The organism is Nostoc sp. (genome assembly GCF_036917555.1).
GTDB lineage: Bacteria > Cyanobacteriota > Cyanobacteriia > Cyanobacteriales > Nostocaceae > Nostoc.
Map to the genome: position 1 here is coordinate 230686 of NZ_JBALDD010000077.1, position 57671 is coordinate 288356.

53 protein-coding genes and 3 pseudogenes (2 of these 56 only partly in view) are annotated in these 57671 nt (G+C 41.8%); 32 read left to right on the forward strand and 24 right to left on the reverse strand.

All coding sequences use genetic code 11. The annotated features are described in order from the left end of the window. Together V7K60_RS30475 and V7K60_RS30480 are read left to right on the forward strand one after the other, a co-directional pair. Positions 1-2173 carry the 3' portion of a GGDEF domain-containing response regulator gene (locus V7K60_RS30475; protein WP_334931283.1) on the forward strand. It extends 299 nt beyond the left edge of the window, so 2173 of the gene's 2472 nt are visible here — the last part of the coding sequence; the start codon falls outside the window, past its left edge; the stop codon is at positions 2171-2173. Positions 2174-2329: 156 nt separating this feature from the next. Beyond that, positions 2330-2968, forward strand: coding sequence for a class I SAM-dependent methyltransferase (locus V7K60_RS30480; RefSeq protein WP_334931285.1), 639 nt, complete (start codon positions 2330-2332; stop codon positions 2966-2968). Between the two features lie 92 nt (positions 2969-3060). Here the strand turns inward: V7K60_RS30480 and V7K60_RS30485 are convergent, their stop codons facing one another. Next, entirely contained in the window at positions 3061-3558 is a 498-nt protein-coding gene (locus V7K60_RS30485) for a GNAT family N-acetyltransferase (protein ID WP_334931287.1), read from the reverse strand. 331 nt (positions 3559-3889) lie between these two features. Between V7K60_RS30485 and V7K60_RS30490 the strand changes: the two genes are divergently transcribed. Beyond that, the gene (locus V7K60_RS30490; RefSeq protein ID WP_334931289.1) at positions 3890-4090 is read left to right on the forward strand and encodes a hypothetical protein; all 201 of its coding nucleotides are present in this window, start codon (positions 3890-3892) and stop codon (positions 4088-4090) included. Positions 4091-4736: 646 nt separating this feature from the next. After that, complete coding sequence (locus tag V7K60_RS30495) at positions 4737-5915, forward strand: hybrid sensor histidine kinase/response regulator (RefSeq protein ID WP_334931291.1); 1179 nt, start codon at positions 4737-4739, stop codon at positions 5913-5915. 619 nt (positions 5916-6534) lie between these two features. Here V7K60_RS30495 and V7K60_RS30500 read toward each other — a convergent pair. Beyond that, a complete protein-coding gene (locus V7K60_RS30500) occupies positions 6535-8259 on the reverse strand; it encodes a glycosyltransferase family 39 protein (RefSeq protein ID WP_334931292.1) in 1725 nt (574 codons plus the stop codon). A gap of 407 nt (positions 8260-8666) precedes the next feature. On the opposite strand from V7K60_RS30500, the gene V7K60_RS30505 reads away from it, so the two are divergent. Further along, positions 8667-8816 carry an EAL domain-containing protein gene (locus V7K60_RS30505; protein WP_334931294.1) on the forward strand — a complete coding sequence of 50 codons (150 nt, stop codon included), beginning with the start codon at positions 8667-8669 and terminating at the stop codon, positions 8814-8816. On the opposite strand, the gene V7K60_RS30510 is transcribed toward V7K60_RS30505, so the two are convergent. Next, positions 8790-9617 carry a GNAT family N-acetyltransferase gene (locus V7K60_RS30510; RefSeq protein ID WP_334931296.1) on the reverse strand — a complete coding sequence of 276 codons (828 nt, stop codon included), beginning with the start codon at positions 9615-9617 and terminating at the stop codon, positions 8790-8792. The genes V7K60_RS30505 and V7K60_RS30510 overlap by 27 nt on opposite strands. A gap of 674 nt (positions 9618-10291) precedes the next feature. On the opposite strand from V7K60_RS30510, the gene V7K60_RS30515 reads away from it, so the two are divergent. Then, positions 10292-11362, forward strand: coding sequence for an LOG family protein (locus V7K60_RS30515; RefSeq protein WP_334931297.1), 1071 nt, complete (start codon positions 10292-10294; stop codon positions 11360-11362). Positions 11363-11618: 256 nt separating this feature from the next. Here the strand turns inward: V7K60_RS30515 and V7K60_RS30520 are convergent, their stop codons facing one another. After that, on the reverse strand, positions 11619-12698 hold the full coding sequence (locus tag V7K60_RS30520; RefSeq protein ID WP_334931298.1) for a zinc-binding alcohol dehydrogenase family protein: 1080 nt from the start codon (positions 12696-12698) through the stop codon (positions 11619-11621). 110 nt (positions 12699-12808) lie between these two features. On the opposite strand from V7K60_RS30520, the gene V7K60_RS30525 reads away from it, so the two are divergent. Further along, complete coding sequence (locus V7K60_RS30525) at positions 12809-13615, forward strand: helix-turn-helix transcriptional regulator (protein WP_334931299.1); 807 nt, start codon at positions 12809-12811, stop codon at positions 13613-13615. A 163-nt stretch (positions 13616-13778) separates the two neighbouring features. Here the strand turns inward: V7K60_RS30525 and V7K60_RS30530 are convergent. Next, a pseudogene (locus tag V7K60_RS30530) lies at positions 13779-14666 on the reverse strand (IS5 family transposase). 612 nt (positions 14667-15278) lie between these two features. Between V7K60_RS30530 and V7K60_RS30535 the strand changes: the two are divergent. From V7K60_RS30535 to V7K60_RS30545, 3 genes are all read left to right on the forward strand, one after another. After that, a complete protein-coding gene (locus V7K60_RS30535; protein ID WP_334931301.1) occupies positions 15279-16601 on the forward strand; it encodes a D-alanyl-D-alanine carboxypeptidase in 1323 nt (440 codons plus the stop codon). Between the two features lie 264 nt (positions 16602-16865). Then, a complete protein-coding gene (locus tag V7K60_RS30540; RefSeq protein WP_334931303.1) occupies positions 16866-18089 on the forward strand; it encodes an HhoA/HhoB/HtrA family serine endopeptidase in 1224 nt (407 codons plus the stop codon). Between the two features lie 219 nt (positions 18090-18308). Continuing rightward, the gene (locus V7K60_RS30545; RefSeq protein ID WP_334931305.1) at positions 18309-19304 is read left to right on the forward strand and encodes a WD40 repeat domain-containing protein; all 996 of its coding nucleotides are present in this window, start codon (positions 18309-18311) and stop codon (positions 19302-19304) included. Between the two features lie 14 nt (positions 19305-19318). On the opposite strand, the gene V7K60_RS30550 is transcribed toward V7K60_RS30545, so the two are convergent. From V7K60_RS30550 to V7K60_RS30580, 7 genes are all read right to left on the reverse strand, one after another. Beyond that, entirely contained in the window at positions 19319-19528 is a 210-nt protein-coding gene (locus V7K60_RS30550; protein WP_334931307.1) for a hypothetical protein, read from the reverse strand. A gap of 212 nt (positions 19529-19740) precedes the next feature. Continuing rightward, entirely contained in the window at positions 19741-20643 is a 903-nt protein-coding gene (locus tag V7K60_RS30555; RefSeq protein ID WP_334931309.1) for an MBL fold metallo-hydrolase, read from the reverse strand. An 11-nt stretch (positions 20644-20654) separates the two neighbouring features. Continuing rightward, positions 20655-21038 (reverse strand): aspartate 1-decarboxylase, encoded by a 384-nt coding sequence (panD, locus tag V7K60_RS30560; protein ID WP_334815795.1) that lies wholly within the window; start codon positions 21036-21038, stop codon positions 20655-20657. Between the two features lie 113 nt (positions 21039-21151). Continuing rightward, complete coding sequence (locus V7K60_RS30565; protein WP_334815798.1) at positions 21152-21664, reverse strand: inorganic diphosphatase; 513 nt, start codon at positions 21662-21664, stop codon at positions 21152-21154. A gap of 505 nt (positions 21665-22169) precedes the next feature. After that, positions 22170-22355, reverse strand: coding sequence for a hypothetical protein (locus V7K60_RS30570; protein WP_094349221.1), 186 nt, complete (start codon positions 22353-22355; stop codon positions 22170-22172). Positions 22356-23583: 1228 nt separating this feature from the next. Further along, on the reverse strand, positions 23584-24555 hold the full coding sequence (locus V7K60_RS30575) for a DUF362 domain-containing protein (protein ID WP_334931311.1): 972 nt from the start codon (positions 24553-24555) through the stop codon (positions 23584-23586). A 128-nt stretch (positions 24556-24683) separates the two neighbouring features. After that, entirely contained in the window at positions 24684-26105 is a 1422-nt protein-coding gene (locus V7K60_RS30580; protein WP_334931313.1) for an aspartate ammonia-lyase, read from the reverse strand. 130 nt (positions 26106-26235) lie between these two features. Between V7K60_RS30580 and pgsA the strand changes: the two genes are divergently transcribed. From pgsA to V7K60_RS30605, 4 genes and pseudogenes are all read left to right on the forward strand, one after another. Beyond that, positions 26236-26754, forward strand: coding sequence for a CDP-diacylglycerol--glycerol-3-phosphate 3-phosphatidyltransferase (gene pgsA, locus V7K60_RS30585; protein ID WP_334931315.1), 519 nt, complete (start codon positions 26236-26238; stop codon positions 26752-26754). A gap of 315 nt (positions 26755-27069) precedes the next feature. Next, the gene (locus V7K60_RS30595) at positions 27070-27294 is read left to right on the forward strand and encodes a type II toxin-antitoxin system HicB family antitoxin (protein ID WP_334931317.1); all 225 of its coding nucleotides are present in this window, start codon (positions 27070-27072) and stop codon (positions 27292-27294) included. A gap of 48 nt (positions 27295-27342) precedes the next feature. After that, positions 27343-27594, forward strand: a pseudogene (locus V7K60_RS30600) (hypothetical protein); the annotation flags it as partial. A 214-nt stretch (positions 27595-27808) separates the two neighbouring features. Then, entirely contained in the window at positions 27809-27961 is a 153-nt protein-coding gene (locus V7K60_RS30605; RefSeq protein ID WP_334931319.1) for a hypothetical protein, read from the forward strand. A gap of 78 nt (positions 27962-28039) precedes the next feature. Here the strand turns inward: V7K60_RS30605 and V7K60_RS30610 are convergent, their stop codons facing one another. Next, positions 28040-28924, reverse strand: a complete 885-nt coding sequence (locus V7K60_RS30610; protein ID WP_334931321.1) for an SMP-30/gluconolactonase/LRE family protein — start codon at positions 28922-28924, stop codon at positions 28040-28042. 228 nt (positions 28925-29152) lie between these two features. Between V7K60_RS30610 and V7K60_RS30615 the strand changes: the two genes are divergently transcribed. Next, positions 29153-29899 (forward strand): Uma2 family endonuclease, encoded by a 747-nt coding sequence (locus tag V7K60_RS30615; protein WP_334931323.1) that lies wholly within the window; start codon positions 29153-29155, stop codon positions 29897-29899. 262 nt (positions 29900-30161) lie between these two features. Here the strand turns inward: V7K60_RS30615 and V7K60_RS30620 are convergent, their stop codons facing one another. Continuing rightward, positions 30162-31100 carry an NAD-dependent epimerase/dehydratase family protein gene (locus tag V7K60_RS30620; RefSeq protein ID WP_334931325.1) on the reverse strand — a complete coding sequence of 313 codons (939 nt, stop codon included), beginning with the start codon at positions 31098-31100 and terminating at the stop codon, positions 30162-30164. 293 nt (positions 31101-31393) lie between these two features. Between V7K60_RS30620 and V7K60_RS30625 the strand changes: the two genes are divergently transcribed. The 8 genes from V7K60_RS30625 to V7K60_RS30660 all read left to right on the forward strand — a co-directional run bounded on the left by V7K60_RS30625 (position 31394) and on the right by V7K60_RS30660 (position 38683). Then, positions 31394-32536, forward strand: a complete 1143-nt coding sequence (locus V7K60_RS30625; RefSeq protein ID WP_334931379.1) for a glycosyltransferase — start codon at positions 31394-31396, stop codon at positions 32534-32536. Positions 32537-32647: 111 nt separating this feature from the next. Beyond that, on the forward strand, positions 32648-33403 hold the full coding sequence (locus V7K60_RS30630; protein ID WP_334931380.1) for a sugar transferase: 756 nt from the start codon (positions 32648-32650) through the stop codon (positions 33401-33403). A 485-nt stretch (positions 33404-33888) separates the two neighbouring features. Further along, positions 33889-34968 carry a GDP-mannose 4,6-dehydratase gene (gmd, locus tag V7K60_RS30635; protein ID WP_334931327.1) on the forward strand — a complete coding sequence of 360 codons (1080 nt, stop codon included), beginning with the start codon at positions 33889-33891 and terminating at the stop codon, positions 34966-34968. Between the two features lie 23 nt (positions 34969-34991). Next, positions 34992-35936 carry a GDP-L-fucose synthase family protein gene (locus V7K60_RS30640; protein ID WP_334931329.1) on the forward strand — a complete coding sequence of 315 codons (945 nt, stop codon included), beginning with the start codon at positions 34992-34994 and terminating at the stop codon, positions 35934-35936. Positions 35937-36004: 68 nt separating this feature from the next. Beyond that, positions 36005-36580 (forward strand): 5-formyltetrahydrofolate cyclo-ligase, encoded by a 576-nt coding sequence (locus V7K60_RS30645; RefSeq protein WP_334931331.1) that lies wholly within the window; start codon positions 36005-36007, stop codon positions 36578-36580. A 410-nt stretch (positions 36581-36990) separates the two neighbouring features. After that, on the forward strand, positions 36991-37182 hold the full coding sequence (locus V7K60_RS30650) for a hypothetical protein (protein ID WP_334931333.1): 192 nt from the start codon (positions 36991-36993) through the stop codon (positions 37180-37182). A gap of 197 nt (positions 37183-37379) precedes the next feature. Next, positions 37380-37775, forward strand: a complete 396-nt coding sequence (locus tag V7K60_RS30655; protein ID WP_334931381.1) for an HNH endonuclease — start codon at positions 37380-37382, stop codon at positions 37773-37775. A 71-nt stretch (positions 37776-37846) separates the two neighbouring features. After that, positions 37847-38683 (forward strand): carbohydrate ABC transporter permease, encoded by an 837-nt coding sequence (locus V7K60_RS30660; RefSeq protein WP_334931335.1) that lies wholly within the window; start codon positions 37847-37849, stop codon positions 38681-38683. A gap of 207 nt (positions 38684-38890) precedes the next feature. On the opposite strand, the gene V7K60_RS30665 is transcribed toward V7K60_RS30660, so the two are convergent. Continuing rightward, a complete protein-coding gene (locus V7K60_RS30665; protein WP_334931337.1) occupies positions 38891-39544 on the reverse strand; it encodes a sugar transferase in 654 nt (217 codons plus the stop codon). 346 nt (positions 39545-39890) lie between these two features. Continuing rightward, positions 39891-43955: a hypothetical protein gene (locus tag V7K60_RS30670; RefSeq protein WP_334931339.1), complete on the reverse strand. Its 4065-nt coding sequence runs from the start codon at positions 43953-43955 to the stop codon at positions 39891-39893. 616 nt (positions 43956-44571) lie between these two features. Here V7K60_RS30670 and V7K60_RS30675 point away from each other — a divergent pair. The 3 genes from V7K60_RS30675 to cobT all read left to right on the forward strand — a co-directional run bounded on the left by V7K60_RS30675 (position 44572) and on the right by cobT (position 47242). Beyond that, positions 44572-45273, forward strand: a complete 702-nt coding sequence (locus V7K60_RS30675; RefSeq protein ID WP_104905149.1) for a Crp/Fnr family transcriptional regulator — start codon at positions 44572-44574, stop codon at positions 45271-45273. Between the two features lie 13 nt (positions 45274-45286). Then, positions 45287-46027, forward strand: a complete 741-nt coding sequence (locus V7K60_RS30680; RefSeq protein WP_334825588.1) for a DUF2232 domain-containing protein — start codon at positions 45287-45289, stop codon at positions 46025-46027. Positions 46028-46090: 63 nt separating this feature from the next. Then, on the forward strand, positions 46091-47242 hold the full coding sequence (gene cobT, locus V7K60_RS30685; RefSeq protein ID WP_334931342.1) for a nicotinate mononucleotide-dependent phosphoribosyltransferase CobT: 1152 nt from the start codon (positions 46091-46093) through the stop codon (positions 47240-47242). 485 nt (positions 47243-47727) lie between these two features. On the opposite strand, the gene V7K60_RS30690 is transcribed toward cobT, so the two are convergent. After that, the gene (locus V7K60_RS30690) at positions 47728-48099 is read right to left on the reverse strand and encodes a hypothetical protein (RefSeq protein WP_334931344.1); all 372 of its coding nucleotides are present in this window, start codon (positions 48097-48099) and stop codon (positions 47728-47730) included. A 356-nt stretch (positions 48100-48455) separates the two neighbouring features. Here V7K60_RS30690 and V7K60_RS30695 point away from each other — a divergent pair, with 356 nt between their 5' ends. Beyond that, positions 48456-49613, forward strand: a complete 1158-nt coding sequence (locus V7K60_RS30695; RefSeq protein ID WP_334931345.1) for an extracellular solute-binding protein — start codon at positions 48456-48458, stop codon at positions 49611-49613. Positions 49614-49773: 160 nt separating this feature from the next. Here the strand turns inward: V7K60_RS30695 and V7K60_RS30700 are convergent, their stop codons facing one another. Beyond that, complete coding sequence (locus V7K60_RS30700) at positions 49774-50301, reverse strand: hypothetical protein (protein WP_334931347.1); 528 nt, start codon at positions 50299-50301, stop codon at positions 49774-49776. A 54-nt stretch (positions 50302-50355) separates the two neighbouring features. After that, entirely contained in the window at positions 50356-51132 is a 777-nt protein-coding gene (locus V7K60_RS30705; RefSeq protein WP_334931348.1) for a class I SAM-dependent methyltransferase, read from the reverse strand. A 122-nt stretch (positions 51133-51254) separates the two neighbouring features. Here V7K60_RS30705 and V7K60_RS30710 point away from each other — a divergent pair. Beyond that, positions 51255-51440 (forward strand): annotated as a pseudogene (locus tag V7K60_RS30710) (Uma2 family endonuclease); the annotation flags it as partial. Here V7K60_RS30710 and V7K60_RS30715 read toward each other — a convergent pair. The 3 genes from V7K60_RS30715 to V7K60_RS30725 are packed head-to-tail and all read right to left on the reverse strand — an operon-like array spanning position 51432 to position 51925. Beyond that, positions 51432-51578 (reverse strand): type II toxin-antitoxin system RelE/ParE family toxin, encoded by a 147-nt coding sequence (locus V7K60_RS30715; RefSeq protein WP_334931383.1) that lies wholly within the window; start codon positions 51576-51578, stop codon positions 51432-51434. The pseudogene V7K60_RS30710 and the gene V7K60_RS30715 sit on opposite strands and share 9 nt — an antisense overlap. Before the next feature lie 18 nt (positions 51579-51596). Further along, a complete protein-coding gene (locus V7K60_RS30720; protein WP_334931350.1) occupies positions 51597-51731 on the reverse strand; it encodes a hypothetical protein in 135 nt (44 codons plus the stop codon). Beyond that, positions 51728-51925: a hypothetical protein gene (locus V7K60_RS30725; RefSeq protein WP_334931352.1), complete on the reverse strand. Its 198-nt coding sequence runs from the start codon at positions 51923-51925 to the stop codon at positions 51728-51730. The genes V7K60_RS30720 and V7K60_RS30725 overlap by 4 nt, the downstream gene beginning before the upstream one ends. A 100-nt stretch (positions 51926-52025) precedes the next feature. Between V7K60_RS30725 and V7K60_RS30730 the strand changes: the two genes are divergently transcribed. Further along, positions 52026-52649, forward strand: a complete 624-nt coding sequence (locus V7K60_RS30730; protein WP_334931354.1) for a Uma2 family endonuclease — start codon at positions 52026-52028, stop codon at positions 52647-52649. On the opposite strand, the gene V7K60_RS30735 is transcribed toward V7K60_RS30730, so the two are convergent. Next, positions 52644-55283: a U32 family peptidase gene (locus V7K60_RS30735; protein ID WP_334931356.1), complete on the reverse strand. Its 2640-nt coding sequence runs from the start codon at positions 55281-55283 to the stop codon at positions 52644-52646. The two genes, V7K60_RS30730 and V7K60_RS30735, sit on opposite strands and share 6 nt — an antisense overlap. A 305-nt stretch (positions 55284-55588) precedes the next feature. Between V7K60_RS30735 and V7K60_RS30740 the strand changes: the two genes are divergently transcribed. After that, on the forward strand, positions 55589-55942 hold the full coding sequence (locus V7K60_RS30740) for an element excision factor XisH family protein (RefSeq protein WP_334931385.1): 354 nt from the start codon (positions 55589-55591) through the stop codon (positions 55940-55942). Next, positions 55930-56262 carry a XisI protein gene (locus V7K60_RS30745; protein WP_334931358.1) on the forward strand — a complete coding sequence of 111 codons (333 nt, stop codon included), beginning with the start codon at positions 55930-55932 and terminating at the stop codon, positions 56260-56262. The genes V7K60_RS30740 and V7K60_RS30745 overlap by 13 nt, the downstream gene beginning before the upstream one ends. 176 nt (positions 56263-56438) lie before the next feature. Here the strand turns inward: V7K60_RS30745 and V7K60_RS30750 are convergent, their stop codons facing one another. Then, positions 56439-56573 (reverse strand): hypothetical protein, encoded by a 135-nt coding sequence (locus V7K60_RS30750; protein ID WP_334931360.1) that lies wholly within the window; start codon positions 56571-56573, stop codon positions 56439-56441. Positions 56574-56768: 195 nt separating this feature from the next. On the opposite strand from V7K60_RS30750, the gene V7K60_RS30755 reads away from it, so the two are divergent. After that, a protein-coding gene (locus tag V7K60_RS30755) for a hypothetical protein (RefSeq protein WP_334931362.1) crosses the window boundary here: on the forward strand, positions 56769-57671 show its 5' portion. The gene runs 249 nt beyond the window's last position; 903 of the gene's 1152 nt are visible here — the first part of the coding sequence; it begins with the start codon at positions 56769-56771; the stop codon falls past the right edge of the window.

Below are 57671 nucleotides of genomic sequence, written 5' to 3' on the forward strand. Positions count from 1 at the left end.
TGGCTACATTCTCAAGCCTTTTAAAGAAAAAGAATTAAAGTTCACGATTGAAATTACCCTTTCTAAACATCGGACGGAAAAAAAATTAAAACGGAATGAACAATGGCTGACTACTGTACTTAAAAGTATTGGAGATGCTGTGATTACTAGCGACGAATCTGGAACTGTGACTTTTATGAATCCAATTGCGGAAGTACTGACGGGTTGGAATTATTCAGATGCGTTTGGTAAAGAAGCAACAGAAGTATTTAATATTGCTCATGAAGAAACTCGTACAATAATTGAAAGTCCTGTAAAGCAAGTCCTTCAGTCTGGGGTTACTGTCGGTCTACCAGAACAGACAATACTTATTGCTAAAAACGGTACAGAAATACCAATTGATGATAGTGTTGCACCAATTAAAGATGAAAACGGTAATATCACTGGTGCAGTTTTGGTCTTTCAGGATATCACCGAACGCAACCAAATTCTGGAGGCACTAGCGCGTCGCCAGCAAGAATTCAAAGCACTAGTTGAAAATGCACCTGATATTATTTCCAGATTTAACCCTCAATTGCGCTACGTTTACGTTAATCCAGCTATTGAAAAGGTTACAGGAATATCAGCCGAAACATTTATCGGCAAAACAAACGCAGAGTTAAATCTGCCAGAAGAATTTTACCGGATATGCGATCGCAAGCTTGGGCAAGTTTTTCAAACTAAGCAAGAAACCGAGTTTGAATGCAGTTTAGCGATCGCCCAACAAACAAAACATTACCATACCCGTCTTGTGCCTGAATTGGCTAGCGATGGATCAGTATATTTTGTTTTAAGTATCGCCCGTAACATTACTGCTCTCAAACTTGCAGAAGCGCAATTAATTCATGATGCCTTTCACGATATACTAACCGGTCTGCCAAACCGTGCTTTATTTATGGAACGGTTAGAGCGTGCGCTCATGCTGACAAAACGACGTGCGAACTATACATTTGCTGTTCTCTTTCTAGACCTAGATCGCTTCAAAGTTGTCAATGACAGTCTCGGCCACATGATTGGCGATCAACTATTAACTGCCCTTGCTCGTAGATTGGAGAATTGCCTGCGCTCTGGAGATACAGTTGCTCGTCTAGGGGGAGATGAGTTTACAATTTTGCTTGACGATCTCCAAAATGCCAATGACGTAATAAGCGTAGTGGAGCGGATACACGAAGCTCTGACATCTGCGTTCCAACTCAGTGGGTACGAGGTATTTACCACCGTCAGCATTGGCATCGCTCTGAACAAGGGTAGTTACAACCTACCGGAGGAACTCTTGCGCGATGCTGACATTGCAATGTATCGCGCTAAAGCATTGGGTAAGGCACGCCATGAGATATTTGACTCAACCATGTACACCCAAGTAACGAAGCTATTAGAGTTAGAGATGGATCTGCGACGAGCAGTTGAACGCCAGGAGTTTCAGGTTTACTACCAGCCAATTGTTTTATTAGAAACTTACAAAATTATTGGCTTCGAGGCTCTCGTTCGCTGGCAGCACCCGCAACACGGATTAGTATCTCCAGACAGCTTTATTCCCCTGGCAGAAGAAACTGGGTTAATTATCCCTATTGGTTATTGGGTACTAGGTGAGGCTTGTCGTCAGATGCGTGCTTGGCAAATACAATTTCCTACTGACCCACCTTTGACAATCAGTGTAAATCTTTCCACTAAGCAGTTTTCACAACCGAGCCTGATTGAGCAAATTAACCAAATTATCCAAGAGACTGGTTTGGAAGGTGGCAGTTTAAAGCTGGAGATTACCGAAAGCGTACTAATGGAAAATATTCAATTAGCAACTTTTATGCTCTTGCAACTGCAACAGATGAATATCCAATTACACTTAGATGATTTTGGCATCGGTTATTCATCCTTAAGTTATCTGCATCGCTTTCCCAGTAATGCCTTGAAGATTGATCGTTCCTTTATTGCTAAGATTGGTACTAATGGAGAAAACTTAGAGATTGTTCAAGCGATCGTCGCTCTAGCACAGAGTTTAAATATAGATGTAATAGCAGAGGGCGTAGAAACACTAGAGCAACTGACACAACTTAGGGTGATGAAATGCAAATATGCACAGGGATATTTTTTCTCCAAACCCCTCGATCGCAAGTCGGTAGAAACATTAATTTTATCTGGCATTGAACCTAGATATTAACCAGTCTTTAGCTTCGTGTAACTAACCCGACAAAAGCCCGATATTGCAAGCAATTCAGAACCGCTATAGTTAATTTGTGTTGTTAACCAAATTCTTGGAGGCGCAGCTAAACTTACTCTCAAAAAGTATCAAGCTTTAAGAAAGCTGCGAAAACTAATGACTGATGACTTTTTCAATCACAAAAAGCTACTTTTTGACCTATGGGCATCAAGTTACGATTGGTTCTTTCCTTCAGTGTTTTATCGAGCCGTTCACCAACGGTTGCTGGAGTACGTCGATTTACCAGAGCTAGCAAATGTACTTGATATCGGCTGTGGTACTGGACGCTTGCTTGAGCGCCTTGCTACTCAGTTTCCCGATCTACGAGCTACCGGATTGGATTTATCTGCTAATATGTTGCGGGTAGCAAGACAGAGTAACCGCCACCGTCCACGCTTAATTTATATCGAAGGTAAAGCTGAGTCTCTTCCCTTTGCTGATGGTCAATTTAATGCTGTTTTCAGTACTATCAGTTTCTTGCACTATTTAGAACCTAAACAGGTAGTTAGTGAGATCGCACGGGTACTTTCTCCTGATGGACGCTTTTATTTGGTTGACATTACTTCCAAAAAAGAGGCAGAACCTCAATTATTGCCTATCTCTCCTCGTGGAATTAGACTCTACAGCCCTCATCAACGTCAACTTCTTGGCTCCTCTGCTGGGCTATTATGTTTAAATCATCATTATTTATTAGGGCCTGTCTTACTAACGATTTTTGCTAAACTTCAAGTTGAAATAGGGAATGGGGGAGAGTAAAGGCAAGTTGAAATAGGGAATGGGGGAGAGTAAAGGGCTGGAAACATCTTGTATCAAGCCTTGTTCTGCATATCTTAATTACGAATTACGAATTACGAATTAGTCTGACCTCGATATTCCATAAACACCACAGGAACTTTGAGCAGCCTTTTAGCTAACTGTGAGAATCTAAATTTCTCCTTGAGCGTAGATAAGCCTATTTTCTTAGGAAATTGTGGCAAGTCTTCAAAAGATATTGGCACAAAGTCAAAACGACTGTAAAACTGCACCAGCCGTTGACCTAAGCATTCTAGATAAAGTGGTTGCGTTGCTGTATTAATCAAATGCTGCGTTAGCAAACTACCCAAACCGCGACCTCTCCAAGCTGATGCAACGACCAAGCTACCAAGTTCTTGTGCCCCTGAGAAATTACGTAGCTGTCCACAAGCTATCAGATTCTCATTGTATTCAATTACCCAAAATTGCTGCCAATTTAATTGGGTTGGATCGAGTTTCGCTGAAAATACCAGCAATCGAATCGACCACTGATCCCCAGAGGTTGCCTTGCGAAGGACACATCCAGATGGTAACGATAGATTGCTCTGGTTCATTAATTACACTTTGATAGTTTGTATCACCATGATCACACCATACTATTCATTCAGATCCAGTCAGATCGTTTGGCTTTTTCTGTCAACTATCAATGAAGAAATTTTAAAAGCATCTTAAACATAAAACCCATTCCAAGTTCTCCCTTAACGACAGCAAGCGTTCTCAGGTTAACAAATTCTATATTTATGGATTTTTATCAGCATATATGAGTAGTAATAAACAATACTTACGATAGAGGGACGAATCAGCCATAACTATATTCTGGATAGATACACTCACACCCCTAATTTTTTAAGATAGTCCCAAGAATAAATGATTAGGAATGTAGTCATGGCTGAAGAACAAAAAGAAAAATCTAATAATCAAGAAGCTACGCCTAGCGCTTCTGGTGGCTATCAAACCCCTGTTGAAGAAGGTATCCGTAAAACTGGTGATGCTGAAAAGAGTGATGCTAAAACAACTGCTACTCCAGAAGCACCAGAAAATGATTCTGTAGCAGGTAGCCCTAATCAAGGAACTGAGTCACGTTAATCGGTTTGAACTTTCTCAAGTTTTAATCATCTTGTCAGGTTTTTGTAATCACCCTAATACAGTAAGTATCGAGTGGATATGTGGTGTAATAGCTACAATTATCCACTTATTTTTTGTGTTATAAGCTACATTATCTCTACGTGCGTTCGTTAGTGTTGCTTACCGCAGGTATCACAGTCCAAAACCCCGATGCATCCAGCAGCATAAAGCGTTGCAAAAGAGTGGGATGAATATATGATTGATGGGGCAAAGCAGATGCAGCAGTTGATTCAAGACTGCTAGTATTATTCTCGTGTGGGGACTCGCGGTCAGGAATTTATATTCATTGACTGTAACATAGCACTGAGTCTAGCTCTAAGTAATTTACATATAGCGGAATAATGCTCTCAATATCTTGAGCGAATTTTTGAGGTTTTCCGCCGTCTTCATACTCGTCGAGAACATTATGGTGGTCGCATCTGCGCTGAGTCGGAATCGGGCCGGGCGCAGGAACAGTATTTTATCTTACCTTCAACGCAAATTAAGGTATCTTTAAATATATATCTAATAACTGTCTAGTAACCTTTTAATAAGCGCATGATTTCTATCCATATCTAAAAAATAGGAAATCAGGTGATTATCTAACAGATTGATATAACCCTGTACTATGGAAAAGCTCACAATTCACATTCTATTAGTAGAAGATAGTGCAAGTGATGCTTATCTGCTACGCCGGATGTTTTTAAATTTAGATCAAGAGCAATGGCAGATGTTACATGTTGAACGATTATCTGAGGCAATAGAAGCTAGCAGGGAAAACTCTGCGTCCACCCTTAATAATTCTCAGATAGAGAGTCGAAAGCAACGCAGATTCGACCTAGTTTTGTTAGACCTCGGCCTTCCAGACTCTATTGGACTGGACACGTTGAAAGAATTTAGGGCAGAAGTACCTGATATCCCAGTTGTGGTATTAACAGGTGTTGATGATGAAGATTTAGCACTGCAAGCATTAGCAGAAGGAGCGCAAGACTATCTAGTTAAAGATCAAATAACTATACAACGGTTAGTGCGTGCCATTCGCTATGCCATTGAAAGAAGCGAAATTCTCAACCAACTATGCGAGAGCGAAGAACGCACCCGTCAAGCGCTAGCAAAGGAACAGGAACTCAACGAGTTAAAGTCAAACTTTGTAGCAATGGTTTCTCACGAGTTTCGCACCCCTATGACTACGATTCGGACGGCTGTAGATATCCTTGAATACAACAGCAATAAACTAACTGATGTCCGAAGAACTAAATATTTTGAACGAATACAAAATGCTATTAATCAGATGCTTAATCTCTTAGATGAGATATTGTTCTTGAGTCAAACGGAAGTAGCTAAACTCGAATACAAACCTACACTTTTAAATTTAGAAAATTTCTGTAGCGAACTCACAGATATTTTTCAACTAAATGCAGGTAGTAAGCACAGCATTATCTTTACTTTTCAAGGTGAATCAGTCCAAGCCCAAATGGATGAAGACCTACTAAATTGTATTTTAACCAATTTGATTTCCAATGCCATTAAATATTCCTATGAAAATGACACTATTTGGTTTGATTTGATTTGCAAAGATTGCCTCGCAATTTTCCAGATCAGAGATCGGGGAATGGGCATTCCCCTCAAAGACCAAACTCATCTATTTCAAACCTTCTATCGCGCCAGTAATGTAGGTGTAATTCAAGGAACAGGACTGGGACTCACTATAGTTAAAAAATGTGTAGAGTTACATGGTGGTCATATTCAATTAGAAAGTGAGCAGGGTATTGGCACAACAGTAATTGTCACTTTGCCACTACAATGATTAGGCAAGTAAATTATCATAGTTGGGCATTGGGTATTGAGCATTATTATGAAAACACGATTATAATTGCGATCGCTGGATGTAAAAGACCAAGAAAATCTGTTATTTGCATACAACACCTTTTAATAAATCATTGAATTCATCACAAAGGATAATTTAAAGCATCGTACTATTACTTAAATTAATTTCAGATGAGAATTTGTTTAATATTTATTTTTGTTGTTTTTAGCTGATTTTAATCAAAAAATATTTGAATATCTTATAAAAAATGATGACTATAGCAAATATTTCCATATATCAAAAGATATATGGAAATATTTTTTAATATAAAGTTACGCAAATAGATAGTCGAAAAAGAATGATTTCCACGTAGAGGCAATAAAGCCTCTTTTTGGAGATTGCCATGAGTGCAATCGCAAGCTCCGATACCTATACCGATGCTTTAAATAATTCTCGACATAGCCAATAAATACTCGGAAAAATCAACAAGCTGATGCATGCAGATAAACTTCTGATTACGTCACAGAATTGCCAAATATTTCCACCCAAAACCGAGCGAATATATAATACAGTGGTGGATGCTATGGATCGTCTACTCCTAAAGATATAATTGTGTCACTTAAGCCTTTCTCCATATTGGGACTTTGGAATTTGGCCAAACTTTCCTTGGAAGAATTGTTTGCCCAGTTGATAGCTCGGCAGATAATTTATTATTAGGTGAAATATTACGTCGGCGCAAATTACGAGTTTTACCTAATTTCCAGATTGAATAATAGTTATCACGATAAACAATATCTGTCTTGAATTTATACTTTTTTTCTATTATTTTGCCCCAAGTGTCTGAAGGATTAAGTAAAAATACATCAGTAAATCCATCAGGAATTTTAGGAATTTTTTGATTGGTCACTAACAAAAATCGCACTTTTGGTTGCAAAAGATAGCTTAAAGAAAAGATATCACCATAATTATTGCCGAAAGCATCACTAATCAAAAGTGGACGATTACTCTGATTAATGATTTGGGCAACTTGGGGATTGCCAGAATTCATATCCTTATTCCACCAAGTTTCTGCCTGGGAACTCACCTTAAAAGAAATCAAACCACAAATAATCACAAATGCCACGATTATGTACCAAAAGCTCCGACGTGATCCGCTTCCATTATATAGTTGCGTAGTTAGTAGATAAGCAACAGCTACTTGGATTCCTAAATAACATGGGATTAAATATGCTTCGGTAGACGATCGTATACTTCCAGCAATTAAATCTGGCAGTATTAGGGGTAATACTGGTACTACAATTAATGTGATAATAAAAGACCAGACTTTATAGTTAGTTGTTCGACAAAGAAAATAAATTGAATATACTACCAAAATTAAAAAGCTTAGTGCAATTAAATAGCCTAGAGGATTTTCTGAACTAAGGTTGATATCAAAAAAAATCCGGCTTAACTGCATTAATAAAAATGGAAATACAGGTATCAAATCTGACTGCGTTGTTATTTTGTCTGCTGAAATTAAAAATTGAAAGAAGTCACCAGTTACAATTGTTATCCAAGGCATGAAAGCTAAAAAACCTACCAGTGATGCTAGCAGATATGCTCTCACAGTTTCAGTAAACTGAAGTTTGGCATTTATCATCACATAAATTCCGTGAGCAACTGCTACAAATGCACTCCAAAGAAATGTATAAAGACTAATGGCTAAAGTTACTGCATAAATGCTCCAGATAGCGAACAAATCTGGTTTTTGTCGTTCTTGTGCTAGCTCATCTTCTAGCCGTATGGCTCGTAGCAGAGACGCACTGGATAGTAAAATGGTGACTAACCAAAGAATATATTCTTGTGCTTCTTGGGCGTATACTAAGTGAATAGGGGAGATTGCCATGAGTGCGATCGCAACACCAGGAACCGATAATGGCACATTAAATAATTCTCGGCATAGCCAATAAACACAAGGAAAAACCAGCAAACTAATGCAGGCAGATAAACTTCTAATCGCTGTCACCGAATTACCAAAGATTTCCATCCACAATCTGGCTATTATGTAATACAAAGGTGGATGCTGAGAATCTTGTTTTGCCAAAGACATAATTGTGTCATTTAAGCTTTTTTTTTGATTTGCACCTTGAAACTCAGTAAAACTTTCTTTGCCAATCACACGATTATTAAAAAGTTGCTGTTTTGCTTCATTAATTGTGTAACCATAAATCCGCAATGAGGCATAAGTTTCATCATGCCAGAAAACTTTACCATCAAGATTAGAAAAGCGAAACAATATACCCATCGTCAATAAGAAGATAGTTAAAAATCGCAACCAACTCGGAGCAAATTTGAGATGGCGCATAAGTGGGTTTCCTAAAAAGTTTTCTCAAATCATCTAATTAAGTGGACTGGATGAGGTGCCGCAGCTACGCCTGTCGTAGACATAGCCAAGACTTCAAGCTGTTAAACATCACCAACCGAACTTTAATTTGATTGGGAAGATTGGCAATTAACACCTCTCCTTTATTAACTACAAAAAGAAATGGGCAAGGTTGTATCAAATCCCGCAAAACTGGATTTGGTTTTGAAACCGAGATATCAATGGAGTGTAAAATACACTAAATATAGCCGCATCTGTGGTCAGGCGACTCCATAGCTTTCTGATTAGTGTGTTGAAAATTGACTGTTCCTTTGTCAACCCGATAGATGCTAATGGCAAGAATTTAGAAATTATTGAGATAATTATCACACTGGTACACAAATTAGGTTATGGATGTTACCGCTGAAGGAGTGGAGACAAAAGAGCAGCTAGTATTTCTGAGGAAGTTGAACTGTGAATATGGACAAGGATATTTTTTCTCGCGTCCGTTGGAGAAGGCAGCAGCAGTGGCATTAATCGTGAAAAATCTTCAGTGGTAAGGGTTTTTTGAGAGGATTTGGATAACGCCATCTGGCAAAGTCTGCAATATTAGATATAGTTAAAAAATCAATAGTTTTAAACTGCCGATCAATAGCAGGAAGACTGCATATTTTAGCTCCAATATTCAAGTATGCCTGCAAAATTTTAGGAATTTCAACATTAGATGAATCTGGACAATTTTGAGTCAGTTCTAGACAAAATTGTGAATTTGGGTAAACCAAAATACTTGGATGCATCAAGTTCTTCTGCCGAAAATAATCATAAGCGCAACTAGCTTGCCCAGGACATTGTGTTAGTAATGATGCACAGCCAAAAAAATATTGGTTTTTACTCCAGATGAGATAATTTGCCAGCCCTTCCCAGAGTAATAAAAGTGTCTGACTATTGCGATATTCTTTAGTTATACATGCACGCCCAACTTCTACTGATACTTGAAGTACAGAATTGGGAATTCCATTAAGATTAAATATATCGGTAGCATCAAAGCCTAATCTTTGAGAAGCCATCGTATAGGTTTGCATCCGATAAGTTCCAATCGTTTTACCCGTTTGTTTGGAGATTAGGATTAAATGATGGCAAACCGCATCAAACTTATCTATATCCATCTGGGTAAAGTTTGAACCAGGAAATCCCAAGCCTAGTTCAAGATTAAACACTTCAAAGCGCAACCGAAAAATTGATTCTAATTCTTCTTCAGTTGAAGCCAGCCGTAGGGTATATTTTTCAGTTTGAAGGACGGGAAAATCTTCAAGAGGGGGAGGAGGATTCAGTGGGTAATTGATGCGTCCAGAAACTTCCATCTATCTTCCTACTTAGATTTGCGAAAATATTCTACTAGGATTTAGGCACTATACAAATAGCTCACATTATGTATTAATGTGTCGAAGTGTAATTGAAACAGTTTTCGATAAAATATCCTTTAGAGCAATACGCTTGGGTTAAGGATTTTTGGTACTGATTTTTGACCTGTAAAGACGCGTTAGCCCAGCGGGACGTTAGCATAGCGGGGCGTTAATAGCGTCTCGTAGAGAAGCTCAGTCCAATTTCACATCTCTAGCAAGGATTTTAGGTTTAACTGAAGGTATTGTGGTCTAGAGAGCTTTTTTACTTACTTAGATTAGGGATAGAGTGCTTTTATTATGGACATTAATTCCCAAAAAATCTGGCAATAAGATACAAAATTTTCTTTTGATATACGCTATAGATGTAAGTCACACCATTTTACACAAACCCTGATATATATTGTGGTGGCAACTACTCTCAGTCAGGGAGTTATGTCAATTGATCGACCGAGATAACTTGCTATGGTGTTCAAAAGTTGAAGTATCGCAACAAACCTGATCAAAAAGATTTTTAGAATTTCCAGCTTCAAAACCAGTTCTGAATTTGCTAACTGCACATTAGAGGGCTATTCCCGCTTGCTAGAGTGTGAGTAGTTCACGTAAAATATAATGCCATTGTTGCGGCAGTTCTCATGACCTCATCTGCGTCGTTTGACACATTAGAGTCTTTACAGGCGGATATCGCTGAATTGATCGTTCGTTTACCGACATTAAAAAATCGGCAATTTATTCTGCAAGCACTTACTACTATTGTTCGTTTAGCTGATACCGAAATTGAGCGTCTCGATTGGAAAATATTATCGTCTGCATTAGCAGATATGGAGCGCGGTTTCCAGCTTTTTTATGATTATCGACATGTTCGCAAAGTCACCATCTTTGGTTCTGCTCGTCTAGCTCCAGATAGGCCAGAATACCAAATGGCCCTTGAGTTTGCTCGTGCTATTTCTCAATTAGGATTTATGGTGATGACTGGTGGTGGTGGTGGAATCATGCAGGCGGGTCATGAAGGTGCTGGGCGAGAAAATTCCTTTGGATTAAACATTCAGTTACCCTTTGAACAGCAAGCAAACCCTTTTATAGAGGGCGATCCCAAGCTAGTTAACTTCAAATATTTCTTTACCCGCAAGCTGTTTCTCCTCAAAGAAAGTGATGCTGTAGCCTTGTTTCCAGGAGGCTTTGGTACTCAAGATGAAGCTTTTGAATGTATGACATTAAGCCAAACTGGTAAATTTGGCCCAGTACCTTTAGTTTTAATCGATCGCCCTGGTGGTGATTACTGGCGCTCTTGGAGCGAATATATTGATAAGCAATTAGTGCAAAATGGTCTTGTCAATCCTGAAGACCCCAGCCTTTACACGGTGACAGATAACCTGGATGTGGCTTGTAATGCTATCACCCGTTTTTACCAGGTTTATCATTCCAGCCGCTATGTAAGCAATAAGTTAGTCATCCGCCTGAAGACAGATATATCAGACGCTCTTTTAGAACAACTTAATGCTGATTTTAACGACATTATTATTCAAGGAAGAATTGAAAAAAGTCAGGCATTACCTGAAGAAGCGCAAGATGAAACTGTTGAACTACCTCGCCTCATTTTGTACTTCAATCAACGCGATTTGGGGCGCTTGTATCAGATGATTGCCACAATTAACCGGATGGGTACTCCTTCACCAGAAGATGTAGCGCATCCAGAAAGAAAGTAGGTAAGCAAAAACACATCTAACTTGCATATTAAAATTTTCTCAATATCTTGTGGGGTGGATATCTTATCCGCCCTGATTATGCAACTTGAATGCTGATTAGTTTATTAAGGGAAAAAAGGGGGAGAATTTTGAATACTTTCCTTTTTTTTGTTTCAAGGTTATGGAATTATCCCTCTTCTGTCACTTTCCGGGAGGGCGATCGCTAGAAGCCTCATGAGGCAATCAATACAAGTCATGACTTTACAATTGCAGGAAATTATGGTCGAATCACGGTCATTTTGAAGGGGCCACCATTGGCGGCAGCGTGCGCGACAGCTTTGTTCGCGTCGTCTAGATCGAATACTGTAACGTCGAAGTTGTCCAGCCTCAGAAGACCAGACCGGATCAGCCCGACTAGGCGGATGGCGGCCTCAGGTAGATACATCCACTGACCACGTACGGTGATGCAATTTCTCATGATCCACGGATAGGGCAATTCCAGCCCAGCGCCTCCTAGCATCCCGACACCCCCCATCAACACAACCCTCCCGTAAGGTCGTACCGTCATGATGGCGGCGCGTACCGTCGTCGTACTAACCGAAGGCGGCAGGATATCCAGCACGCAGTCGATCGGGGCCGGTGCCGCCTGCCGCATCCGCTCCCGGTCATCCTCCTCGTTGCCCAAGAGCTTCACAGGTTGGAGACGATCGCCAAAACGACGCGTCAGATCCTCAAGCGTCTTTTCGTTCCGACCCGGTGCAACGACGCATCTCGCCCCCATTGCCAAGGCGACGGCGACGGCCGCACTGCCGAAGTTACCAGTAGCACCGCTGATCAGGATTGTCTCTCCCGGCTGCAAGTTCGCCGCGAGAAGACCGCCATACGGCACGAGAAACGTATTCAGCCCGCACCATCGCGCTGCATCCGCCTCATCAAGCAAACCGATCCGGATGGCGTTTTCCGTCGGTACTAGGATTTGCTCGGCAAAGGGGCCATGACGGAAGTATTTCTGTAGACGCAAGCCTCCTTCACCACGGGCGCTCCAGCCTTGCAGCGTTATGTCGGGCATTAGCGCATCATCACGCGATCGCACAGTAGGATCGCAAAAGACCCAATCGCCGACGACAAGATGCGTCGCGTCCGGCCCGACAGCGCGCACGCGGCCGATCGCCCCGCATCCCGGTACTACAGGCAGATCCAGCAGATATTTTCGCTCGCCGCTAAAGACTTCGTTTGCGTAGGACAGAACAGGGGCTGCCACGACATCGACGATGACCTCTCCTGTGCCCAGGATCGGATCGGGCAAAGTCTCGACAACAAGTGGCGAGCCGAACGCCTTCAATATTGCACCTTTCATGGTCATTCTATTCCATAATATGGAACTATTCTCGCAGGCTTTCCCTGTGTAACAAGGCCTGGTATTATCCTAGTATTGACTAGTCCCTCCTTGAGGATAAAGTAAAGGTCATGGCAGATGCAAGCCGAAACGAATTTGGTGATTTCTTGCGATCGCGCCGAGAAAAGTTGAACCCCAAGGCTATGGGTCTTCCAAACAGGCAAAGACGTCGGACTCCAGGATTGAGACGCGAGGAGGTGGCCGAACTCGCGGGCATCAGCGTTGACTGGTATATCCGGCTAGAACAGGGACGAACTGTCAGCCCTTCCGTTACCACGATTGATGCGTTGGCTAGCGCACTGCGCCTCAACAAGGTAGAACATGCCCATTTGCGGACACTAGCGCAAAACGGCGATCGGCGCGCATTCTCTTGCGAGAGTGTACCCGAAGTGGTTCGACGCATGGTCGAGAGCCTTAATCAGCCTGCCTATGTCACCGGTCGTCGATGGGACATCTTAGCGTGGAATGCCGCAGCTGCGGAATTATTCACAGATTTCGGTCGTCTGTCCAAAGCGGATCGCAATATCCTCACCTATATGCTGACCGATCCGGATGCCCAGCACCTCTTCGGCGCAACCTGGGTTGATGAGGCGAAACGCATGGTAGCCCAATTTCGTATAACATATGACCTTTGGGCTGACGCTCCAGCATTCCTCAACCTCTTGGAACGCCTTCAGCAAGCCAGCCCTGAGTTCGCGATCTGGTGGGAGGCGCACGACATACGCAGCGTCGCGTCCGGACAGAAACTACTGAACCATCCCAAAAAGGGCTTGCTGTGCTTTGAGTATGCTACCTTTCAGTCCAATGACGATCCGGCGCTGAAGCTCGCCATCTATACTCCGTGCGATCTATCACATACCATTTTAGGAAAACCTTGATACAGATAGATTTCTCGTAGTAGTCTGCCAAAGTCTTTTTGACAGGCAAAAAAGATTAAGTAATAAAGGTTTTAAACCCTATAGGGTAACGCCAGGGGGTAAACGTGAGTGTTGAATTGCAGAGGTTACAGAAAGCGATCATTAGACCTCTTGCAAAAGTCGGTCAGGAAGATTTGATTTTGGGAAGAGAAAGCTCGTAATTGTAGAGAGCAGCAATCAGATTAAACCGCAAACTAAATCTTTTTCGGCGATTTCTAGAAGTGAGAGATAAAATTTTAAATACCTTCAACTTCCGATTTACGTGTTCAACTAAAACTCTGATTCTGGCTAACTCTTGATTACTCTTTTTATCTTCATTACTTAACTTAGCTCCTCTGGGCTTTTTCTTAGGAATCCGGCTATTATGATGTAATTTTTGAATACCTTGATAACCTTTATCTCCTAAACATTCGATGTTTTCTTCCAACCTCACCTTCCTATTTTTAAATATACGGAAATCATGCTCTCTACCCTTACCATGCGCGGTACAGATGATTTGACCATTGGCTTGGTCTACCACTACTTGTGACTTGAGCGGAGCCGGAGACGCTCCGCCTCCGGTGTATGCTGTTTCTTCTTCCCACTGGAGAACTTTTTTTGTTTTTTTAGGACGTTCAATTGGGCTTTCTGTCACATCAACTATCACTACTTGTAACTGATAATCAGAATTGAATAGTCTTTTCTTGCCAGGAAGAGTGAACCCTCTAGATTTAACCAGTGTCTCTTCTATTTTTCGGATAATTCGGTATGCCGTAGACTCGTTTACTCCCCAAGATTGCCCAATATGAAAGTAAGTTCGGTATTCTCTCTAATATTCCAATGTCATCAACAATTGGTCTTCCAAGCAAAACTTTCCTGGTCGTCCGGTTTTTTGTTTTGTTCGCTTCTGCGTAGGCGCAGCCCGTCGTAGACATCGCACAGCCTCTAACATCTGGTTGAAAGTCTCCAGACGTACACCACACAAGCGTTTAAAATCTTCTGGTTTCAGGCTCTTTACTTCTTCGTATGTCATAGATGCTACCCAACTCTCATCTACTTGTCCCACGCATCTGGGACTTTTGCAAGAGGTCTAAGCTATACTATTAGAAAAAAATTGGTCTTAAATTTGTTATTAGAAAAGAATCGCGCGTAGGCGTAGCCCGTCGTAGACATCGCTTGCTATACAAAAGCTCTAGAATTCAGAAATGGCAAATGTTTTCGGAGACTGACAGAAGAGGGTTATAGCCGTAGTCACATAGGTTAGGACAGTGTTGATTGCTCAAAGGCTTGAAAAAACTGGGGTTTTACTCAGCACTCAGCACTTTGCTATACGTCACCGATCGCGCAGGATAAAGCCTTTTCTTCTCAGGCTGTCTGCGACACGCTGCGCGTAGCTTGCTTCTTTGCAGGAGTACGCCAACGGCGTAGTATCTGCACAGATCAAAAATATTTTTATTTTCATGCGGCTATCTTCATGAGCAATGGGCATTTTGGCATTGTCCAAGCAAGCCACGAAAACAATATAATTCACCCTACTTACAGATGAGAAAAACACCAGTTATTATGACTCAATACTGATTCTTATAAAAAAGCTTGTATATTAGCACAGTAAACAACGCTTGAGATCCTAACAGAGGAATAAAAAATGCTGGAATTATTGGGTTCAGGTTTGGTGTCGCTTTGGCTGGAAATGGCTGGGGTACAAATCAAACCTCTAGATGCCTTAGATGCACTAACTTGGCAAAGTAGCCCTGGCTTGGTTCTTGCCCCCGATCCAAATCCATCTGGGGCGACTACAGTGCAGGAATATTTGAAAAAGCTGATCACATCAAAAGTGGTGGCGCAAAATCTGGCTGAGAGTCAGGGGATTTGGATGCAGTCGGGGCCCATGCTGATGGCAAATCACCAAGGTACGACACCTCTGCCGGCTGCTTCTTTAACTAAAATTGCCACTTCACTAGTTGCTTTGAAAACTTGGGGGCCAGATTACCAATTTGATACTTTGGTGAGTGTCACTGGGCCTGTGGTAAATGGAGTTGTGCAGGGTGATTTGGTGGTTACAGGCCGTGGCGATCCTTTGTTTGTTTGGGAAGAAGCGATCGCTCTTGGTAATACTCTCAATCAAATGGGCATCAAGCAAGTAAAGGGGAATTTGATTATTACTGGCAGTTTTGCGATGAATTTTCAACGTCAGCCAATGCTAGCTGGTCTGATGCTCAAGCAAACACTAAATCGTGCAACTTGGGGTCGCACTGCTATTTATACACATTCAATCATGCCCAAGGGAACGCCTAAACCTCAAGTTGTGATTGTGGGTGCGGTGAAAGTTGAGGCACAACCAAACCCTGAACAAATTTTGTTACTGCGTCATCGCTCATTGCCCTTGAAGCAACTGCTCAAGGAAATGAACGTTTATAGTAACAACGATATGGCAGAGATGCTGGCAGACTCAGTGGGAGGAGCAACTGTAGTCCAATCAACTGCTGCCAACCTGGCGAGGGTGCCACAAGTAGAAATTCAGTTAATCAATGGTTCTGGACTGGGCCCCGAAAATCGCATTTCCCCCAGGGCTGTTTGTGCCATGTTTATGGCTATTCAAGCGGAGGCATCTCTACATCAACTGAATTTAGCTGACTTGTTCCCCATGTCTGGATTCGACCACCGGGGGACACTACACACTAGACACATTCCCCTGGCGACTGTGATCAAAACTGGCACTCTCCGGGATGTGAGCGCTTTAGCGGGAGTGATGCCCACACGCGATCGCGGTTTGGTTTGGTTTGCTATTATCAACCGTGGGACAAATGTCTGGGGTTTGCGGACTGGACAAGACCAACTTTTGCAAAGTGTTGTCAAACAATTACAACTACCTCCAACCGTTCCTATTGCCCTGACTCCACACTCAGCCATCAACTCTTTACCTCAGCTAGGCGCAGCTAGTCGGAATGAAATATTATACAAAAGTTAGTTCATCCATAGTCTAGAGTTAGAACAGAGAGCGGACTAATCTTGTTAGCAATCCAAAAGTTTTATTGATGGGTAAAAACCGAACTTGTAAAGGGTAAATGTCCATAATAGCTTTTGGGTGAAATTTTCTATTAAGTTGATTACAGGTAGTTCGCAAAATGCCCTAACCCCAGTAGTGGAAACAGGCGAAACCTGAAATAAAAATAACTGTAAATAGATTTGTCACGACTAAGCAACAATTAAGCTTATAAATTAGGTTGTGATTATGCGATTTCCCAAAATATCTCAGTCTTTACGTCAACTAAGTACTCATGTTTTAGCGATCGCGCTAGGAGTTCTGCTAACGGTTAGCACATTGCAGGTGTTACCCTCCCAAGCCGAACCAGCACCCACAATAACTGCTGGAACTGCTGGAGATACTTCAAATCTAATTGCTCAACGGCAATCACCAGCCACTGCTGCGATCGGTAGCACTAGCTTTGTTACAGCAGCAGTGAATCGTGTTGGTTCAGCAGTTGTCCGCATTGATACTGAGCGGACAATTACTCGTCGGGTTGATCCATTTATGGAAGATCCCTTTTTCCGGCGGTTTTTTGGTGACGGTTTCTCCCAACAGATGCCTTCTGAGCAGTTACGCGGTTTAGGCTCAGGTTTCATTATTGACAAGAGTGGGTTAATTTTGACTAATGCTCATGTGGTTGATAAGGCTGATAAAGTAACAGTCCGACTCAAAGATGGCCGCACCTTTGAAGGGAAGGTTCAGGGTATTGATGAAGTCACAGATTTGGCAGTAGTCAAGATTAACGCTGGTAACGATTTACCAGTCGCGCCCTTGGGTTCTTCCACCAATGTCCAAGTAGGAGACTGGGCGATCGCAGTCGGTAATCCTTTGGGATTCGATAATACTGTTACCTTGGGAATTGTCAGTACCCTCAAGCGTTCCAGTGCCCAAGTCGGTATTAGTGACAAACGCTTGGACTTTATTCAGACAGACGCTGCCATTAACCCTGGTAACTCTGGCGGGCCACTATTGAATGGTCAAGGTGAAGTAATTGGTATTAACACAGCCATTCGCCCTGATGCAATGGGTATTGGGTTTGCGATTCCTATTGATAAAGCTAAAGCGATCGCTGCACAACTGCAACGTGATGGCAAAGTTGCTCACCCCTATCTAGGTGTGCAAATGCTAACTTTGACACCCGATCTTGCCAAGCTAAATAACACCGATCCCAACTCTCCTATTCAGATACCAGAAATCAATGGTGTTTTTGTTATGCGAGTTGTCCCCAATTCTCCAGCCGCATCTGCGGGTATCCGGCGCGGGGATGTAATTCTGCAAGTTGATGGTAAAGCTATTACCAGTGCTGAACAATTGCAGAATGTTGTGGAAGACAGTCGCCTTGGTCAAGTATTACAGGTGAAAGTGCAACGGGGTAATAAGACAGAGCAGCTTTCAGTACGCACAGCTGAGTTGCAAAATGCTTCGTAGAACACATGTGTTATTGGTGTCAACTTAAGCATATTAGACAGTCTAGAAAAGCTTTCTCTCGTTCCCAGCCAGAGGCTGGGAATGCCCCCTGTGAGGCTCCGCCTCGTTTACTAGCGGCAGTAGCCCAATGAGGTAGATTTCCCGATTCTACTTTCTTTTCCACCCAAATATGTAATTTAAAAAATTTATTATCGCTGAACTCTTTTCTAGAGTCTGTTTATGTTTCCATGTCTTCATACCTTTGATGAACCTCATTTAGAGTACTTAAACAGCTTGAGCTTAAGCCCAGATGGAATTCTTCTGCTAGGCTGTTTTCACAATCTTGTCAAGGTTTGGGATTTAACCACTGGGAATACCAATCATTCATTTGAACTGCATGGAGATCGGTATGGTCACTTTAATACTTTGGTAAATCCAGACTGGAAAAGCATCATCAGTAATGATAGCTATGGCAATCTCCGAACCTATGACTTTTGGACAGGAGAGGAAGTCTTATGTTTTCAAGGAGATTCCAGTGCTTTAGCATTTACTCCTGATGGAAAAGTATTATTTTCAGCCACCTGCAAAGCTCCTTATGGTACGAATGCCACGATTGAGATTAATGTTATTGAATCCTCAACGGGACAATTACTCCGCACCTTGCTATTTGCAAATGCATATCTTCCAATTCGCTGTTTACTAACCAGCCCAGATGGTAGTATTTTGGTAGCTCAAGCATTTGATCTCCTAACTCAAGTTTGGGATTGGCAAAATGGGCAAGTTCTCAGCACATTTAATGCTCTATCTTCAAATTCTTCCCTCCATTCCCCCAATTGTGTTTGTAGGCATTGGCTTGATGCAGTTGCAACTCGCCCAAATGGTCAAATCATTGCTGGTGTGGCACAAAGGGACAAACCTACTGAAGAAACGACCGTTGCCATTTGGGATATACAAACCACGGAATTCCTTTATACACTTGGTATCAGCCAGCGCGAACCTGATTCGGGTATGCCTCATAATGCTATGACACCTGATGGCTCACTGCTTGCCGTTGGCAATATTAACGAAATTGAAGTTTGGGATCTAGAGAATAGGCAGCAGCTTTGTGTACTGTATGGGCATAAGTCTAGGATTGACAATCTCACAATTAGCCTAGATGGGAAAACCATTGTCAGCTATGCGTTTAATGACAGCATCAAAGTTTGGCATAGTAATGGGAGTTGCCGTAATCATTAAAGCATCTGTCTTAGCTAACCCCGCGTAAATGCTGAAATAACATCTTGGGCTGACTGATGCCGAAATTTACCTGTATGGAAATCAGCTAGGGTTTGTTGGGCATCTGTAGCTATTTCTGCACGACGATTTTCATAGTGGCGGTTTTGTAGAATCTTGATCAGCATTTCTTGCTGCTCGGAGGAAAGTTGCAAAGCGTCTTCCAGCACTTGATTGAGAGTACTCATGATCAAATTAGACTATCAACTCTCAGGTTGAAAATGATTACAAAGTTGAGTAAATTATAGCGTTCTACTTCACAATCTACGAGACAATCCGCCTTTACACACCAGATCGCGCCATCTCGACAGAAAAGCGAATTGACAAGTCAGTGCTTGTGGGTAGCTTGCCGCCGTCAGCATCGTTTTACCACTGATTAAAAACTGCCAATAGAGTCAAATCACTTACCAACAGTTAAAACTAGACCTTCATGGGCTAGTATCGCTTCTGAAAAGGCAGATTTAATATCGACTTGAACTTGGTCAAGAAAATCATCATGGTCATCTGGGTGATGATGAGAAATAGCTAGCCGTTGAACGCCAGCATTCAGAGCTGCATTCACCGCAGCTTGCCAGAGTAAATCAGCAGAATCATGGTTGTGAGATGTAGGCGGAGTATAAGTGGCATTGGCAATCAGCAAGTCAACGCCTTGAATGAACTCTAAAATCCGCTCTCGCTCCAGTTGATCGGCATTCTGGTGCAAATCTGTGATGTAAGCAACACTATATTCTTGCCAAGTAACTCGGTAGCCAACTGACCGCTGAGTTTGATTAATTAATGCAGTTGTAATGATGACATCATCTAACTTCACGTCACTTTCTGGAGTCAGATTGCAAAACTGCAATTCCGACTGCATTACCTGTAAAGGGTAAGGAAAGTGTGGCTGGAGCATCTGATCGTACAGGCATTGTTTGATTGAGGCTCCATTTGAGGCAGCTGTGCCGTAAATATGCAAGCAATTTTCCCCAATAAATGCGGGAGCAAAAAAGGGAAACCCTTGAATTCGGTTTGATTGGCAGTTGGTAAAAAATAAATGGGCTTCTAGTGGCTGTTGCAGTTCTTGCCAAGTTTTACCTAATATGCGTAAGCCAGTACCACCATCAAAAATCAAGCGTTTCCCAGCTACATGTATTTCTACACAAGCGGTATTACCACCATAACGACTGGTATTGCTACTGGGAGTGGGAATCAAACCTCTTACACCCCAGAATTGCACGATAAATTCACCTGCTGGGCTACTTAGCAGGGTAGATGACTTTTCTCTTATGTAGCTCTGGGAATCCGACAACTCAAAATTTGACATTTTCCTTGAAATTAGACCTTACTGAGCAGGTCATCGTAGCGCCGCACTTCCAACAGCCTGTTTTTTTCGTCCACAATGACTACCGTAGGAGAGTAACTTTTTAACTCTTCTGGAGTGAACTGCCCGTAAGTCATTATAATCAAGCGATCGCCAATAATGCCTAGACGTGCCGCACCTCCATTTAGCTCAATTATTCCTGAATGAGCTAGAGCGGGGATCGCATAGGTAATAAAGCGCTGACCGTTGGCATTATTAACTACTTGCACCTGCTCATAAGGTAAAATACCAGCTTTTTCCAAAAGGATTTCATCAATGCTGATACTACCCACGTAGTTGATGTTTGCTCCCGTAAGGGTGCAGTTATGAATTTTCGCCAAAAGGAGAGTACGCTGCATTCTGGTTTGGGTTTGGTGGCAGTTTATGCGATCCGTAAAAAGCAAAAGTAATTAAAGTAAGGAGTTAGGAATAAAAATTCATAACTTTTAACACTTAACTCCTAACTCCTCTATTATCCTCTATAAGCTTTGACGGATTTTTCTACTAAAGCTGCAACCTTGTCCACATCTTGCCAACCGAGAATTTCAGTCACCTTTTTTTCCAAATTTTTATAACTACGGAAAAATTCAGCAATTTCATCTAAGCGGTGTGGTGCTAAGTCTTTCAGGGATTTTACTTGAGTGTAGCGCGGATCTTTGTCAGGAACACAAAGGATTTTTTCATCGCGATCGCCACCGTCAATCATCTCCAAAAAACCAATCGGTCGCGCAGCAATAACGCAGCCGGGAAAGGTCGGCTCGTCAATTATGACCATACCATCTAGGGGATCGCCATCATCAGCCAAAGTATTGGGTACAAAGCCGTAGTCATAAGGATATTGTACCGAGGAATAAAGTACTCGGTCTAGAGCAAAAGCTTCTAGTTCCTTGTCGTATTCGTATTTATTTTTACTTCCGCCAGTAATTTCAATCAGAACGTTGATTAGACCCGCTTTCGGTTGGGCAGGAATACGAGATAAATCCACAAAAAACTCCTCTGATAACACTGAATCATCGGGGCACTCAGTCAGCTTCGCTCCCCGTGTAGAATTTTAGGGCAATATGGATCTCTTCCCAAGGTATTTGTTCTACGGCATAGGGGACTGGGGACACAACTCTTGGAGAAGCTGTGCCAACAACAAGCGGTAGTTGAGCATAGTCAAACTCAGTGCATCTCTGGGGATAGGGGACTGGGGAAGAAACTTTTAGCTGTAACCTATTCCCTTGAATTAGCCAAAAAATAGAAAAAGCGTTACGAGCAAACTTCGCAACGCTTTTTCCAAAAGGGTATTATGGATATCCTTCGCCCTTAATTGCTGTTAGAGGGATATTTTGTCCTGACTTTTTTAAGACAACTGAAATCTGGAGTCACACAATCCAGATTTAGCTTATTCTTAACGAACTACACCCACATCTAGAGAGATTGTCTACAAAATCGTGTTCTGCTTTTTTGTAGATATCCTCATGAGGAAATGCGACTGGGAAGCTCGATCAATCTTGATTTCCTTGTATGTTTTGGATCAGAGGTTGCTGGTTATTTTGAACATTAGTTGAAGAATAGTGGGCGATGACAAATACGGGTAGGGTAAGAGTCAACAGAGCGATCGCAGTTCCCACAATGTCTGCCAAACGTTGGGAATATGTATCGGCATTGGCAGACTGGCTATTTGAATTCATACAAAATTGAAGTTCTTCGTAACACTGTGTAGATTTACTCTCTGAGTGAGAGTATTAATGCTATTTTAGCTATTTTTAAACTGTAAAATGTGTAGCATTCTACAATTTAAACCAGTTATACAACTGTCATAGTAGCCTTTTTATACATAGACTTCTTAATACAAAGTTACAAGTAAACAAATCATGTTTTATTTTGTAATTAATATTTTCAGATGTTTCCCTGCATGGTGTAACGGGTTGCATACGCAAAGCCGACTTTGACAGCATCATAAGTTACATTTTTTCGCTGATTAAAGATTAATTAGCAAAACATATTTATCCGATACTTCATGATTATAACATCCTACAACGCCTTTGATAAGGTCATTTTACTGAAATTGCTAATTTGTGATACAGGACACAAAACCGCAATTGCACGGAATATCTCTCAGTGCTTTTGATTGTTATATGGTAGTTATACACAAAAATATTTGACACCAGAGAAGAAATAGACAGGAATGATTTTTGTAACCAATGATAACTACCGAATAAATACAGATGCGTCAACTGTATAAGGCAGAATGGATTCAGTGATATCACTAAACAAATATTTAATAATTTTAATTTTGCAATCTATGTAATATCACAGCAATTTTGTCAATCTATATAAAGGTAGAGTAAAAAAAGTTTTAGAAGGTGGCGTAGACATTTAGTGGGTTATTACCAAACTTTCATCATATCTGAACAAAAAACCTAATCCCAATTTCCAGATCCTAAATCCGTATAACTTTTGGATAAATTAAAATCTAAGACGAAAAATTGTATAACAAATTAATCAGCTAAAAAAACCGCCACTAAATATAATAGGGCGGTCTGGTTAAGCAATCGGAGGGTAATTACAGATTACTCTGCTAATAAATGAAATTGCTGTAACGACATTTGCACTAAATTGAGGATTGGGGATTGGGCACAAGAGACAGAGGTGCAAAGGGGCAGAGGGGAAAACTTACTGCAACATCTCCTCTGCTCCCCTGCTCCCCATTGGTGTCAACTTAAGCTCAAGCAGCTTGTCCCACATACGCTTTACCCCACCCCCAACCCCTCCCCGATGCTTTGGGGAGGGGCGGTTTTGGCTTTAGAAAAAACCGGGGTGGGGTGACGTGGTGAGTAACCCTAAGTGAATGAACTCAATATCAGGTCTTGACAAGGGTTTCACATTAAGTTAACACCAATGCCCATTCCCCACTCCCTACTCCCTTCCATAAACACTGATTGGTTCCTTGATAAATCGGGTGTAAAGATGCTTAAACGTAGACTTAATTACGCGGGGCATACCAAAATCAATGGGCATTAACTTGTCTGGTAGCCGCCAATCTTCTATTTTTAATAAGTCAGGATTTAAATGCGGAAACTCTATGGCAGCAAGTTCTGGACAAACTCCTAGCCTTTGGGAAGCTGCGACTGTGGGCACTTGTTCAGGAGAAACATTGAGGATTTCTACCATTGCCCGATCTAAGGCAAATATATCTGATGCGGCTGCTAAAATGCCCAGTTGGCGAGGTTCCCCGTTGCTGGGGCCATTACCTTCATGACCGATGATACCATCTAATATGGTTAAGTCAGGGTTAATCGCTCTGGCAGTTTCTACTAACATTTCACCAAATCTATTTGCGTCTTTTCCCGCTTCCATGTGCCACCAAGCTTTCATTTTGCCGGGGACACAACCAAACAGGTTTTTTACGCCCAGTGTTAATGTCAACTGAGCATGTGATTTCACTTTGGGTAAGTTAATCACTACATCTGCTTCCATTGCTTCTTTAGACAGGCGCAGATGGTTAAAATTGTCACTGACAGTTTGGTAACGCTGACCGTGAAAATCGATGATGGGAAGATTGAGTTCTTCTAAAATAGGCAGATAGCCATTTGCTATTGCTACGCCCTTGGCACTACCAAAAGCAGGACTATCGCCCAAAAATGGCTTACCGCCAACCTCAATTACCATTTGGGCAACTTCGTAAACTAGTTCGGCACGGGTGATACACTCTTTACCAGGACGCGATCCTGTAAGTAGATTCGGTTTGAGTAAAACGCGATCGCCTTTTTTCACAAACGCTGCTATTCCTCCAAAAGGTTCTAAGAGAGTGATTAAAGATTCCCGTAAAGCCTCTCGTTTGTAGGATGTAGCCTGAATGAGACTTACAGCTGGTTTTTGAGTCTGCATGGATAGATAGGGAATAGAGGATAGGGAATAGGGGACAGGGGAGCAGGGGAGCAGGAGAGGCAGAGGGGAGCAGAGGAGAATAATTAATTCCCAATTTCCAATGCCCAATGCCTAATGCCCCATAACTATTATTCTGTTTTGAGCGGTAAGATACCACTCATTTGTTCTAGATTTAACACTGTGGCTAAATCTGTTTCATTCATCAATCCGCGTTCTAAAACAATCTGCCGTAGGGATTTACCAGTTTCTAAAGATTCTTTAGCAACAGCCGCGGCATTTAAATAACCGATATGGGTATTTAGTGCAGTTACTAAAGCTAAACTGCCTTCGGCATAATCTAAACAACGTTCTTGATTAGCAGTAATTCCGCCAATGCAGCGTTCAGTGAGTGCAGCGATGGTATTGCCGAGAATTTCGATACTGTGAATTAGGTTATAGGCAATCAGCGGCATCATCACATTTAGTTCTAATTGTCCGGCTTGTGCGGCTAAAGCGATCGCACTGTCGTAACCCATCACCTGAAAACACACCATTGATGTCATCTCTGCCATGACTGGGTTATATTTCCCTGGCATAATTGAGGAACCGGGTTGCACTGGAGGCAGTTGAATTTCTTTCAGGCCTGTTTTAGGTCCTGAATCCATCAGCCGTAAATCGTGAGATATTTTAACTAAATCCTGAGCTAAATTCCGTAAAGCACCGGAAACATTCACAAATGGCGCCATACTCTGCATAGCTGCCATGAGATGGGGCGCAGGTTCTAAAGGAGTATCGATCAATTCTGAAAGAACTTCTACCACACGGGCGCGATACAGAGGATGAGTATTTAATCCCGTTCCGGCTGCACTACCTCCCAAACCCAGCACCATCAAATCCCCAGAGGCGGTATAAATCCGGTTTTGGTGTTCTGTAAGAATTTGCGCCCAAGCCCGAAAATTCTCACCCAAACGCACAGGTACAGCGTCTTGTAAGTGAGTTCTGCCAGATTTGACGATATCTTGAAATTCTACAGCTTTGTTTTCTAAAGATGCGATCGCCCCATCTATTGCTGGCTGTAATGTCTTAGATAATGCCAATAATCCACCAATGCGAATTGCGGTAGGAATCACATCATTGGTAGACTGCCCATAATTAACGTGGTCATTGGGACTAACACGTTTGTAATTGCCCTTTTCTTCACCGAGTATTTCTAAGGCGCGATTTGCGAGAACTTCGTTGAGATTCATGTGGTGGGATGTTCCAGCACCCGCCTGATAAACATCCACAACAAATTGATCGCGGAACTTTCCAGCTAAGATTTCATCAGTTGCTTGCACAATCGCCTGACTAATATCTTGGGGAATGCAATTCAGTTCCCCATTCACTACTGCTGTAGCTTTTTTAATTATCAATCCGGCATCTACGTAAGTAGCTAAAGGCTTGATGCCGCTAATCGGGAAGTTTTCGATAGCTCGTAGCGTTTGAATACCGTAATAAACGCTACTAGCAATTTGGCGATCGCCCATCGAATCGCGTTCGATGCGGAATTGGGAATCTGTGTGTTCAGTCATAGTATTGTTTTAGGAGAGCTTCAGAAGACAGATTTTCCCACGCAGTTACACTCAGATACACTAATCTGCATATATTTTGCATATTTGCTTGGCTGCTTGTTGCTTTAAACTTGTTAACTTTTAATTTTCCATGACTCTACCCAACTGGATTACCTTCTCTCGCCTTCTGGGTGTACCATTTCTGCTTTATGGCTTGTACAATCCCACAACACAAGCTAGATGGATATGTTTGGCGATTTTTATCGTTGCGGCATTAACTGATTGGTTGGATGGCTATTTGGCGCGGAAACTCAACCAAATTAGTGAGTTGGGTAAATTTCTTGACCCTTTAGTGGACAAATTTCTGGTACTTGCGCCGTTAATGGTTTTTATTGAACTAGGAAAAGTGCCAGCTTGGGGAGTGTTTTTGATTTTAGCGCGGGAATTAGCGATCGCTGGTTGGCGGGTGAATCAAACGACAATTACCGGGGCGAATATTTGGGGTAAACTCAAAACTGTTAGTCAAATAGTTGCGATCGCACTTCTAATTGCACCCCTAGCTGAAGTCTGGCAAACTCCCTCTCTAATTGCCTTTTGGATTTCTGTTGCTCTAACTTTAATTTCTGGAGGTATTTATCTTTTGCCACAAAAAGCTAGCACTGTTGATTAAAAACATCTACTGTATCATCCCTGTAGGTCTGAGATTTTCCTAGATAATCATGACAAAATATTTGTAGCTAGTCAGAAATTTCTAACAGTGCCCAAGAAGATTCGGGAACTAAAAGCAATGCTCCTAAAAGCTGGATTCACTTATAGAAGCGGCAAAGGCAGTCATACAATTATGGAGCCATCCTTTGCTACTTTACAGCCTCACTTTGTCTGGCAAAGACGGAGCAGATGCAGATCGTTACCAGGAAAAAGATGTTAAAAATGCGCTCATAGAAATAAGACAACTGGAGGAAGAAGAAGAAAAAGGACAATAGGAATGAAACCACAATATAGTATTGTAATTCAGTGGTCAATGGAAGATAAAAAGTACATTGTCAGCCTACCTGAGTTTGGCCCCTATGCACACACTCATGGAAATACATACGCCGATGCTCTTAATAATGGTGAGGAAGTACTAGAACTTTTGATTGAAGATTACCAAGCACAAGGAAAACCACTACCAGACCCTTTAACTGCCAACGTCTCCTTTCGGTTTGTTTAATCCTCACCCTAATTATTCGCAGTTACAACTAACTTTACTCTCACACCAGCGATCGCTGGTTGGCGGATGAATCAAACAACGATTACCGGGGCGAATATTTGGGGTAAACTCAAAACTGTTAGTCAAATAGTAGTGATGTCTACGGCGGGCTACGCCTACGCACTTCTGATTGCACCCCTACCTCAAGTCTGGCAAACTCCCTCTCTGATTGCTTTTTGGATTTTTGTTGCCTTGACTTTAATTTCTGGGGGTATTTATCTTTTGCCGCAAAAAGTTAGCACTAATGAAACGGCAATATAGTATTGTAACTAGGAAAAATACACCTTTAAGTTCAAAGAGAAATCAAATAACCTGCATTGTATCGATGTTTTTTTATTTGGAAGTCCTTTAGAACTCGGAAGTTGCACCTCTGAACTCGCAGGTTGAGCCTCTGAACTCGGAAGTTGCACCTCTGAACTCGCAGGTTGAGCCTCTGAACTCGGAAGTTGCACCTCTGAAGTCGGAAGTTGAGCCTTTGAAGTCGGAAGTTGAGCCTTTGAACTCGGAAGTTGCACCTTTGAAGTCGGAAGTTGAGCCTCTGAACTCGGAAGTTGCACCTTTGAACTCGGAAGTTGCACCTTTGAACTTGGAACTTCAAGATCAAAAGTTCAAAACTCAGAATTTTTAGAATTTGCAAACAAGTAAAGAGTCGAGTTGAACGAATGCAAAAGGCAATTTAGCGGCTCACCTTAACACAGCTACTACTTTATTTCTCAAAATTATAGCTAGGTAATCCAGTAACATCAGTTTGCAGAGCAAACAAATCACCTGAGTAGAAACTTTTGTCAATCTCGGCTTGGCTGAGTCCAACTGAAGCGGTGGTGATGTAGAGTGTTTGCAAATCTTCGCCACCAAAGGTACAACTCGTTACGAATGGAACAGGTAGCTTTATCCGCAATATCTCTTCACCCTTGGGATTGAAACGAATCACACACCATCCATCCCACGTAGCTGACCAAATATTTCCTTGACTATCTATCGTCAACCCATCTGGGGAGAAAGATTCATAAGTTAAATCAACAAAAATCCGGCGATTAGTAATGCTACCTGTTACTGAATCAAAGTCGTAAGCATATATCTTTTTGTGAGGAGAATCACTTAAGTAAAATGTTTTTTGATCGGGACTCCACCCCAGACCATTAGAAATAGTTAATCCCGTTTCCATCACATGCAATGAACCGTCACTATCATAGCGATAGAGGCTAGCCTGGGGTTTTTCTAAAGAACACATTGAGCCGATCCAAAAGCGACCTTGAGGGTCACATTTTCCATCATTCAGGCGGTTATCTGGCTGATTTCCTTCAATTTCCAAAATTGGAGTAACTTCACCTGTTTGGGTATTGAGGAATGCTAGGTGATGACGCAGCGCCATAATTAATCTATTTTTACCTGCTGTTGCGATCGCGCCTACCACATCTCCCACATCAAAAAATAAGTCTTTCCCCGTAGCAGGATTGAACTGATGTACCCGATGGTTATAAATATCGATCCAGTACAGTAGGTTTTGGCTAGAGTCCCAGATGGGGCCTTCACCCAAGCGGGCACGGGACTCTAGTACATTGTAGAGTGGATATTGCACAACCTGGCTCATTTTATCAACCAACAATAGTATTTACAGAAACTAGTTTCAGTAGCCTTCAGGCAATTCTAAAAAAGGTTTGCCTGACTAATAAAGAAAATTTTCATTCCTGTTCCAGTAAAAACGAAAAACGCGATAAATTGCGTCTTTCCCAGGTAGAATAAAATATTTTTCTTTTGATTTTTGCCCAACTCTTACCGCAATCCGTTAACTTAAAATTAGTCGGTCAGGATTCCCCTTATGTACCAAACAGACCCACCTCGTCCTGCAAAAGAAACCCTACCCACCATGTACGATCTTCCTAGTGAATACCCGGAGGACTCTGGTTTGCCTGACGAATTTCATATTTTGCAACCCCGACTTTTAGGCGATACCTTCTCCCCCCCCAAATATCCATTAGATCAGGTATTGGTTGGCACTGACTTAAATATTTATTATGACCTTCGCCATCCACTCTGGTATAAACGCCCAGATTGGTTTGCAGTGGTGGGAGTTTCCCGCCTTTATGAACAGCGAGATTTACGTTTAAGTTATGTAATTTGGCAAGAAGGGGTTGCGCCTTTTGTGATCGTAGAACTTTTGTCTCCAGGGACAGAAAAAGAAGATTTGGGACAAACTCTCAGAGAAGTTAACCAACCACCAACCAAATGGCAAGTTTATGAACGAATTTTGCGAATTCCTTATTACATCGTGTTTGACCGCTACACTGATAAGCTACAAGCATTTCAACTAGTTGCAGATAGTTACCACGAAATAGATGTAACTACTTCTAGAGTCTGGATGCCAGGAATACAATTAGGTTTGGGACTTTGGCAAGGCGCTTATGAAGGTATTGAACGCTTGTGGTTACGTTGGTACGATGAAAGGGGAAATTGGATTTCTACGCAGCTAGAACAGGAAAGGCGACGGGCTGATCAAGAAAAACAACGTGCTGATAAATTAGCGGCGAAGTTGCGACAATTGGGCATTAACCCTGATGAAGGGTAATAATGCGTAGGTACGTCAGCCTAGCTCTTGAGAATGCAGCAGTTGTATTATTTCCTGACGTACCCGACAAATTGGGTATTTTTAAAATTGCAAGTCCCTAAGGCTCAAATTCCCGGCTTCTTTAATAAGTCGGGAATGCAGTTGTTAATAATTACGAATTACGTTAGCGAGTCAGACGCTGCTACGTCGCTAACGGTTCTCAAGGAGACGCTGCGCGTAGCTTGCTTCCCCGTAGGGGTATGCTATCGAGCGTCATTACGAATTACGAATTATTTAAAATCTCCTCATCTACAGAGAAATCAACATTAGCTTTGTCTTTTGCATTAGGTAAATAGTCATTTTCCAGAGAGTCTTGTAATCCAGAAATCAAATCATATTCAGGATGCCAATTTAATTCTGTTTGCGCTTTATTCACTGAAGCAAAGAAATGCTGCACTCGCATTGGAAAAGCTTTGCGCTTGCCGAAATCAAACTTTTTCGGGTCGTAATGGACGATTTTCACAGCATCGGGGGATTTACCAGCCGCAATAGCACTAGCACGGGCTAAACCATCAAAAGTGACAAAGCGATCGCCAGAGATATTATAAATCTGTCCTATGGCCTGTTCATTATCCAAAACCTTAGTCAAAGCTTTTGCCAAGTCCAATACATGACCCAGTTGAGTGATATGCAAGCCATTTCCGGGGATAGGAATGGGGCGATCGCGCACAATTCTGTCAAAAAACCAGCCCTCTAACTCATTATAATTACGAGGCCCGTAAATATAAGTAGGACGAATAGAAGTGAACGGTAATCCCAATTGAGTCAGGTAAGCTTCTGTTTCATGTTTACCCTTATGGCGACTTTTGGGATCTACTGCATCGCCTTCTATGTGGGGTAGTTGGTCAGATTTTAGATAAACCCCCGCAGAACTCATATACACAAAATGTTGCACTCGGTCTTGAAAAATTTCTGCTAGTGGTTGAGTATCAGTAAGTTCCCGCCCGTTATTGTCAAAAATGACATCAAAGTTTTCTTGTGATAATTTTGCTTTTAATTGAGTAGCATCAGTGCGATCGCCTATAATTTGTCCTACTCCCTGTAAAGAAGATGCTGGCCGATTCCCACGATTGAACAGCACCACCTCGTGTCCTTGTTCCACTAGTAGTTGAGTTAAATAGACACCAATGAACCGAGTACCACCCATAATCAGAATTCGCATAAATTCACCCTTTTTATATCAGTTGTCATCAAGGGAGTAGGTATTGGGGACTGGAGATTAAGAAGACAAGGAGAATAACCCATCCCCAATACCCCATTCCCCATTCCCCATTCCCAATCTGAGGTTATCAGGTTGTAGCATCCATCTGGAACCTCTGAGGGAAAGATTCCGTCTTATGTGCTAATCTGGGGCGCTTCCCGTTAATTAATCACAAAGGGAAACTTTTCAGTCGGAGTCTAAGAAAACTATCTTCAATTTTGAATTTTGAATTTTGAATTTTGAATTGTTTAGCTGTGCCCTTGAAATATGCTCTAGTTCATGAGTGGCTGACACCCAAAGCCACAGGTGGTTCAGAACTCGTTGTCCGAGAAATTTTGAATCACATTGATGCTGATTTGTATGCTCTCATAGATTTTGAATCTAGCAATAGAGAAAGTTATTTATATAAGCGTCAAATTGGCAAGACGTTTCTCCAGAACTTTCCCTATGCCCGCAATGGTATACAAAAATACTTGCCTTTGTGGCCCTTGGCAATTGAACAACTTGATTTGCGGCATTATGATGTCATTCTGTCTTCATCCCATGCTGTTGCCAAAGGAATCCTTACCACTCCCGAACAGATGCATATTTGCTACTGTCACAGCCCTATGCGCTATGCCTGGGACTTGACCTTTGATTATCTGCGCCACAGCAAACTGGGTAGTGGTTTACCTGGATGGGTGACACGATATTTATTACATCGTTTGCGTCAGTGGGATGTATTGAGTGCCAATCGCGTTGATTACTTCATTGCCAACTCGCAGCATACAGCTCGGCGGATTTGGCGTTGCTATCGGCGAGAAGCAACAGTCATTTATCCACCAGTGAAGATTGCGGAATTTCCGTTTTTGTCTGAGAAAGAGGATTTTTACCTGACAGTTTCCCGGTTAGTGAGTTACAAGCAAATATCGTTGATTGTCAAGGCTTTTAATCAACTAAAACGACCATTAGTAGTCATTGGTACAGGAGATGAAATGAACAAGATTCGGGAGATGGCAAACTCAAATATCCAAATACTGGGATGGCAACCCGATAATGTGGTAAAAAAATATATGTCTAGGGCTAAGGCGTTTGTGTATGCAGCTTGTGAAGATTTTGGTATTGCCCTAGTGGAAGCACAAGCTTGCGGCACGCCAGTGATTGCTTATGGTGCAGGGGGTGCTCTAGAAACAGTGCGAGATATTAGCTCTTATGCGGATACAGGGACAGGTATATTTTTCAGGACGCAAACAGAGGCGGCTTTGGTGGAGGCAGTAGAAAAGTTTGAAATGTATGAGGGTTCGTTCAATTCCGAGTATATGCGATCGCACGCCGCGCAGTTCTCACCGCAAATCTTTGCAGATCGTTATCTAGATTTTGTAAACAAGTGCAACGAAAAAAGACCGTTTTTGCAATGATGGTCTTAGTTAACGTCTTATTTTTTTAGGCTTTTGGCAATTTCCCCCAGAAGCATCTCATTTTGGCTTTAATATTGGGACTATGTGTGGTGTGGATTATTAAGGAGTATGATGACTGCCCAGAGCTCACTCCTCTCCGGCAAGCGAGGCGTAAGGCAAGACACTAGATCGTCTACGCGTTTCTTAAAACGCGGTCAAAAAACAAAGACGCCAAAAGTTAAACCCAAAGGTTTATCTTTTCAGGGTTTAAACGGAGAGTTTGCCAAACGACTGTTCGATATAGTGTTTTCGCTGTCGGTATTAATTTTGTTCTTCCCCGTCTACTTAATTTTGACCTTGCTGATTGCCTTTAGCTCAGAAGGCCCAATTTTTTATGTCCAGGAACGGGTAGGGAAAAATTACAAAGCGTTTAATTGTATTAAATTCCGAACAATGGTAAGCAATGCAGATGAAATCCTCATGCAAATGATGGAAACATCGCCCGAATTGCGACAAGAATTTGAGAGCAGTTTTAAGCTGAAACAAGACCCCCGGATTACCAAAATTGGTCGATTTTTGCGAATTACTAGCTTAGACGAATTTCCCCAGTTCTGGAACGTTCTAAAAGGGGACATGAGTGTAGTCGGTCCCCGACCCTTGGTAGCAGAAGAACTGCCAAAATACGGTTGTCACATTGACGATATTTTAACAATCCGTCCAGGAATTACTGGGTTGTGGCAGGTATCTGGGCGTAATGACATTCCCTATCCTCGCAGAGTCCAAATAGATTTGCATTATGTCAAATTTAGGAATTTCTGGCTTGACTTATGGATCATCTTGAAAACTGTTGATGTAGTAATTCTACCCAAAAACAACGGCGCATACTGAGTAACTCCTTAGGGTGGATTCTGTGGGGCATTTGATGCCCCTAAGTACCAATTCTTCTCTTAAGACTAGAGAATTGCACTTTCTATAATTTATGCTTTTTTACTTAACTAAGACCTCTGTGAGTGTGAATCTTTGGCTCTTTTGCCTTGATTCGCATTTTTGCCAGAAATCTAATTTAAAATACCTATTTTATTAAGTCTTCACAAAACCAGAGATATATGAAGCTTTGATAAAAAAACAACATACATAAAAATACTCTTGATCTATCTGGTAAGTAAGGAACTACACATAATTAAACAATTTTGAGCTATCTAAGGTTAGACTTAGGGGTTAAATTACTTTTTATTAAGTATATTTATTTACGGAAAAAGTCTTATAACAACAAAAACTCGTAGGTTTCCCATTAGGCAATTCAGCAATTAGTTGCTAGGTTGTATCAGATTGGCTGTAACTTTTTAATCAAAGACAATAAGGGATAATTGAGTATGACGCAACAGAAGCGAGCGTTGATTACTGGTATTACTGGACAAGATGGTTCATATCTAAGTGAGTTTTTGTTGGAACAAGGTTATGAGGTTCATGGCATCATTCGCCGGACTTCTACCTTCAACACAGACCGCATCGATCACATTTACGAAGACCCCCACAAAGAGGGAGTGCGCTTGTTTCTTCACTACGGTGACTTGACAGATGGTACAACGTTGCGGCGTATTTTAGAAGAAGTAAAGCCAGTAGAGATTTACAACCTCGGCGCTCAATCCCATGTCAGAGTCAGCTTTGATTCACCAGAATACACGGTGGATGCAGTAGGAATGGGAACATTGCGTCTGTTGGAAGCAATTCGAGACTACCAACAGCGTACCGGAATTCAGGTGCGATTTTACCAGGCGGGTTCTTCAGAAATGTACGGTTTAGTACAAGCAATACCTCAAACTGAGACAACGCCCTTTTATCCCCGCAGTCCCTATGCCTGTGCGAAAGTTTACGCTCACTGGCAAACTGTAAATTATCGTGAATCTTATAATTTATTTGCTTGTAATGGCATACTTTTTAACCACGAGTCACCACGGCGGGGTGAAACCTTTGTAACCCGCAAAATTACTAGAGCCGTGGCTGGTATTGTTGCTGGTAAGCAGAAAAAGATTTACATGGGTAATCTAGATGCCAAGCGAGATTGGGGCTATGCGAAAGATTACGTCAAAGCAATGTGGTTGATGTTGCAGAAAGACCAGCCAGACGATTACGTAATTGCTACTGGTGAAACCCACTCGGTGCGCGAGTTTTTGGAACTGGCATTTAGTTATGTGAATCTTAATTGGCAAGATTATGTAGAGTTTGATGAGCGTTACCTGCGTCCATCTGAGGTAGAGTTGTTGATTGGTGATTCTACCAAAGCACGGCAGAACTTGGGCTGGACACCATCAGTAACCTTTGAAGAACTAGTTTCTTTAATGGTAGAAGCAGACTTACAAGCATTGGGTCACACTTCACCCAATGGAAATGGTTCACAATTTCCAAATGATATTGCCACTATTCGTCAAACACTGGGCGCTTTGCACTTCTGATTCGCATCACAGAGGATAAAAATATGACCGCCTTAATATTAAAAAATAAACGGATTCTCGTCACTGGTGGGTCGGGGTTTCTAGGTCGTCAGGTGATAGATCAACTGTGTAAAGCAGGAGCTGATCGTGAGAAAATTACAGTACCGCGATCGCACGATTCTGATTTGCGTGTTTGGGAAAATAGCCAACGTGCAGTTGACCAGCAAGATATTATCATACATCTAGCAGCTCATGTCGGTGGTATCGGTTTAAACCGCGAAAAACCCGCAGAGTTGTTCTACGATAACTTGATCATGGGAACCCAGCTAATTCACGCTGCCTATCAAGCTGGAGTAGAAAAATTTGTTTGTGTTGGCACAATCTGTGCCTATCCTAAATTCACTCCAGTGCCATTCAAAGAAGACGATCTTTGGAATGGCTACCCAGAGGAAACTAACGCCCCTTACGGAATTGCAAAAAAAGCGCTTTTAGTTCAATTGCAATCTTACCGTCAGCAGTACGGTTTTAATGGGGTTTACCTACTGCCAGTAAATTTATATGGCCCAGAAGATAACTTTGACCCCGGAAGTTCCCACGTCATTCCAGCATTAGTTCGCAAAGTTCACGAAGCCCAAATTAAAGCAGAAAAGCAACTTGCAGTTTGGGGTGATGGCAGTCCCACCCGTGAGTTTCTGTATTCAGAAGATGCAGCGCGGGGGATTGTGATGGGGACTCAATTGTATAACGAATCGGAACCAGTTAACTTGGGAACTGGTTATGAAATCTCCATCCTCGATTTAGTAACTCTAATCTGCGAATTGATGGAGTTTAAGGGTGAAATTGTGTGGCAAACTGATAAGCCTAATGGTCAACCCCGCCGCTGTTTAGATACTGAACGGGCAAAGCAAGCCTTTAATTTCACGGCTCAGGTGAGCTTTGAAGAAGGGCTAAAGAATACCATTGAGTGGTATCGTCAACACGCTGCATAACAATGTTCTGGTGAATGTAGAGTGATACAAGCTGGGCGATGCCCAGCTTATTTTTTTGACTATATTTTATGGACAAAGTTAATCATCAACTAAATAAAGTAGAACTGCGCCGCACTCTACTCAAAACACGTCAATCAATGTCCGTTGGAGAATGGAGAGAAAAAAGCGATCGCATTAGCTCTCATTTACAAAACTCTACTTTGTTTACCCAAGCAAAAACAATACTTGCTTATTTCAGCTTTCGCCAAGAACCTGACCTCAGTCCCCTATTTACAAATACCAAATACCGTTGGGGATTTCCTCGCTGCGTTGATAAATCCTTATGTTGGCATATTTGGACACCTGATGATTTTGTCCAAAGCGGCGTTTATGGCATTAATGAACCACACCCCGACACTCCAATCTTAGATGCTGCCGATGTAGATTTGATTCTCGTACCCAGTGTAGCTTGCGACTATCAAGGATATCGTTTGGGTTATGGCGGCGGATATTATGATCGCTTACTCAGTTTACCGCAGTGGCAGACAAAGCCGACTATCGGAATTGTCTTTGATTTTGCCTATTTGTCCCAAATACCTATTGAACCTTGGGATAAACCACTACAAGCTATTTGTACGGAAACCGGATTGACTCGAAAAGGTTGAAGCATTTTCTAAATTGGATACAAACTATGAATAAAGATAATGAACTAACTAAAAAGCTGAATAATATGTTGACTGAATCCGCAGATAAAGAATCTGTGATTAAGTTCTTGAGATTGAGTAGTTATTCAAAAGCCAAATCAATTGAAATTTTAAAAAGGCTTTTGGTATTTCTTCTTATGAAGCACAAGATATCATTCACAATAGTCAAACATGGAGTGATGTAAAAAAATGTAACGTAAAAATAATCAACGACTTCTTTGATATTCTAGAAGAATTATGGAATTCAAAAAGTAAAAATACTTAATTATATTAAGATGTAAATAAATTTAATAACAGAATTAGGTGAGTTGCTTTAACCAGATTTTTGATGATAGGTTAGAATAAAATTAACCAAATTTTCAAGTAAAGCCATGTCTGACTCAGTTCAGTATGTCACTAACGCACAGGTAAAAAAAGTTAGAGTCCTGTTAGATTTAGAAACTCACCAACAGCTAACTAACTTATCTGTAGATTCAGAATCTGTAGATTCAGAATTATTGATTGGTTTAAATTTAGATGAGTTGCAAGCTTTGGCAGAAAGTTCTTTATCTCCCAAAGCTTAGATACAGTTACAGGAATTATTAGTTAAAAATTCTGAGAATTATTTTTCAGATGATGAAACTGAAACCTTAGACAGATTATTGGCACAGGTTGACCAATTAAATATTCTTAAAACTAGAGCTAGATATACCTTAAATATTTTTCAAAATAAACAGTAACTAGCGTGAGTGTCTATATTCCTGTTTAATTAAAAAAGGAAATTCGTAATTATTTTGCTGATTGTTGTGCTTACTGTCGCACTGCTGAAGCTTTAACAGTCACTACTTTTGAATTTGAGCATATCATTCCCTTATCTGCTGGTGGGGAAACTGTATTTGAAAACCTTTGTTTGGCTTGTCCTTCTTGTAATCGTTATAAAGCAACTCGTCAAACAGCAATTGACCCTAATACTCAGGATGAGGTTAAATTATTTAATCCACAACAGCAACTGTGGGCAGACCATTTTGCTTGGAATGATGATACTACAGAAATTGTCGGAATTACATCTGTAGGAAGGTCAACAATTTTGGCTTTAAAAATGAATCGTCTGCAATTAATTCGTGTGCGGAAAATGTGGGTCAAAAGGGGTGAGCATCCACCTAATATTTTACCTTAATCCTAACCTCTTGTTGCTTGTGATGAGACATAATTTAATTTTAATAAAAGATAATTTATCTTATTAATCAAATGCTGGACTCCAAAAAATCACGATCGCAGATTCTGCTAATGTATGCACTGTTGGGAGCGATCGCACTGTTGATGCTCTTTCCTTTACTATGGCTAATTAGTACAGCCCTGAAATCGCCTACGGAAAATATTTTTCAGTCGCCGCCACAGTTGCTACCCAGTCAGCCAACACTAAATAACTTCTCTAGTGTGTGGAACTCTCTACCTTTTGGACAATACCTGTATAACAGTACTTTGGTTTCAGTGCTGACTGTGGGCTTAAATCTACTGTTTTGCGCCTTGGCTGCCTATCCTTTGGCAAGATTGTCATTTGTTGGGCGAGACTGGATTTTTGTAGCGATCGTCTCTACGATTATGATTCCCTTCCAAATCGTGATGATTCCCCTTTATATTTTGACAGTCCAGTTGGGTTTGACAAATAGTTATTTAGGGATGATTTTTCCGAGTTTAGCTTCTGCCTTTGGCATTTTTCTGTTGCGCCAAGCTTTTATGAGCGTCCCCAAAGAAATAGAAGAAGCCGCCCGGATGGATGGTAGCTCAGAGTTAGGATTATGGTGGCATATTATGTTACCGGCAGTTCGCCCAGCACTGGTAACTTTAGCTATTTTCGTATTCATTGGTGCTTGGAGTGACTTTTTGTGGCCTTTAATTGTCATCCAAAATGAAAATTTATACACTCTTCCTTTGGGAGTCGCAAAGCTAGCAGGAACATTTTCTCTTGACTGGCGGTTGGTCGCTGCTGGCTCAGTGATTGCGATCGCCCCAGTATTATTACTATTTTTGTTGTTACAACGTTATATTGTACCTACCGAAACAGGTAGCGGCGTCAAGGGATAAAGAAGAATTCAGAAGTCAGAATTTAGAAGTCAGAATAAGAAAGTGGTAGATGAAGGAGATGAGGGAGAAATCAATTAAAAATTCAAAATGACGCTCTCTACGAGACGCTAAAAGCGAACGCGGACTCGCTAACGCTGCGCTAACAAAATTCAAAATTAAAGAACTTCTGCCTCCTGCCTCCTCTTTACCAATGCCCCATTCTCAAATTCAATAAGCACCAGTCTTTTTAAATACCACCCAGATAGTTTTAATAATCAAACTCAGGTCATAAGTCACAGACCACTTGCGTTGATAATCTATATCCATTTTGACAATGGTTTCAAAGTCTGTAATGCTGGAACGCCCATTAGCTTGCCATTCTCCGGTAATTCCTGGTTTGACTCGCAATCTATCCCAGTGGTGTGGATCGTAATTACTGACTTCATCAGGAGTAGGTGGACGAGTACCAACTAAACTCATATCCCCTAACAAAACATTCCAAAATTGAGGGAATTCATCCAAGCTAGTACGCCGCAAAAATTTACCAACAGGAGTAATGCGAGGATCGTCAACGGATTTAAAGATATGACCTTTGGCTTGGTTCTCAACTAAATGCTTGAGTTGATCAGCATCAACAATCATGGAGCGGAATTTCCAGATGCGGAAAGTTTTTCCGTCTAAACCACAGCGAATTTGGGAATAAAATATTGGACTTGGCTCATGAAGAAAGGTAGCAATTGCTACGGGAATTGCTACCATAAATGTAATAATCAGCCCCACAATTGCTCCAACAATGTCAATTAATCGTTTTCTCACGCTTAAAGTTGACGGGTGTGAAGGCTGTTGCAAACAATTAACTGAATAAAGATAAAGATTATTCACAAGGGCTAACTTATGTCATAATAGGGGTTTTCACATCAGTAGTGTAGACATAAACATGATTTTTAGGCGATTTTCACTGCTGTTGTCGCTACTACTGAGTATTAATGTACACAAATCTTAGCAAAGATAAAAACCAAAAACCCAAAATTTACATAATCTTTCAATTCAAGAGTAGATTGTAAATTTACTGTGTTTTCTCCATCTAATAAAAAGATACTACTATCGTACATATCCAAAAAATTACTGTTCTGAAGTCATAGTAGTACTTTGCAAAATTCCAAATGCTTACATTATAAGCATTTGGAATTTTTAGTAGTATTCTTATTTCTAGCGTGATCTACTAGTCTCAAGGAGCAACCTCTAAGGCAAAATTCACTGTATATGGTTCCTCTAGTGATTGCTGATTACTAGCCTTAATTGCATCTAGATAGCGACGCAAAGATAACAGTTGTTGAGAATTGGGACGATAAGTGAGACTCCCTTGTTTTTCAAAAAGTGGTGCTGTGGCGATCGCCTGATAGTCAGGATTTTCTTGCGAACTCTGGGTAAGCCAGGTTGATTCTGTGACTGAAGGTATCAAACCGGAAGGCAGTTCACCTGACAAAAAAGCCAGCAGCCGTTGCTGACAAGTCTGAGTATTGATCCCACGACCCTCAAATAACTGGATAACTTCACCGAAAGATAAGGGACGGTCTGGTAGCAATCGCAACAATTCTGTAAACAAGAAATAATCAGTGTATTGTTGCCTGGGTATATCTAAAATCTGGGGATGCAGAGGCAGCATTGCCAAACCATAAGCAACCCGACTGCAATTGGGAGCGCCGTTTTCGCCGAGATATAAATCTTGAATAATCTTAGTGCTGGGAAGTTTTTGCCGTAACCAGCGGTTCACCGTCCCAATACAAGCCACTCCCCCAGTCAGGATAGCTTGATTAATGGCTTCTGTAGGGATGCCACGAGCTACCAATAACTTGTTAAGTTCTCGGTTTAGGCGGCGCACAAAGGGGATAAATACCTGGCTTTCTAAGTCTCGTCGCTGCAAAACCCACTGCTGATCGGCTAATTCCAGGGTAAAAGAGTCTTGGTGTTGCAAAATCAGCTTTAGGGCTAATGCCGCATCTAATACCGCCTGTCCTAGTAGAGAACTTTCTAGACGCTGCTGGAGACGGATTCGAGCAGTGATATCTGGTTCTCCGACTCTGGGTAGTTCTAATTCTTCCAACCCTAAAGTCTGCCAACGCATTTGGTCTAAACCGGGAATTGACGGTTGCCACTGCCAAGGATTACTCGTGGTAGTTTTGCGTAGGCGTAGCCCGCCGCAGGCATCACTTGGTGTTTCTAGGCGTGATTGCCGAGATTTCGGTGGCAATAGCAGCTGGCAGATAATATCTTGTTCAATACCCTTGCCAGCATAAGCAAAACTGTGGAGCATGAAATCACTGTATGTCAATTGCTGCAAGGTTTCTGGTAGATTTACCAGCAACATTTCTGTGGCAGTTGTCCCAATATTAATCACAAGGGTGTTGCCAACAATGGGATATTCGCTGGTTTTTAGCGGATGAGAACCTTGAGCATCACTTAATTTTACTTGCTCACCATTAGCAGCATCGAGTTCCGAAAGTAGACTAGCGATCGCTTCTTCGATAAAAAAGACTTGCTGCGGATGTTGGATGAGTTTGCTAGTGAGTAAAGCTTCCCGCACGTTAAAGCGGTATTGTTCCGACCAGCTAGATGGACAGGTACAAATTACACCAGCAATATTATTGATAATTTGGGGAAAATTTTGTTCGCTGATCCCAACAGCAGCAGCCATTAAACTAGGGGTGGTACTTGTTTTTTCGGATTTGAGGGTTAATAGTAATTTAGAGAGCGATCGCACAACCCAAATTAAAGGCCCTGCCAAAAATTCATTTAATTGCAAAACCGGTTCCCATTTCTGTCGTTCACTCTTGTAGGGAATGGCTACTTGTAGATAGGGCTTCAACTGGGCTGAGTAGAGATTGTTTTTCGTCGGATCTGCTGTCGATCTTGGTCTTGCAGGAGTGGTAGCCGAGCGATCGGGCACTTTATCTTGGGCAACAGCCGCAGGTGCTGTCTGCTCATGTGCTTCGATAGTTTCGTTTTCACCGTGGGGTACAGAAGCTATAGGCAGATAAACCTCTGTTGGTAAACGAAACGATTGCTGAAAGGAACTTATTCCCGGCGGATTTTCTGCTGACCAGTAGATAGGATGTACAACAAAAGTCGAGCGATTTAATAATGCGGCGGAAATTCCTGTTGTACCTAAATCAATTCCTAAATACCAAACTGATTCTAGAACATTGGGTGAAACTTCTGGATTATTTATGGAGTTGGCAATTGGCGGTAAAGAACCTTCTGGAACAGGAGTCGTGACTTCCTTTTTTTCAGTTTCTACCTGGGGAACTGCCAAACTTGAGAAAGCAGTAGTTGATGTATTCTCTGCTATTTGGAGATTTTCAGGGGAAGTTGTGTCTTGAATGTTATCAAGTGGTTCCGAGAAAACATCCAAGTTGGTAGCTGGCTGCAACTCAGAATTTAGCTGCCGATCAAAATTAGCCAAATCCCGATCTAATTGCTGCAACTGTTCTTCATCTAAAGAAATATCTGGTACGGCTGGAGACTGGTTTGACTCAATAGAAAGTAAGTTTTCCTGGGGTGAAGCAGCAATGTAGTTATCTGAAGACAGTTCGGAGCGATCGTTGTTAATTAATACTTCCGATGTGGCGATACTTTCAGTAGGCTCTGCCAACGCAATTTCTGATACTTCTGGAGTAACTGGTGCTGTGGTTGTAGCATTATCCCCAGAAGAAGAGACTTCCAGCAATTGCAGTTCAGTATCTGTATCAGGCAATAGGTCAGTTGCTGTAGCTGTGGCATTATCCCCAAAAGATGAGACTTCCAGCAATTGCAGTTCGCTATCGGCATCAGGCAATAAGTCAGTTAGGGTATTAATTGTATCAACACTAGCTGGCTGAGTGCTGATTTGTGGTAAACTGTCTAATTGTGGAGTAAAAAAGCTAAGAGGTGAGTCTAGGTCAGTATCCTCTGCAAAAAATAGTTTTTCCTGTGGCTCTGAATCTGTGATTTCTCTTAAAGTCTCTTGGGCTGAAAGACCCGTATCTGGTGTTACAACCGCAGAATCCACGGTTGCAGAGACAGGCAGGGACTGTGCGATGTTCAACGGTGATGGAGAGGCTATGGAAGCAGATAAGTCATTTGTGGGAACATCGAGGCTGGGATTATTAACATCACCAGCATCAAACAAACTGGCGTAAAGTTGGTCTACTTCATCACCAATTGCCGCAGAAACATCTTGCGGTAATTCGGTCGGGGTTTGAGAATATTCAGATGAGTCTACACCAAGCTGCAACAGCACTGCATCTAGATCCTCTGTGAGGGTAGTCTCCTGTTGCTCAATTGTGAGTGGAGATGAAGTTTCTGGCTGTATAAGCTCCAAGGATTGGGGCGCGACTCCAGCAGCAATCTCGGCTGGTTCAGTCAATGATGGTAGTGTCTCAGATTCTCCTCCCAGCAAAGATGACTGCGAACTAGGGGATTCTTGTTGCAAATGCTGGGTCAAATTGTAGACAAAGCTGGCCATCAGCTGTTCGCCTTGCATCCCCTTGCTATGCATTCTTGCCAGTGCTTGCGACAGGGATTCGTAATAAGTATTAATATTGCGCTGTAGTGCTTCAAAGACTACATTCACCGTCCCATCTAGTGATAATAGACGTTGATCCAACTCCCTAGCTAGCTGGGTTAAGCGCTCTACACCGTCAGGGGATTCTAACAAAGATTGAGTTGCAGAGGTTGCGTAATTAATTCCTCCTGAAGAACTGGCGGAATTTTCCCCAGTCTGTCCGAGCAGTGGCGTTAAAGTTGGCACAAGGCGACTCATGAGTACCTGTAAAAACTCGGTAATCATTTGCTCCTGGTTTGTCAACTGCTGCGCTAAGGAGTAGTTTTGCAAACGCTTTTGTTCTAGTTGCCGAATTTCTTGTATGAGAGTGGCTCGCTCTTGCAAGAGCAATTCTAATTCCGATCGCAACGGCTGAATCAATCTCGAAAATTCATTTTTTAACTGTCCTGCGCCAACAGCACTCTCTTCCTGACTGGGTTTGAGCTGCGGTAGTGGATACTGGTTATAATCGCGATCAATAAATTTTGTTAACAAAGGCGATGGCGGTTCTTCAGAAGACTGATTTGGGATGCCGCTCTCTAATGCTTCTTTTTCTTGTAACCTTACCAAGAAGTCGCGAATTCGCTCTAAAACTTCTTTAGGCTCTTGCGCCTGACCAGACAGAAATCTAGACAGGCGCTTGCCACCGCTGGCAAGTAAGTTGTCAATGTCTGCGATCAGCTTTTGAATTTCATCTGTACTAAAAATCACTTTTATCACCTTACTTAGAAATGTATGTCAACTAATGTGACAATTACTTTACAATCACCGTATCCCTATGGGGATTTTGCTACGTGCAGCGTCGACCATAGGAGAAGTTTTGAGTGGCAAAAGCCCCTACTTGGAATTGTGACTGTCATTATGTTATGGATTACTGGGAGTCGTGGCAATCTTCAATCATCGAAGAAGACAAGGAGACAAGTTTCTCCTTGTCCCCCCATCCCCTTGTCCCCTTCAACAGCCTTTGTTCAAAAAGCTTAATTTTGCGGGTTATTGGTTGCCTATTTTTGAAAATCGCGAAAATACCTGAGCAATAATTTACTCCCTTTAGTATCATTAATGTTGTTTGCCTATATTCATAACTAATCAAGTTTGCAGTGCAGCTAGCCCCTAAGCAATACAACCGCCGGCTATAAACTACTTTTTGCAAAACTTTTACCCCGTTTAAACTTATAGGTAAAGATTATTTAGAAAAACTTCTTGTCGCTTTCTTGTGTAGCATAGTTTAGTTTTTTCTTTGAAAGGGAGCTGTGCAATGATAGCTTAGGCTACAAATAGCGCTCCTGTTTTTTGTGTGTACATAGCAGCTTGAATTAAAGATGTCGTAATGGAAGATCGATATAGCTTGCAAGCACAGGCTAATTCCTGGATGATCACCTCCGCTCCCTTTTTTCAAGGGTTGCCAGAAACTGCTGTGGAATCAGCCCTCACCCATCTTGTTACCCGCACTCACCCAGCCAATCAGGTGATTTTACTGGAAAATGACTGGGGTGGTTCTGTATATTTTATTATGGACGGATGGGTAAAAATTCGCACCTACAATCTAGAAGGAAAAGAGGTAACGCTGAATATTATTGGCAAAGGTGAATTGTTTGGTGAAATGGCGGCGCTAGATGAAGCACCTCGATCCACGGATGTGATTACCTTGGCCCCAACGGTAATCGGTAGTATGCCTGCTCAGGATTTCGTCAAATTACTTCAGATAGAACCCTTGGCGGGAGTTCGATTGGCGCAACTAATGGCACGACGTTTGCGGCAAGTAAATCGCCGATTGCGGTTGCGGGAATCTGATAGCCAGTCAAGGGTAGCAGATACGTTGTTATTTTTGGCAGAAGGACAGGGAAAAAAAGGGCAAACCGGAACCGAAATCCCTAATTTACCTCATCGGGAATTGAGTAGTTTGAGTGGACTGGCGCGGGAAACGGTGACACGAGTGTTGACAAGGCTAGAAAAAAAAGGCTTGATTAAACGGGATCAAGACACTATTTGTATTCCCGATTTGTCAGCCTTAGAAAGAATGATCGTTTAAAAACTTGTCAGATATGAGTATTTTAGATTCTCTCCCAGATGAACCGGAGGAAGATCCATCCCCTGAATCTCCAACTCCTCAAAATCATTGGTTAGATAAAGAACAGCAGTTAATGCCTCCTCAAATCAAAGCTGATGCGCCCTTGAGGATGGTAGAAACGGCATTTTTAGCCAGTACCGCTAGCTTAATTTGGTTTATTAATTTTTACTTTCCCCTGGGGCCAGTTTTGCGGATATTTTTTCCAGTACCGATCGCTCTAGTTTATCTGCGTTGGGGCAAACGTGCGGCATGGATGGCAGCACTCACCTCTGGGTTACTGCTGACGGTATTGATGGGGCCAGCCCGCAGTTTGCTGTTTGTCATGCCCTACGGGTTCATGGGCGTCCTTTTGGGCGCTACGTGGTGTCGTCGTCGTCTTCCCTGGATTGTTTCTATCACCTTGGGTACGCTGTTGGGTACTTTGGGAGTTTTTTTTCGGCTGTGGTTGTTGTCTGTTTTGTCGGGTGAAGACCTATGGATTTATGTGATTACCCAGGTGACTGAGTTCATTGAGTGGGTATTTTTTAACTTGAGTTTGTTGGCGAGTCCGAGTGTATTTTTGATTCAAGTGGGAGCGATCGCATTAATTATACTCAACAACTTTATCTACCTTTTTGTGGTACACCTGGCAGCATGGTTGCTTTTTGACCGTCTGGGCAACCCGATCCCCCGCCCACCACACTGGGTACAAGTTCTCATGGATTATGAAGGATAGTTATTTGTCATTTGTCATTTGTCATTGGTTAAATGATCAGTCCTAACTAATAACCAATGTTCCATGCCCAATTCCCAAATTAGTATTTATACTCAAAAAGAACAGGGTGAACAATGGCTGCGAAGGTATCGTGGTTGTCTACCCGCATTTGCTTGTGTTTTAGGATTTACTGAAACTGGTTTAATTCCAGGGATTTCAGCAGCTGGTCGCACTCCAGAGGATCGGAAATATACAGCTTGTGCCGATGCTGAGTTTTTGTATTACGGCCCAGAACATAAAGCCCAATATCCCCTACCACCATTGGCGGCTGGGGCTTCACCTGTGCTGATTTCTCGCGCTGTCTTTGAGTCACTAAAGATACCAGTTCATTTATTTAATGCTGGTTTACCCCAGACTCCTGCTATGCCATTAATTGATTTGGGTGGCGCTCCTGCTAAGTGTTTAAGTGGAGGTGCTGCGATGGAAATTACAACAGTACACCACTTGTTTGAACAAGGGCTATTTTGGGGAGAACGCCTAGCCGCCAATATTCAACAGGGGTATCTGATTGTCGGTGAGTGCGTCGTCGGAGGTACTACAACTGCCCTGGCAATCTTAACTGGTTTAGGTATAGATGCTGGCGGAAAAGTTAACAGTAGCCACCCTGTTTGTAACCACGCGCAAAAGTGGGCACTAGTGCAAGCTGGACTAGAAAAGATAAACTTCCAATCTCAAATTCAAAATTCTGTAGATCCCCTACAAATCGTCGCCGCCGTGGGCGATCCCATGCAGGTGGTGGTAGCTGGGATGGCGATCGCTGCTAGCCGTAGTTGTGGTGTAATGCTGGCTGGAGGGACGCAAATGCTGGCGGTTTATGCGCTCATCAGTGCGATCGCTCAAGCTTATGCCTTATCATGGCAACCAGAAGCAGTAGTTGTAGGCACAACCCGCTGGGTGGCGGAAGATCCTACTGGCGCTACAGTTGACTTAGCCCTTAACTTAGGAAAAAACAGCTTAACTCCGAGTGGAGAAACCCCTCCTCTATTAGCAACTCATCTGAGCTTTGCTGATTCTCGTTATCCCCAACTGAGAGCTTATGAGCAGGGCTTTGTCAAAGAAGGTATGGGTGCTGGAGCCGCTTGCATAGCCGCCCATATTAGCCAAGATTGGCAGCAACACCAACTTTTGGCAGCCATTGAAGCCCAACTTGAACGGCTAAGTACTGCCTTGAACTAAAAATTAAAGTCTTTCCCTCTCCGAGTCGGAGAGGGACGATTTTACGTAGTGAAACCAAGGAGAGGTCTTTTCTGCGTGTCTGTACGTAAGATCGTCTTTTTAGCAATTTGAACTATAGCAATCCGTGCAAGAGTTATGAACTGAACAAAAAGATCCCCGACTTCTTAAATAAGTCGGGGATCTAAGCCTCTTGGTGGAGTAAATCAAATAGGATTGCTATATTTCCGAAACCTAAGGACACCAGTCTTAGGGTTGTTTTTTTTTGTTTCATAAATGAGGAAGAGACTAAAAACCTATGGGTAGATATATCACACTATTACGTAAAGAGATGTAATAGTATGTTTAACTTTTGTATCAATTTGATAGCTGGATTACTTACTTGTATCTAAGTATGTGCTCATAAAACCATCACTTGATATTGAACCTAAAGGCTTGTCTTACCTACCTCAATCTATTTTTTTAGTTCGTTGAACTTCAGGTTAAATTTAATGAATTCTCTCTCTAAGTAATTGTTCTTCTAAAGCAGCAATGCGATTGTACGCTGCTGTTAATTGCGCTGTGAGTCGTTGTATTTGAATTTCTGGTGTTATATTATCTCCACCTTGACGATGCATGTCTAGATAAATGCCATCTGTCAACACATCCTTGTGTTCCATTTCTGGATTTAAATTGTTACGTCCTTTGAACTGGTAGCCTCTAGCCGCGCCATTTTGTTGGCAATTATCCTTTGCTTGTGTATTCGCTAAAGAACACTCTGAGAAAGTTTGAGTGACTTTACCATCAAGCTGCTCAATTACTTGGCACACGGCATCTAACTTTTGGCTTAAAGTCAGGATCTGCTGCTGTAATAGCTCCATTTAATACCTTTATTCGTACATTTTCTATATGTTATTCAATTTACTCCCAACCTTAACGATACTTATGGATTTTTTAAGTATTGATAATTTTTGCTGGAAATGTGACATTTAAATCATTATTTCTAAATACAAGTAAGGTTCCACCATAAGTATTATCAAGTCAATTTATGGATAAAAATTAATCTTTAGGTAGAAATTTGACAAAATATCGCTAATTTGAGTCCAATATTCAAAATTAACCCTATTATCAACAAACAATACCGATAATTCTCCAACTTCACTTTTTCAGCTAGTCAGCCACTGGTGAATCTCTGCTTAATATTAGGTATAATCAAAAATCTCAAAATCCAAAATCAATGGATCGACGGTCTTTTTTGCTAGGTACAAGCACACTGGCACTTTCACAACTGCTTTTTGGCTGTGGTGGAAACAAGCAAACGCAACTAAAAGTACAGTTATTAAAAGGTTCTATACCTGGTCAGGTGGTGAATCAGTTCCACAAAGGTTTACAGCAACGGGTGCAGTTAAAGTTTGCTCCAGTTGAGCATATACAGGATTTATTTCACCAATTACAAAATTGGCAGCAGAAGCCAAAGACCAGTGATGAGCAGGGATGGAGTCGCTTTATACCCTTTAGGCAAGGTCAAAAAACGGCTGATGCAGACCTAGTGACATTGGGAGATTACTGGCTACAAGCAGCTATTGAACAGAAATTGATTCAACCATTCCAAGAAGTGCAGGGAAACCAGTTAAAGCAGTGGTCTGCTTTAGATGAAAGGTGGAAACAACTGGTAACGCGTAACGATCAAGGTATTTTGGATACTCAAGGGAAGGTGTGGGGTGCGCCTTACAGGTGGGGTAGTACAGTAATTGTTTATAACCGTGACAAGTTGCAAAAATTGGGATGGACGCCTAAAGATTGGAGTGATTTGTGGCGAGATGGAATACAGGAGCGTATTTCCCTACTCAATCAACCACGAGAAGTTATTGGTTTGGTCTTAAAAAAGCTAGGAAAATCTTATAATACAGACAATCTTGACCAAGTACCAGACTTGGAAAAGGAATTACAGATATTAAACCAACAGGTGAAGTTTTACAGTTCCAATAACTATTTAGAACCTCTAATTATGGAAGACACTTGGCTAGCGGTTGGTTGGTCAAGCGATGTATTGCCTGTTCTGGGACGTTATCCGCAGCTTGCCGCAGTTATCCCCCAGTCAGGAACAGCTATGTGGGCAGACTTATGGGTACGTCCCGCAGGGATTACTAAGGATATTTTATCAGATCAATGGATTGATTTTTGTTGGCAACCAAGCACAGCTAAACAAATTTCGGTGCTGACTAAAAGTAATTCGCCAATTTCTACAAATATTGCCACTTCCGATATCCAAGAACCATTATGGAGTTTGTTACAGAGCGATCGTAATGTTTTCGATAAAAGTGAATTTTTACTTCCCTTACCCCCATCAGCAATAAAACAATACGAGTCTTTATTTGCCAAAATTAAGGTTTAATTGGGAATTGGGCATGGGGCATTGGGGAGCCACTGCGTTGGGCGGGCAATGCCCGACTTGTTCGCGTAGCGTCTCCCCTTGGGAGAAGCAAGTGGCGTCATTAGGCATGGGTTATTTATTCTCCTTGTCCCCTCAGTCTCCAATCCCCACGCCCTTTTTTCTACAAAGAACGCTGTAACCCTATCTTGTTGTTAATAGTGGTTTGGATACTGCATAAAGCTGGACTTGTACTAAAGTTGCAAGTGTAGGTTGCCAAGGGTTCTTTTTGATAATTAAATACCCGGACGTTGTAACCAAAGTTCCGTGCAGCGCTACCCAAGCGATTTACGAAGTCGTAGCGCTCTACATACTCTAGTAAACTCCAAATTTGCTGATTCACGATCAAGTCTACTCGTGCAGGTTCTTTGTCAGAAGCTGGATATGCTATCCAATTATCCAATAGCTTTTTTTCGGAGTTTTGTTGTGCCCACCATAAACTGGGAACGGTTAATCGTTCTGGATGAATGGTGTTAGCTGTAATTACATAGTTTTTTGGCTTGGTCAATAAGTCTAGTTCTAAAGGCGCACTAGAAGGTGACGGTATTGAACGGGTTTGCGCTAGTGAGGGCGGGACTAGTAAAGCTGTGAGGGTAATGGTTAATAGTAATGAAAACGATATCTGGCATTCGCACAATTTAGGTATATGCATAACTGATACTAATTCATCATTCTTTATGAAGGCACAAGTTAAAATTCGCACAAATTAAACTTTAACGGCAACGATGCGAATTCTTCGATAATCTGCTGTCCAAGTTCCTTGTTGATATAGTGTTGGCTTCAGATATTCCTCGACGACGGGAATTATTTGTATTTGTTGCTCAGGTGAAAGTCCTGCTAAGAAAGGGCTGGCGAACATTTTAATCCAGTTTGCCATACCTGCTTCTCCCTCTGCTAGGGGAGTTGGGCGAGGAAACAGGATAGCATAAATGACATCAAAGCCTTGATGTTCTAAAAGGCTGGCGTATTCACCAATGCTGGGGTAATACCAAGGATTCTCTACTTGTGCTTGAGGGATACCAATGGACTCTAAAGCTCTGTATAAAGCTGTGGCGATCGCCTTTATATTCCCTTTGCCCCCAAATTCTGCAACAAAACGGCCTCCGGGTTTTAGGGATTGATGTATGGATGCGATCGCTCTATCTGCTTCTTTCACCCAATGCAATACAGCGTTGGAAAACACAGCATCTAATGGCTTATCTATTTGAAAGTTCCTAGCATCAGCAACATCAAAGCGGATATGGGGATAGTTTTGTCTGGCCTTTTCTATCATCGCGGGTGCATAATCAACTCCCATTACTTCAGCCCCAGCTTGGGCAATTTTTTCTGTAAGTTGTCCAGTCCCACAGCCAAGATCCAGAATGGATTCTCCTGGCTGAGGGTTGAGTAATTTCAGTAAGTCTTCGCCATACTTCCAGACAAAGGCGTGTTTATCTTCGTAAAGGGAAGTATCCCAATTATTGCTTGTCGAAATATTATTCATAAGTAACTATGGTGATTTTTAATTGAATATAATAAAACCTTTTTCTCACCTACAAAACAAGCGTTTCAAGATTGTAAAGAAAGATGTGACTAATGGATAGCCTGTGAGGAGAGAGGCTTTAAATTCCTTATGGCGGATGTTATGAACTACACGATGGGGTAATTGTTGAAATGCAGCCAGTAGGAGATCATAAAGAGATTAATGGTTTTTTAGGTGGCGAAATAACTTTAGAGTTCAAACGTTTAAAACTCCCATGCCTCATACCTAAGCAAGCATTAGTCAAAGTTCCTGGCAAAGAATCAAGTTTCATCAATAATAGATTCGATTTGTTGAGAACCATGAAGAACAGCAAGAACATCAATTTGGTCAGACTTAATATAATAAATAATGCGATAAGAGCCTTCAATAACTTCTCTAATCTGCTTAGTTTCAAATTCTGGAACAATGCGACCCGATAATGGAAATTAGGCAATTTGCTCAAAGACTGGTTGAGTTAATCGCTCAACCAGTCTTTGACCATAGTGAGGAAACTTTTGAAATATATAAGTATAAATAGATGATAAATGATTAACGGCTGTTTCTGTCCAAAAAACTTTCACGGTTGCAATCCAAATTTTGCACGTACTTCTTCAACAGAAACGACTCTTCCCGCTTCACTATCAGTTAATCCCGCTTCTATTGGTTGTCTTACATAGATTTCATACATTAAATCATCCCATGTAAAATTTTCTGGCAATTTGTCAATTAGCCGTCGTGCTTCTTCCTTGATATTTTTGATTTCCATAACATTCATTGACTACAATCACGTCTATCTGGTTATTATAGCGATTCCCCTCAGTGATGTGATACTAAATAATTTGCTAAACTCTGAATCATCATCAGGAGTAAGTGTGATGTTTCAAGCCTTACCAAAAACGATCGCTTTTGAAGAATTCCTTAATTGGAAACCAGACGGCAGATGTTATGAACTACACGATGGGGTAATTGTTGAAATGCAGCCAGTAGGAGATCATGAAGAGATTAATGGTTTTTTAGCTGGTGAAATAACTTTAGAGTTTAAACGATTAAAACTCCCATACCTCATACCCAAGCAAGCACTAGTTAAAGTTCCTGAAAAAGAATCAGGTTATTCGCCTGATGTTATAGTCATAAATCAAAACAATCTTTCAGCAGAACCGATGTGGAAAAAGTCCTCAACTGTTACTCAAGCTGCGTCGGTTCCCCTAGTTATTGAAGTCGTCAGCATTAATTGGAGGGATGATTATGCATCCAAGCTGGTTGACTACGAAACTTTTGGCGTTCCTGAATATTGGATTGTTGACTATTTAGCTTTGGGCGGTAGAAGGTATATAGGTAATCCCAAACAACCGACTATTTCGGTTTATTATTTGGTGGATGGTGAGTATCAAGTTAACCTGTTTCGGGGAAGCGATCGCATTATATCTCCTACATTCCCAGAATTAAACTTGACTGCCGAACAGATTTTTCAAGCTGGGCGTTCAGAAAATCAATTATGACCGCAGTGCTGACACTCCCATAGGCCCACGAGTCACACCCAGCTGATTTTGCAACTTCAACTCGCGCCAGAGTTGAGAACCTGTAATCTCGCCTTGCAGTAGTTGACTGTAACGATGTATTGTTTTACTCACTTGTTCTGGTGTTTCATTGACAAATTCAATGCGAAAGTGACGTAATCCCAGTTCTATGAGGCGCTGTACGTACTCTGCTCCTGTTTGAGCAGTGCCGTTAAATACAGTATTGCGGCAACCTACATCCGCTTTAATAACGTGTTCGCTGCCTACACGGTCTTTTAATTTCACTTCCTGCTTTTCACAAGGTCGTCCACAGTTGGTGTAGTCTGTACCCGTTGATAGAAAGGCACAAAATACACAATGCTCCATGTGAAACATCGGTATATGTTGATGGATTGTCACCTCAAACCACTGAGGTGGACAACTGGTGAGCAGGTCTTGTAGTTGGGTAATATTCAGGTCATAGGATGCTGTCAGCCGTTCTAAACCAAAGTGTTGCTGAAAGTAGTCTGCTGTTAAAAGATTAGCAACGTTGAGGGAAAAATCTCCAATACAACGGTCTTGAGCAAAGAATTGCAATTGGTCATAATTCCGTATCAGATAGCCATCTGCTTCAGAGGCACGTACTTGCTGCAAAATCCAATTTTCCCCTGGTTTAGTAATTCGGGGTGGTGCAACCCAAATTGTGGGGAGTTGGGAGTTAGGAGTTATGAGTGCTGAGTTATGAGTTAAAAGTGAAGAATTTTCTGCTTCGTTTTGTTGCTGTTGTTGGCGCACCAGTTGCACGGCTTCTCGATAGGCGCGGGGGTCTTCAAATTCACAGTAAAGTGTTTGGATTCCCGCTTGGAGTGCTGCTTGGAGTTGCTTGAGATTTCGTACTAGGACGATGAGTGAAGGAGATGTAGCTTTAGCTTCCTGCAGGGTGGGAGATGAGGGGAGTAAATTTTGGAAAGAGACATCAGAAGCTAATTGCCAGCGTTTGGGTTGACTTCGCAATTCTTCCAACTGCACGACAATTTCCCGCCGCATCCGGTTCAATTCACTAACGGGTAGCATAAAAGTACCACTAAGATGCTTGGTTAGTGTTCCCAAACAAAAAGGTGTGTTACCGAGACGACCGAATTGTTCTTGTAAACGGTCTGTATCTAGGGGTTTAGTGTGTGCTTCAACCAGAGAAATTGCAGATTCTACCTGTACAATATTACCGAGTCGATCGCGGGCGATCGCAATCAATGGCTGACCAACTTCTCCATAAATTTCTACATTGATGGGACGCTGAAATTGGGGATTCTCGCCAGCAAAACTCTGACGCACTTGCTTATCGAGTTCTGGATCGCTGGTTTTCCAAATGTGATCGCCTATATGCACTCGGCGCAAGTTCAAGTCATTTCTACCAAAGGTCAGCACACTTTCCTTTCCTTTGGAAACCACCCCATAAACTCGCCCGCCTTCTTCCTTCGCCTCTGGATGACCGCAGTCAAATACAATTCCATCGCCTGGTTTTACAGGCGCTTCCAATTTGACTGTTACCTCTTCGTTTTGAATGCGACTGACTTCACCTAAATAAACCCCACGTTTTTTACCAAAGCGGGCGTGAACTAGTTCCTGATTATTAATCCCGCCAAACCAGCCCGTGTAAAGTCCGCGAGAAAATGCCATTTCTAAGTTGTAGTGTTCTTGGTCTGATTGACCTCTCCCCCCTTCCCTTGTAGGCAAAGGGGTTAAGGGGTTAGGTCTTTCTAATTCTGTCATTACACTATCCAAAGCTTGCCGATAAACACGGGTAACATTAGCAACATACTCTGGAGCTTTCAGGCGACCTTCAATTTTGAGACAGGTTACTCCTGATTTCACCAAATCTGGCAAAACATCTAACCCTGCTAGGTCTTGAGGACTGAGTAAATATTTACGTTCTTTTAAATTCACAACTTCCCCATCGGCGATTAAATCGTAGGGCATCCGGCAAGCTTGGGCACATTCACCTCGGTTAGCAGAACGTCCACCTAAAGCCTCACTAGTCAAACACTGACCGGAATACGCTACGCACAAAGCACCGTGAACAAAAACTTCTAATGGCAACGAAGTTTCTTGTAGGGCAATCTGCTGCTGAATTTTATTGATTTCCTGAAGAGAACATTCACGCGCCAATACCACCAATTGACAGCCAAGAGATTTGGCAAATTTCACCCCAGCCGTACTGGTAATCGTCATTTGCGTGGAAGCATGGATGGGAAAATCGGGGGAAAGGTGACGGATGAGACGGCATATTCCAATATCTTGAACAATTACCGCATCCACACCAGCTGCAATAATTGTGCGGAGATATTGCTGTGCTTCTGCTAGTTCTTTGGGAAATATTAGTGTGTTGACAGTGACATAACCCTTTACACCCCGACGGTGCAGGAATGTCATCAATTGGGGTAAGTCCGCCTCAGTAAAATTTTGTGCCCGCATTCTAGCGTTAAACCGATCCAAACCAAAGTAAATCGCATCTGCCCCATTTTCCACAGCAGCTTTAGCACAGTCCCAATTACCTGCTGGCGCAAGTAGTTCGGGACGTTGAAGGGAGGGTTGGGAAGGGGAGCGTAGGCGTAGCCCATCGGAGATATCGCTTTTCATTAAATTTAGAGAGGGTTAACTAGCACCATAGTGATTTTATCGAAGTTATTGGAGGATGGGGCGATCGCTCTCTCATCTGCGGTTCATTCAATCCTCTTCTCCTTTGCATCTGGAGTAAGTAGACAGGCGAGAAGAAACAGAACTATATTAAATTTAGTTAAAAAAACTTTCGCTAGGTTGTCAATGTATTAACAAAATAGAAATTCTTAAATTAAGCACCGCCATAAATTGGAATTAGACCTGTGTCTGCTAAAGATGCTTTTCATACAGTTGTCAAAACAGCACTTGAGAAAGATGGCTAGTTAATCACTCACGATCCTTATGCTCTCCAGGCAGGAACCCTTGAATTATATGTTGATTTAGGAGCAGAAAAAGTTATTGCAGCCGAAAAACAAGGACAAAAAATAGCTGTTGAAATTAAAAGTTTTCTAAGTCCGTCAAAAATCACAGAACTTTATGCTGCATTAGGACAATTTATTATTTACCGAATTGCTTTACAAAAACAAGAAGTTAATCGTACTTTATATTTAGCAGTTCCTAGTACTGTTTACAATGATTTTTTTATCCTTCCATTTATCCAATCTGTAATTAAAACTAATCAGCTCTGTTTACTAATTTATAATATTGAACAGGAGGCGATCGCCCAATGGCAAAGCTAGAGGAATATCGACAATATATTAAGAATTTGCTTGAACAACACGCTAGTACTGTTTGGGATAATCGTATTCAAGCACAGACAATTTTTGATATAGAACACGATCGTTATCAATTAGTTTATGTAGGTTGGCGCGAGCAAGACCGCATATATGGGCCTGTTCTCCATTTAGATATTATTGATAAAAAAATTTGGATTCAGCAAGATGGGACAGAGGTAGGAATTGCTAATGAATTAGTTGAATTAGGTGTCCCAAAAGAGGATATTGTTTTAGGTTTTCAGTTACCGTCTGTACGAAAATATACAGACTTTGCTGTTAGTTAATTGAATTTATTAAAAATAGCGATCGCTCTCTCATCTGCAATTTATTGATTGAGAGTGGGTTTCAAGCCGCGTTCAACAGATACTTTTAAAGCTTTTGCTTTACTTACTAAGCCACTTCGGTAGACCTGCATGAGTTCATCTAGTTGACGAATTTCTGCATCATTAAGCTGTCCCTCTCAGTGACGAGTTAACAATTCACTGAAAACTTTTTGTTGCTGACTTTCCATCTGCATATCGCACACAGCCAAAACCTGATCATCCGGTAATGACTCCAGATGTAGTTCGATAATAGCGCGGTTAATTTCAGCCATTTTCTACCAGTTTGCCTTTTACTTATGATTGTATCTGTGATCGCTCTGCATCTTCTGGTTAAAAAGAGCAGCTATTACACAAACTACAACTCAATTTGGGAATACTAACTAAGGCGCAGGTATTTGCTGTGCAGAATCGAAGCAACTGGCTACCAGACATCACGTCGCTGAAATTTTAGCAACTAGGAGAAAATTATGAGTTTACCAGTGACAGTAACCTTTATGCTTGCTGATTGGATTGTTAAAGGGTTAGCAGATGGAACTTTTGAACGAGTTGGAGGTTTAATTAGAAATGTAAAGACAAAACAAATTGTTACTTGGTTACGAGAGCAGGGAGCAGATAATTCTACTGGAAAACAGTTAGAGGAACTTGGGCGAAGTCTGCAAGCAACTCAAGGAATTTTGCAGGTAACTAGTGCAGTCAGTATACTTAACCTTGGTGTCTCAGTTATAGGCTTTGCTGTAATAGCACAACGGCTTAAGGAATTAGAAAAACGCTTACAACAAGCACAAAAACTGTTAAATAACATTAACCGTAAAATCGACCTTAGTTTCTATGCTAATTTTCGTGCTGCAATCGAATTAGCAACTAATGCCTTTACGATGACCAAAACTGAAAATCGTAGAAGCAGCGCCCTACAAGCTATTAACCGCTTTTTAGAAGCAGAGCATATTTATACTGAATACACTGATATCGAAATTGAGCAAAAAAGCCAAATTGCTGATGAATATCTGCTGACTTTATCTTTAGCCTATCTAGCTGAAGCACGTTGCTATTTAGAATTAGAAGAACACGATACAGCACTTCGTCGCTTTCAAGAAGGGTCAATAGTTATTCGTTCTCGTATTCATAAATATGTTAAGCTTCTACTTACTTTTAATCCAGCAGTATACTTACAACCTCAGTTCAGAGGTCAGATTGATTTGCGGAGATTAACCCGAATTTACCAATGGCTCGACCCAACTTTGGATGAAAATGCAGTCTTCGATATGCAACGGATGAATCTATTCATGTTGGCTCAAGACCCGAATAACTCGAAGTGGGTACAATCAATACCAGCCGCAATTTGGGATTCCGAGATAGATTGGGTAGGCAAA

Excerpts from the sequence above, each read along its gene's own strand:
- V7K60_RS30480 (WP_334931285.1), top strand. The coding sequence starts at position 2,330 with ATGACTGATGACTTTTTCAATCACAAAAAGCTACTTTTTGACCTATGG.
- V7K60_RS30485 (WP_334931287.1), bottom strand. The coding sequence starts at position 3,558 with ATGAACCAGAGCAATCTATCGTTACCATCTGGATGTGTCCTTCGCAAG.
- V7K60_RS30490 (WP_334931289.1), top strand. The coding sequence starts at position 3,890 with ATGGCTGAAGAACAAAAAGAAAAATCTAATAATCAAGAAGCTACGCCT.
- V7K60_RS30495 (WP_334931291.1), top strand. The coding sequence starts at position 4,737 with ATGGAAAAGCTCACAATTCACATTCTATTAGTAGAAGATAGTGCAAGT.
- V7K60_RS30500 (WP_334931292.1), bottom strand. The coding sequence starts at position 8,259 with ATGCGCCATCTCAAATTTGCTCCGAGTTGGTTGCGATTTTTAACTATC.
- V7K60_RS30505 (WP_334931294.1), top strand. The coding sequence starts at position 8,667 with ATGGATGTTACCGCTGAAGGAGTGGAGACAAAAGAGCAGCTAGTATTT.
- V7K60_RS30510 (WP_334931296.1), bottom strand. The coding sequence starts at position 9,617 with ATGGAAGTTTCTGGACGCATCAATTACCCACTGAATCCTCCTCCCCCT.
- V7K60_RS30515 (WP_334931297.1), top strand. The coding sequence starts at position 10,292 with ATGACCTCATCTGCGTCGTTTGACACATTAGAGTCTTTACAGGCGGAT.
- V7K60_RS30520 (WP_334931298.1), bottom strand. The coding sequence starts at position 12,698 with ATGAAAGGTGCAATATTGAAGGCGTTCGGCTCGCCACTTGTTGTCGAG.
- V7K60_RS30525 (WP_334931299.1), top strand. The coding sequence starts at position 12,809 with ATGGCAGATGCAAGCCGAAACGAATTTGGTGATTTCTTGCGATCGCGC.
- V7K60_RS30535 (WP_334931301.1), top strand. The coding sequence starts at position 15,279 with ATGCTGGAATTATTGGGTTCAGGTTTGGTGTCGCTTTGGCTGGAAATG.
- V7K60_RS30540 (WP_334931303.1), top strand. The coding sequence starts at position 16,866 with ATGCGATTTCCCAAAATATCTCAGTCTTTACGTCAACTAAGTACTCAT.
- V7K60_RS30545 (WP_334931305.1), top strand. The coding sequence starts at position 18,309 with ATGTTTCCATGTCTTCATACCTTTGATGAACCTCATTTAGAGTACTTA.
- V7K60_RS30550 (WP_334931307.1), bottom strand. The coding sequence starts at position 19,528 with ATGAGTACTCTCAATCAAGTGCTGGAAGACGCTTTGCAACTTTCCTCC.
- V7K60_RS30555 (WP_334931309.1), bottom strand. The coding sequence starts at position 20,643 with ATGTCAAATTTTGAGTTGTCGGATTCCCAGAGCTACATAAGAGAAAAG.
- panD (WP_334815795.1), bottom strand. The coding sequence starts at position 21,038 with ATGCAGCGTACTCTCCTTTTGGCGAAAATTCATAACTGCACCCTTACG.
- V7K60_RS30570 (WP_094349221.1), bottom strand. The coding sequence starts at position 22,355 with ATGAATTCAAATAGCCAGTCTGCCAATGCCGATACATATTCCCAACGT.
- V7K60_RS30575 (WP_334931311.1), bottom strand. The coding sequence starts at position 24,555 with ATGCAGACTCAAAAACCAGCTGTAAGTCTCATTCAGGCTACATCCTAC.
- V7K60_RS30580 (WP_334931313.1), bottom strand. The coding sequence starts at position 26,105 with ATGACTGAACACACAGATTCCCAATTCCGCATCGAACGCGATTCGATG.
- pgsA (WP_334931315.1), top strand. The coding sequence starts at position 26,236 with ATGACTCTACCCAACTGGATTACCTTCTCTCGCCTTCTGGGTGTACCA.
- V7K60_RS30595 (WP_334931317.1), top strand. The coding sequence starts at position 27,070 with ATGAAACCACAATATAGTATTGTAATTCAGTGGTCAATGGAAGATAAA.
- V7K60_RS30610 (WP_334931321.1), bottom strand. The coding sequence starts at position 28,924 with ATGAGCCAGGTTGTGCAATATCCACTCTACAATGTACTAGAGTCCCGT.
- V7K60_RS30615 (WP_334931323.1), top strand. The coding sequence starts at position 29,153 with ATGTACCAAACAGACCCACCTCGTCCTGCAAAAGAAACCCTACCCACC.
- V7K60_RS30620 (WP_334931325.1), bottom strand. The coding sequence starts at position 31,100 with ATGCGAATTCTGATTATGGGTGGTACTCGGTTCATTGGTGTCTATTTA.
- V7K60_RS30630 (WP_334931380.1), top strand. The coding sequence starts at position 32,648 with ATGACTGCCCAGAGCTCACTCCTCTCCGGCAAGCGAGGCGTAAGGCAA.
- gmd (WP_334931327.1), top strand. The coding sequence starts at position 33,889 with ATGACGCAACAGAAGCGAGCGTTGATTACTGGTATTACTGGACAAGAT.
- V7K60_RS30640 (WP_334931329.1), top strand. The coding sequence starts at position 34,992 with ATGACCGCCTTAATATTAAAAAATAAACGGATTCTCGTCACTGGTGGG.
- V7K60_RS30645 (WP_334931331.1), top strand. The coding sequence starts at position 36,005 with ATGGACAAAGTTAATCATCAACTAAATAAAGTAGAACTGCGCCGCACT.
- V7K60_RS30650 (WP_334931333.1), top strand. The coding sequence starts at position 36,991 with ATGTCTGACTCAGTTCAGTATGTCACTAACGCACAGGTAAAAAAAGTT.
- V7K60_RS30660 (WP_334931335.1), top strand. The coding sequence starts at position 37,847 with ATGCTGGACTCCAAAAAATCACGATCGCAGATTCTGCTAATGTATGCA.
- V7K60_RS30675 (WP_104905149.1), top strand. The coding sequence starts at position 44,572 with ATGGAAGATCGATATAGCTTGCAAGCACAGGCTAATTCCTGGATGATC.
- V7K60_RS30680 (WP_334825588.1), top strand. The coding sequence starts at position 45,287 with ATGAGTATTTTAGATTCTCTCCCAGATGAACCGGAGGAAGATCCATCC.
- cobT (WP_334931342.1), top strand. The coding sequence starts at position 46,091 with ATGCCCAATTCCCAAATTAGTATTTATACTCAAAAAGAACAGGGTGAA.
- V7K60_RS30690 (WP_334931344.1), bottom strand. The coding sequence starts at position 48,099 with ATGGAGCTATTACAGCAGCAGATCCTGACTTTAAGCCAAAAGTTAGAT.
- V7K60_RS30695 (WP_334931345.1), top strand. The coding sequence starts at position 48,456 with ATGGATCGACGGTCTTTTTTGCTAGGTACAAGCACACTGGCACTTTCA.
- V7K60_RS30700 (WP_334931347.1), bottom strand. The coding sequence starts at position 50,301 with ATGCATATACCTAAATTGTGCGAATGCCAGATATCGTTTTCATTACTA.
- V7K60_RS30705 (WP_334931348.1), bottom strand. The coding sequence starts at position 51,132 with ATGAATAATATTTCGACAAGCAATAATTGGGATACTTCCCTTTACGAA.
- V7K60_RS30725 (WP_334931352.1), bottom strand. The coding sequence starts at position 51,925 with ATGAATGTTATGGAAATCAAAAATATCAAGGAAGAAGCACGACGGCTA.
- V7K60_RS30730 (WP_334931354.1), top strand. The coding sequence starts at position 52,026 with ATGTTTCAAGCCTTACCAAAAACGATCGCTTTTGAAGAATTCCTTAAT.
- V7K60_RS30735 (WP_334931356.1), bottom strand. The coding sequence starts at position 55,283 with ATGAAAAGCGATATCTCCGATGGGCTACGCCTACGCTCCCCTTCCCAA.
- V7K60_RS30745 (WP_334931358.1), top strand. The coding sequence starts at position 55,930 with ATGGCAAAGCTAGAGGAATATCGACAATATATTAAGAATTTGCTTGAA.
- V7K60_RS30750 (WP_334931360.1), bottom strand. The coding sequence starts at position 56,573 with ATGGCTGAAATTAACCGCGCTATTATCGAACTACATCTGGAGTCATTA.